Annotated in this window: 57 protein-coding genes (1 of these 57 running past the window's edge); 21 read left to right on the top strand and 36 right to left on the bottom strand. The window is 68.2% G+C overall.

Features of this window, described 5'->3' with window-relative positions; translation table 11 throughout:
* A protein-coding gene (locus AVE30378_RS03285; RefSeq protein WP_129239343.1) for an N-acyl-D-amino-acid deacylase family protein crosses the window boundary here: on the bottom strand, positions 1-1359 show its 5' portion. 96 nt of this gene lie to the left of the window's left edge; 1359 of the gene's 1455 nt are visible here — the first part of the coding sequence; the start codon lies at positions 1357-1359; the stop codon falls past the left edge of the window.
* A gap of 126 nt (positions 1360-1485) precedes the next feature.
* On the opposite strand from AVE30378_RS03285, the gene AVE30378_RS03280 reads away from it, so the two are divergent.
* Positions 1486-2451 (top strand): LysR family transcriptional regulator, encoded by a 966-nt coding sequence (locus tag AVE30378_RS03280; protein ID WP_129239342.1) that lies wholly within the window; start codon positions 1486-1488, stop codon positions 2449-2451.
* Positions 2452-2761: 310 nt separating this feature from the next.
* Here AVE30378_RS03280 and AVE30378_RS03275 read toward each other — a convergent pair whose 3' ends face one another.
* From AVE30378_RS03275 to AVE30378_RS03265, 3 genes are read right to left on the bottom strand one after another with little or no spacing between them, the layout of a single operon-like run.
* The gene (locus AVE30378_RS03275) at positions 2762-3211 is read right to left on the bottom strand and encodes an SRPBCC family protein (RefSeq protein ID WP_129239341.1); all 450 of its coding nucleotides are present in this window, start codon (positions 3209-3211) and stop codon (positions 2762-2764) included.
* 53 nt (positions 3212-3264) lie between these two features.
* Positions 3265-4095 (bottom strand): phosphoenolpyruvate hydrolase family protein, encoded by an 831-nt coding sequence (locus tag AVE30378_RS03270; RefSeq protein ID WP_129239340.1) that lies wholly within the window; start codon positions 4093-4095, stop codon positions 3265-3267.
* Between the two features lie 11 nt (positions 4096-4106).
* A complete protein-coding gene (locus tag AVE30378_RS03265) occupies positions 4107-5318 on the bottom strand; it encodes a Tm-1-like ATP-binding domain-containing protein (protein ID WP_129239339.1) in 1212 nt (403 codons plus the stop codon).
* A 228-nt stretch (positions 5319-5546) separates the two neighbouring features.
* Between AVE30378_RS03265 and AVE30378_RS03260 the strand changes: the two genes are divergently transcribed.
* The gene (locus AVE30378_RS03260; protein WP_244234959.1) at positions 5547-6128 is read left to right on the top strand and encodes a TetR/AcrR family transcriptional regulator; all 582 of its coding nucleotides are present in this window, start codon (positions 5547-5549) and stop codon (positions 6126-6128) included.
* Positions 6129-6156: 28 nt separating this feature from the next.
* Here the strand turns inward: AVE30378_RS03260 and AVE30378_RS03255 are convergent, their stop codons facing one another.
* From AVE30378_RS03255 to clpB, 6 genes are all read right to left on the bottom strand, one after another.
* A complete protein-coding gene (locus tag AVE30378_RS03255; RefSeq protein WP_129239338.1) occupies positions 6157-6807 on the bottom strand; it encodes a GntR family transcriptional regulator in 651 nt (216 codons plus the stop codon).
* A 73-nt stretch (positions 6808-6880) separates the two neighbouring features.
* Positions 6881-7897 (bottom strand): NAD(P)-dependent oxidoreductase, encoded by a 1017-nt coding sequence (locus AVE30378_RS03250; RefSeq protein WP_244234958.1) that lies wholly within the window; start codon positions 7895-7897, stop codon positions 6881-6883.
* Positions 7898-7923: 26 nt separating this feature from the next.
* The gene (locus AVE30378_RS03245; protein WP_129239336.1) at positions 7924-8601 is read right to left on the bottom strand and encodes an RraA family protein; all 678 of its coding nucleotides are present in this window, start codon (positions 8599-8601) and stop codon (positions 7924-7926) included.
* Positions 8602-8634: 33 nt separating this feature from the next.
* Entirely contained in the window at positions 8635-9600 is a 966-nt protein-coding gene (locus AVE30378_RS03240) for a Bug family tripartite tricarboxylate transporter substrate binding protein (RefSeq protein WP_129239335.1), read from the bottom strand.
* A gap of 71 nt (positions 9601-9671) precedes the next feature.
* On the bottom strand, positions 9672-10547 hold the full coding sequence (locus AVE30378_RS03235; protein WP_129239334.1) for an NAD(P)-dependent oxidoreductase: 876 nt from the start codon (positions 10545-10547) through the stop codon (positions 9672-9674).
* 371 nt (positions 10548-10918) lie between these two features.
* Positions 10919-13525 (bottom strand): ATP-dependent chaperone ClpB, encoded by a 2607-nt coding sequence (clpB, locus tag AVE30378_RS03230; protein WP_129239523.1) that lies wholly within the window; start codon positions 13523-13525, stop codon positions 10919-10921.
* Between the two features lie 137 nt (positions 13526-13662).
* On the opposite strand from clpB, the gene AVE30378_RS03225 reads away from it, so the two are divergent.
* The 4 genes from AVE30378_RS03225 (at position 13663) to AVE30378_RS03210 (ending at position 17665) form a co-directional block, all read left to right on the top strand.
* A complete protein-coding gene (locus AVE30378_RS03225) occupies positions 13663-14121 on the top strand; it encodes a gamma-glutamylcyclotransferase family protein (protein WP_129239333.1) in 459 nt (152 codons plus the stop codon).
* Positions 14122-14219: 98 nt separating this feature from the next.
* The gene (locus tag AVE30378_RS03220) at positions 14220-14948 is read left to right on the top strand and encodes a helix-turn-helix domain-containing protein (protein ID WP_129239332.1); all 729 of its coding nucleotides are present in this window, start codon (positions 14220-14222) and stop codon (positions 14946-14948) included.
* A gap of 14 nt (positions 14949-14962) precedes the next feature.
* Positions 14963-16162 (top strand): hypothetical protein, encoded by a 1200-nt coding sequence (locus tag AVE30378_RS03215; protein WP_165360065.1) that lies wholly within the window; start codon positions 14963-14965, stop codon positions 16160-16162.
* Positions 16163-16360: 198 nt separating this feature from the next.
* Positions 16361-17665 carry an MFS transporter gene (locus tag AVE30378_RS03210; protein ID WP_129239331.1) on the top strand — a complete coding sequence of 435 codons (1305 nt, stop codon included), beginning with the start codon at positions 16361-16363 and terminating at the stop codon, positions 17663-17665.
* Positions 17666-17684: 19 nt separating this feature from the next.
* Here AVE30378_RS03210 and AVE30378_RS03205 read toward each other — a convergent pair whose 3' ends face one another.
* The 12 genes from AVE30378_RS03205 to AVE30378_RS03150 form a co-directional block, all read right to left on the bottom strand.
* Entirely contained in the window at positions 17685-18026 is a 342-nt protein-coding gene (locus AVE30378_RS03205) for a 2Fe-2S iron-sulfur cluster-binding protein (protein WP_422393671.1), read from the bottom strand.
* Positions 18027-18048: 22 nt separating this feature from the next.
* The gene (locus AVE30378_RS03200; protein WP_129239329.1) at positions 18049-18636 is read right to left on the bottom strand and encodes an NUDIX domain-containing protein; all 588 of its coding nucleotides are present in this window, start codon (positions 18634-18636) and stop codon (positions 18049-18051) included.
* Positions 18637-18718: 82 nt separating this feature from the next.
* Positions 18719-19972 carry an Hsp70 family protein gene (locus AVE30378_RS03195; protein WP_129239328.1) on the bottom strand — a complete coding sequence of 418 codons (1254 nt, stop codon included), beginning with the start codon at positions 19970-19972 and terminating at the stop codon, positions 18719-18721.
* A 65-nt stretch (positions 19973-20037) separates the two neighbouring features.
* Positions 20038-21243: a RhtX/FptX family siderophore transporter gene (locus AVE30378_RS03190; RefSeq protein ID WP_129239327.1), complete on the bottom strand. Its 1206-nt coding sequence runs from the start codon at positions 21241-21243 to the stop codon at positions 20038-20040.
* A 2-nt stretch (positions 21244-21245) separates the two neighbouring features.
* Entirely contained in the window at positions 21246-21665 is a 420-nt protein-coding gene (locus AVE30378_RS03185; RefSeq protein WP_129239326.1) for a cupin domain-containing protein, read from the bottom strand.
* 58 nt (positions 21666-21723) lie between these two features.
* Positions 21724-23790, bottom strand: a complete 2067-nt coding sequence (locus AVE30378_RS03180; RefSeq protein ID WP_129239325.1) for a TonB-dependent siderophore receptor — start codon at positions 23788-23790, stop codon at positions 21724-21726.
* 193 nt (positions 23791-23983) lie between these two features.
* Positions 23984-24862: a helix-turn-helix transcriptional regulator gene (locus AVE30378_RS03175; RefSeq protein ID WP_244234949.1), complete on the bottom strand. Its 879-nt coding sequence runs from the start codon at positions 24860-24862 to the stop codon at positions 23984-23986.
* A gap of 99 nt (positions 24863-24961) precedes the next feature.
* Positions 24962-25294 (bottom strand): hypothetical protein, encoded by a 333-nt coding sequence (locus AVE30378_RS03170; protein ID WP_129239324.1) that lies wholly within the window; start codon positions 25292-25294, stop codon positions 24962-24964.
* Between the two features lie 162 nt (positions 25295-25456).
* Complete coding sequence (locus AVE30378_RS03165; protein WP_129239323.1) at positions 25457-25693, bottom strand: DUF3820 family protein; 237 nt, start codon at positions 25691-25693, stop codon at positions 25457-25459.
* A 5-nt stretch (positions 25694-25698) separates the two neighbouring features.
* Positions 25699-25827, bottom strand: a complete 129-nt coding sequence (locus AVE30378_RS32995; protein ID WP_279636174.1) for a hypothetical protein — start codon at positions 25825-25827, stop codon at positions 25699-25701.
* Between the two features lie 64 nt (positions 25828-25891).
* A complete protein-coding gene (locus AVE30378_RS03155; protein WP_129239322.1) occupies positions 25892-26494 on the bottom strand; it encodes a GNAT family N-acetyltransferase in 603 nt (200 codons plus the stop codon).
* Between the two features lie 3 nt (positions 26495-26497).
* A complete protein-coding gene (locus AVE30378_RS03150; protein ID WP_129239321.1) occupies positions 26498-26971 on the bottom strand; it encodes an OsmC family protein in 474 nt (157 codons plus the stop codon).
* Positions 26972-27139: 168 nt separating this feature from the next.
* Between AVE30378_RS03150 and AVE30378_RS03145 the strand changes: the two genes are divergently transcribed.
* Together AVE30378_RS03145 and AVE30378_RS03140 are read left to right on the top strand one after the other, a co-directional pair.
* Complete coding sequence (locus AVE30378_RS03145; protein ID WP_129239320.1) at positions 27140-27565, top strand: copper resistance protein NlpE; 426 nt, start codon at positions 27140-27142, stop codon at positions 27563-27565.
* Positions 27566-27656: 91 nt separating this feature from the next.
* Positions 27657-28406: an ABC transporter substrate-binding protein gene (locus AVE30378_RS03140; RefSeq protein ID WP_129239319.1), complete on the top strand. Its 750-nt coding sequence runs from the start codon at positions 27657-27659 to the stop codon at positions 28404-28406.
* Positions 28407-28418: 12 nt separating this feature from the next.
* Here AVE30378_RS03140 and aliA read toward each other — a convergent pair whose 3' ends face one another.
* From aliA to badH, 4 genes are read right to left on the bottom strand one after another with little or no spacing between them, the layout of a single operon-like run.
* Positions 28419-30053 (bottom strand): cyclohexanecarboxylate-CoA ligase, encoded by a 1635-nt coding sequence (gene aliA, locus AVE30378_RS03135; RefSeq protein WP_129239318.1) that lies wholly within the window; start codon positions 30051-30053, stop codon positions 28419-28421.
* Between the two features lie 35 nt (positions 30054-30088).
* A complete protein-coding gene (gene aliB / locus AVE30378_RS03130) occupies positions 30089-31240 on the bottom strand; it encodes a cyclohexanecarboxyl-CoA dehydrogenase (RefSeq protein WP_129239317.1) in 1152 nt (383 codons plus the stop codon).
* A gap of 54 nt (positions 31241-31294) precedes the next feature.
* On the bottom strand, positions 31295-32077 hold the full coding sequence (gene badI / locus AVE30378_RS03125; protein WP_129239316.1) for a 2-ketocyclohexanecarboxyl-CoA hydrolase: 783 nt from the start codon (positions 32075-32077) through the stop codon (positions 31295-31297).
* Between the two features lie 33 nt (positions 32078-32110).
* On the bottom strand, positions 32111-32878 hold the full coding sequence (gene badH, locus AVE30378_RS03120; protein WP_129239315.1) for a 2-hydroxycyclohexanecarboxyl-CoA dehydrogenase: 768 nt from the start codon (positions 32876-32878) through the stop codon (positions 32111-32113).
* A 173-nt stretch (positions 32879-33051) separates the two neighbouring features.
* On the opposite strand from badH, the gene AVE30378_RS03115 reads away from it, so the two are divergent.
* Entirely contained in the window at positions 33052-33519 is a 468-nt protein-coding gene (locus AVE30378_RS03115) for a MarR family winged helix-turn-helix transcriptional regulator (RefSeq protein WP_129239314.1), read from the top strand.
* A gap of 45 nt (positions 33520-33564) precedes the next feature.
* Here the strand turns inward: AVE30378_RS03115 and AVE30378_RS03110 are convergent, their stop codons facing one another.
* Both AVE30378_RS03110 and fmdA read right to left on the bottom strand, forming a co-directional pair.
* Positions 33565-33897 carry a zinc ribbon domain-containing protein gene (locus tag AVE30378_RS03110; protein WP_129239313.1) on the bottom strand — a complete coding sequence of 111 codons (333 nt, stop codon included), beginning with the start codon at positions 33895-33897 and terminating at the stop codon, positions 33565-33567.
* An 11-nt stretch (positions 33898-33908) separates the two neighbouring features.
* Complete coding sequence (gene fmdA / locus AVE30378_RS03105) at positions 33909-35138, bottom strand: formamidase (protein WP_129239312.1); 1230 nt, start codon at positions 35136-35138, stop codon at positions 33909-33911.
* A 310-nt stretch (positions 35139-35448) separates the two neighbouring features.
* Between fmdA and AVE30378_RS03100 the strand changes: the two genes are divergently transcribed.
* Positions 35449-35817, top strand: coding sequence for a hypothetical protein (locus AVE30378_RS03100; RefSeq protein WP_129239311.1), 369 nt, complete (start codon positions 35449-35451; stop codon positions 35815-35817).
* Between the two features lie 26 nt (positions 35818-35843).
* On the opposite strand, the gene AVE30378_RS03095 is transcribed toward AVE30378_RS03100, so the two are convergent.
* Complete coding sequence (locus tag AVE30378_RS03095) at positions 35844-36719, bottom strand: cupin domain-containing protein (protein ID WP_129239310.1); 876 nt, start codon at positions 36717-36719, stop codon at positions 35844-35846.
* A gap of 150 nt (positions 36720-36869) precedes the next feature.
* Between AVE30378_RS03095 and AVE30378_RS03090 the strand changes: the two genes are divergently transcribed.
* Positions 36870-37355: a MarR family winged helix-turn-helix transcriptional regulator gene (locus tag AVE30378_RS03090; protein WP_129239309.1), complete on the top strand. Its 486-nt coding sequence runs from the start codon at positions 36870-36872 to the stop codon at positions 37353-37355.
* A 3-nt stretch (positions 37356-37358) separates the two neighbouring features.
* Here the strand turns inward: AVE30378_RS03090 and AVE30378_RS03085 are convergent, their stop codons facing one another.
* Positions 37359-38150 (bottom strand): SDR family NAD(P)-dependent oxidoreductase, encoded by a 792-nt coding sequence (locus AVE30378_RS03085; RefSeq protein WP_129239308.1) that lies wholly within the window; start codon positions 38148-38150, stop codon positions 37359-37361.
* Between the two features lie 141 nt (positions 38151-38291).
* On the opposite strand from AVE30378_RS03085, the gene AVE30378_RS03080 reads away from it, so the two are divergent.
* Positions 38292-39602, top strand: a complete 1311-nt coding sequence (locus tag AVE30378_RS03080) for an MFS transporter (protein ID WP_129239307.1) — start codon at positions 38292-38294, stop codon at positions 39600-39602.
* Positions 39599-40372: an SDR family NAD(P)-dependent oxidoreductase gene (locus tag AVE30378_RS03075; RefSeq protein WP_129239306.1), complete on the top strand. Its 774-nt coding sequence runs from the start codon at positions 39599-39601 to the stop codon at positions 40370-40372. The genes AVE30378_RS03080 and AVE30378_RS03075 overlap by 4 nt, the downstream gene beginning before the upstream one ends.
* A gap of 42 nt (positions 40373-40414) precedes the next feature.
* On the opposite strand, the gene AVE30378_RS03070 is transcribed toward AVE30378_RS03075, so the two are convergent.
* A complete protein-coding gene (locus AVE30378_RS03070; RefSeq protein ID WP_129239305.1) occupies positions 40415-41899 on the bottom strand; it encodes an aminotransferase class V-fold PLP-dependent enzyme in 1485 nt (494 codons plus the stop codon).
* 109 nt (positions 41900-42008) lie between these two features.
* Here AVE30378_RS03070 and AVE30378_RS03065 point away from each other — a divergent pair, with 109 nt between their 5' ends.
* Positions 42009-42482: an Lrp/AsnC family transcriptional regulator gene (locus AVE30378_RS03065; protein ID WP_129239304.1), complete on the top strand. Its 474-nt coding sequence runs from the start codon at positions 42009-42011 to the stop codon at positions 42480-42482.
* Here AVE30378_RS03065 and AVE30378_RS03060 read toward each other — a convergent pair.
* On the bottom strand, positions 42439-43131 hold the full coding sequence (locus tag AVE30378_RS03060) for a class I SAM-dependent methyltransferase (protein WP_208742337.1): 693 nt from the start codon (positions 43129-43131) through the stop codon (positions 42439-42441). The two genes, AVE30378_RS03065 and AVE30378_RS03060, sit on opposite strands and share 44 nt — an antisense overlap.
* Before the next feature lie 273 nt (positions 43132-43404).
* Between AVE30378_RS03060 and AVE30378_RS03055 the strand changes: the two genes are divergently transcribed.
* The 7 genes from AVE30378_RS03055 (at position 43405) to AVE30378_RS03025 (ending at position 52128) form a co-directional block, all read left to right on the top strand.
* The gene (locus AVE30378_RS03055; RefSeq protein ID WP_129239303.1) at positions 43405-43917 is read left to right on the top strand and encodes a winged helix DNA-binding protein; all 513 of its coding nucleotides are present in this window, start codon (positions 43405-43407) and stop codon (positions 43915-43917) included.
* Between the two features lie 9 nt (positions 43918-43926).
* Positions 43927-45780 (top strand): ABC transporter ATP-binding protein, encoded by a 1854-nt coding sequence (locus AVE30378_RS03050; RefSeq protein WP_129239302.1) that lies wholly within the window; start codon positions 43927-43929, stop codon positions 45778-45780.
* A gap of 51 nt (positions 45781-45831) precedes the next feature.
* The gene (locus AVE30378_RS03045; protein WP_129239301.1) at positions 45832-47364 is read left to right on the top strand and encodes an ABC transporter substrate-binding protein; all 1533 of its coding nucleotides are present in this window, start codon (positions 45832-45834) and stop codon (positions 47362-47364) included.
* Between the two features lie 168 nt (positions 47365-47532).
* Positions 47533-48456, top strand: coding sequence for an ABC transporter permease (locus AVE30378_RS03040; protein WP_062685044.1), 924 nt, complete (start codon positions 47533-47535; stop codon positions 48454-48456).
* Positions 48457-48461: 5 nt separating this feature from the next.
* Positions 48462-49331 carry an ABC transporter permease gene (locus AVE30378_RS03035; RefSeq protein WP_129239300.1) on the top strand — a complete coding sequence of 290 codons (870 nt, stop codon included), beginning with the start codon at positions 48462-48464 and terminating at the stop codon, positions 49329-49331.
* Positions 49332-49889: 558 nt separating this feature from the next.
* Complete coding sequence (locus AVE30378_RS03030) at positions 49890-51632, top strand: M14 family metallopeptidase (protein WP_129239299.1); 1743 nt, start codon at positions 49890-49892, stop codon at positions 51630-51632.
* Between the two features lie 58 nt (positions 51633-51690).
* A complete protein-coding gene (locus AVE30378_RS03025; protein WP_129239298.1) occupies positions 51691-52128 on the top strand; it encodes an acetyltransferase in 438 nt (145 codons plus the stop codon).
* A gap of 2 nt (positions 52129-52130) precedes the next feature.
* Here the strand turns inward: AVE30378_RS03025 and AVE30378_RS03020 are convergent, their stop codons facing one another.
* The 4 genes from AVE30378_RS03020 to AVE30378_RS03005 form a co-directional block, all read right to left on the bottom strand.
* Positions 52131-52316: an oxidoreductase-like domain-containing protein gene (locus tag AVE30378_RS03020; protein ID WP_129239297.1), complete on the bottom strand. Its 186-nt coding sequence runs from the start codon at positions 52314-52316 to the stop codon at positions 52131-52133.
* Entirely contained in the window at positions 52313-52858 is a 546-nt protein-coding gene (locus AVE30378_RS03015) for a GNAT family N-acetyltransferase (RefSeq protein ID WP_129239296.1), read from the bottom strand. The genes AVE30378_RS03020 and AVE30378_RS03015 overlap by 4 nt, the downstream gene beginning before the upstream one ends.
* 87 nt (positions 52859-52945) lie before the next feature.
* Complete coding sequence (locus AVE30378_RS03010; protein ID WP_129239295.1) at positions 52946-53548, bottom strand: class I SAM-dependent methyltransferase; 603 nt, start codon at positions 53546-53548, stop codon at positions 52946-52948.
* A partial coding sequence (locus AVE30378_RS03005; protein ID WP_165360064.1) for a lytic murein transglycosylase occupies positions 53545-54836 on the bottom strand: 1292 nt, incomplete at its 5' end. The genes AVE30378_RS03010 and AVE30378_RS03005, both read right to left, overlap by 4 nt.

Genomic DNA, 54836 nt, shown 5'->3' with positions numbered 1-54836 from the left:
CAGCACGTGCTCCACGCCGGCCGACGCCAGGGTCGGCGCTTCCCAGGTGGCGCGGTCCTCGACCGTGTCGGCGTCGAACACCACGATGTCCGCCCAGGCGCCCTCCACGAGCCGGCCTCGTCCGGACAGGCCGAACACGCGCGCCGGCAAGGCGGTCATCTTGGCGACCGCCGCCTCCAGCGTCATCAACTGGGCTTCGCGCACGTAGCGGCCCAGCACGCGCGTGAAGCTGCCCCACAGGCGGGGATGCGGATGCGCGTCGTTGGGCAGCCCGTCCGAGCCGACCATGCAGCGCTCGTGCTGGAAAATCCGCTGGACCTCGGCCTCGTCCATGGCGAAATAGATGGCGCCCGCGGGACACAGGCGGCGCGCCGCCGTGGTCTTGTCGCAGCCCCAGCGCGCGGCGATGTCGCTCAGGTATTCGCCGCCGCATTCGGGATGCGGCGTGGACCAGGTGATGCGGATATCGTCGATGGTCTCGGCGCGCTCCGGGATCAGGATGGTGGAACTGCCCGGGTACGGGTAGATGTCCAGCGCAACGTCCACGCCCTCGCCGCGGGCGCGGTCGATATTGGCCAGCGTGGCGCGGCTCTTGCCCCAGTTGCGCGGCAACATGCATTTGTGGTGCGACAGCACGGTCGCGCAGCCAGTATTGCGGCCGACGGACAGCACTTCGTCGACCGCGGCCTCGACTTCGTCGCCTTCGTTGCGGATATGGCTGGTGTGCATCGCGCCGCGCGCCGCCGCCACGCGCGCCAGCCCTTCCAGCTCCGGCGGCCGGGCCGCCCCGCCCGGCTGGTACGCCAGGCCGGTGCTGAACCCCACCGCGCCCGCGGCCAGGGCGTCGTCCAGCATGCGCTGCATGGCGTCCTGCTCCTGGGCCGTGGGCTGGGCGGCCGGATCGCGCATGGTGGCCAGGCGCAGGTTGGCATGCCCCACCAGCGCCGCCACGTTGATCATGGGCCGCTGGCCGCGCAGCGCGTCGAAATAGGCGTCCATATCGGCGAACAGGGGCGTTTCCCCCAGCAGGGCCAGCGCCGCGGCGGTATTGCCGGGCAGCGGCGCGGGCGCGCCGCTGACGCCGCAATTGCCCACCACGACCGAGGTAATGCCCTGGCTGGTCTTCCATTCCAGGCCGGGCCGTTCCACGAACATCAGATCGTCGTGGCCGTGCACGTCGATGAAGCCGGGGGCCACGATTTTGCCCCGGGCATCCACGCGCCGCCCGGCCGCCACGCCCGCCAGGTCGCCGATGGCGGCGATGCGCTCGCCCGCCACGCCCACGTCGGCGCGCCGCCGCGGGCCGCCCAGGCCGTCGATGACCCAGCCGCCTTCGATGATGAGGTCCAGAGTGTCCATGTCCTTCCGCCTTGATCGGGCCCCGGAACGTTGCGCCGGGGCCGCTGGATGCCGAAAGGGCGTAGTATCGTCGGCCGGATCAATCTGGGAAAATCGTTTTTGTTGATCCATCTATCGTGATTTGAAATGAATCGCCTGCCCAAGCACGTCACCCTCAAGCACCTGACCGCCTTCGTCGCGGTGGCGCAGGAATCCAGCTTCACGCATGCGGCCAAGCGCCTGTTCCAGACGCAGTCGTCGGTGACCGGCCTGGTCCGGCAGCTTGAAGAAGCGCTGGCCACCCAACTGTTCGCGCGCACCAGCCGGCGCGTATTGCTGACGGCCGCGGGCGAGGAGTTCCTGCCCCGCGTGATGCGCCTGCTGGCGGACTTCGACGGCGCGATCGAGGACGTGGTGCGCTTCGGCGCGCTGGAACGCGGGCGCGTGGGCGTGGCGGCGGCGCCGTCGGCCATCACGCAGATCATCGCGCCCGCCGCCGCGGCCTACGCCGCCCAGTATCCCGGGGTGCGCCTGTACCTCGGCGACGACAACTCCGGCCGCATCCAGCGCAAGGTCGCGGCGCGCGAAGTGGACTTCGGCCTGACCAGCCGCTGGGCGGACGCGCCGGGGCTACAGTTCGACGCCCTGCTGGAAGACCGCTTCGGCGTGCTGTACCGGGAAGACGACGCCAGCCTGCGCGCCGCGCGCGACGGCACGATGCGCTGGTCCGAGCTGGCCGGACACAAACTGGTGGGGGTGGTGGACGAAACCGGCATCATGGCGCTGCTGCGCGCCCGGGCGGACCTCCCGATCGAAGCCGCAGCGCCCTTCTACGAAGCTTCCAGCACCACCTCGCAGGCGGCGCTGGTGAAGGCGGGGCTGGGCGTGGCGCTGCTGCCGGCGCTGGCCGCCCAGCGGGTGCTGGAGCCCGGGCTCGCCTATGCGCTATTGGCGCGCCCGACCGTCGTGCGCACGGTCTGCATCATCCGGCACAAGGAGTATCCCTTGAGCCCGGCCGCCGAGGCGCTGATCGCCGCGATCCGGGACTATCTGCGCACGGCGGAACTGCCGGCGGGCTGCAAGCGGGTTGCGGGCGGGCGCCAGAAGAGCTAGGGGCGGTCGTTGATTGAAAGTGGGTGTCTGACACCCGGGAAGACGGACGCCAGTCTGCGAGGCCATCTCGTACGGGTGTCAGACACCTTTTCCATGTACCGTGTCTGCCCCCCACGTGCACCCGTGTCAGACACCCGTACGAGACGCACGCCATCTTGCCTCGGCGCCTCCCGGGTGTCTGACACCCCCATGCACCGTGTCTGCCCCCCACATACACCCGTGTCAGACACCCGTACGAGACGCACGCCGTCTTGCCTCGGTGCCTCCGGGTGTCTGACACCCCCACGCACCGTGTCTGACACCCACGATATCAGACACCCGACATCCGCAACTTCTCATCCAACGCAGCCAGGCCGGCAGCAAACACGCCCTTGCCCACCGCGTCCGCCACCTCGCTCAGTTCCGCGCCCTCGACGCGAAAATCCGCCCACCATTGCACCAGCGTGTGGCCGCTTTCGGTGATGGGATGCAGCGACACGCCGGCGACGTAGTCGCGCATGGGCAGGTCGGTCTCGATGATGGAATAGCGCAGCGCCGTGCCGGGATCGTCCAGCATCAGCAGGCGTTCGCGGACGAAGCCGGAAGGCTTGAGCGTCAGGTGCCGCACCGACCCCACGGCGTCGTGCCGCCCGCCCTCTTCCAGCCGGCTCTGCGCGATGCCGGGATGCCAGCCGGCCAGGCCGTCGAAGTCCCGGAACCGAGCCCAGACCGCTTGAAGCGGGGCGTGGACGATGGCGCTGACGTGTACGGTGTGCGGCATACGGACTCCTGCGGGCGCGCGGCCCTGGAAAGGGAAAATGGCGGAAAAGGGATTCAGAAGGTCAGGTTCTTGAACTCTCGGGTGGCCGCGGTCAGGGCCTGCTCGGTGGGCAGGCGCTCCATCGAGCTGGCGCCGTAGAAGCCGTGGCAGTGCCTGCAGGCGCGCAGCACGTGCGCGGCGTCCTCGGGCGTGGCGATGGGGCCGCCGTGGCACAGCACGATGACGTCCGGGCGCACGGCCAGCGCGGCCTCGGCGATGCGGTCGATGGCGGCCACGCAGTCGTCCAGCGTCAGCGCGGTCTCGGCGCCGATCGAGCCGCCGGTGGTCAGGCCCATGTGGGCGACGATGATGTCCGCGCCGGCGCGGGCCATGGCCGCGGCGTCGTCCTCGTTGAACACGTAGGGCGTGGTCAGCATGCCCTTCTTGTGCGCCAGGCGGATCATGTCCACTTCCAGCGCGTAGCCCATGCCGGTCTCTTCCAGGTTGGCGCGGAAGGTGCCGTCGATGAGGCCCACGGTCGGGAAGTTCTGCACGCCGGCAAAGCCCTGGCGCTTCAGGTCGTCCAGGAACACGTCGAAATCGCAGAACGGATCGGTGCCGTTCACGCCGGCCAGCACCGGGGTCTTCTTCACCACCGGCAGGACTTCGCGGCCCATGTCCACCACGATCTCGTTGGCGTTGCCGTAGGCCAGCAGGCCGGCCAGCGAACCGCGGCCCGCCATGCGGTAGCGGCCGGAGTTGTAGATCACGATCAGGTCGATGCCGCCCGCTTCCTCGCACTTGGCCGACAGGCCCGTGCCCGCGCCGCCGCCCACGATGGGCGTGCGCGCGCGCACCATGGCGCGGAACTTGTCCAGTAGCTCGTTGCGGTCAAAACGCGGCATGGCGGCAATCCTCAGTGTGTGGCGATTTCAAGATAATGTTCGACCGCGGTCTGGGCGAACAGCGGGTCGTTGATGTGGCAAGGCACGCGCACCAGGCGGCGGTCGGCCGTCTGCACCAGGTTCGCCTCCAGCGCGCCGAACAGCGCGGCGTCGGCCTCCGGGTCCCAGAATGCCTGCCCCGGCGCGTCCAGCGCGGACACGCCGCCCTCGGGTATCAGGAAGCGCACAGGGCCCTGGCAGCGGTTCAGCCTGGCGGCGATCCACTCGCCCTGCCGGGCGTTCTCTTCCGCGGTGGTGCGCATCAGCGTCACCTGCGGGTTATGGGGGTAGAACTTGCGGTCCCGGTAGCGTTCCGGGACGGTGTCCATCGCGCCGAAGTTCACCATGTCCAGCGCGCCGCAGGAACCCACGTAGGGCGCGCCCGTGCGGGCCACGGCGCCGAAGCGGTCTTCGGTGCAGGCCAGCACGCCGCCGAAAAGAAAGTCGCAGACCTCGGTGGTGGTCAGGTCCAGCACCCCGGCCAGCAAGCGACTGTCCAGCAGCTTTTCCATCGACTGCCCGCCCGTGCCCGTGGCGTGGAACACCAGGCAGTCGTAGCGCGGCTCCAGCAGCGGCGCCACCTGCTGCACGCAGGCGGTGGTGACCCCGAACATGGTGATCCCCACGGCGGGCCGGCCGTCGTCCGCGACGGCGCTGGCCGCCTGCCGGAAGGCCCCGCCGATCGCGCCGGCTGCGTTGGCCAGCACCCGGCGGGAAATGCGGTTCAGGCCCGCGACGTCGGTCACGGAATACATCATGGCGATATCGGAGGGCCCGACGTAGGGCGCGACATTGCCCGAGGCCATCGTGGACACCATCAGCTTGGGCGTACCGATGGGCAGCGCGCGCATGGCGGGAGTGATCAGGGCCGTGCCGCCCGAGCCGCCCAGGCCCAGCAAGGCGCCGATGGCGGGGTTGCCGGCGGCATAGCGTTCGAAGGCCTGCGCCATCGCGGCGATGGCCGTGCCGCGGTCGCCGGTGAAAACGGCCTCGGCGCCTTCGGGATGGCACGCGGCCACCTCGCGCGCCTGCACCTGGGCCGCGCTGGCGGCGCCGGACGTGGACACGTCCACGGACACCGCGTCCAGCCCGTCCCGCTTGAGCAGGCCCACCACGTACTCGGCTTCCTGGCCCTTGGTGTCGTAGGTGGCGGCCACGTAGACCCGCCGGTTCGAATGCGTCATGACTCCTCCGCGGGCGGCTACACTCGGTGCGCGCCTCGATATGTGGGGCCGCGAGGCCTGTAGAATCTAGAAATGAGACGAAAGAATCATACTGAGACACCCGTCTCACGTCAAACCCGATCCCCCGCCAAGGACGCCCCGGCGAACGCCGGCGCGGCGCGGCTCATCGCGCCCGCCAGCCCCCAGGCCGCGGCCAGCGGCGAACCGCCGCACGGGCCGCGGGCGCGCATGCGCAAGACCCTGCTGGACGCGGCGCAGCGGCTGATGGCGCAGGGCATCACGCCCTCGGTCGCCGAACTCGCCGAACACGCCCGGGTCTCGCGCGCCACCGCCTACCGCTACTTCCCCAGCCAGAGCGCGCTGATCGCGGCCGTGGTGGACGAAAGCCTGGGGCCCATCCTGGCCTGGGACTCGGCCGCGCCAGACGCCGCCGCGCGGGTCGACGAACTGCTGCGCTTCGCCTATCCCCGGCTCGAATCGCACGAAGCCCCGCTGCGCGCGGCCATCATGGTGTCCCTGCAGCAGCACGCCGAAGCCAGCGCCGGCAAGGCGGGCGCCGAACCGCGGCTGGTGCGCGGCCACCGGGTCGACATCCTGAAGCGCGCCATCGCGCCGCTGGCCGCCGACCTCGCGCCCGCCCAGCAGGACCGCGTGGCGCAGGCGCTGTCCCTGGTGTACGGCACCGAGGTGTTCCTGGTCTTGAAGGACATCTGGAAGCTGGAACTGCCCGAACTCACCGAGGTGGTGCGCTGGACGGCCAGCGCCATCATCAAGCAGGCGCTGGCGGAGGCTGGCCCCAGGAAGGAATAGCCTGGAACGCCCATCCGGCGGCGCCCCGCTATTGGCCCGATTTGCGGTGGCTGCGGAAAAGCAGGTGCGTGGAAGCCAGGTGGAAGCGCATTGCGATCTGGGCGCACTCCGCGTCGCGCGCGCGCAGCGCCGCGATGATCTGGCGGTGATGCTCCACGCTGCGCAGCATGTCGTCCTTGGTGTAGAAGTAGAACGAACCGATGATGATGGGCATGTCGAGCAGGCTTTCCACCATGGAGCGCACGCGGGCGGATTGCGCGGCCTCGAGCAAGGCGTGGTGGAACTGGTTATTGAAGTGCTGCACGCGCGCGACGCTGTCGTCGGCGTCGTCGTTGATCGCGTCGAGCATGCACAGGTTGATGCGCTCGAGTTCGAGTATCTGCTCCGGGCTTGCCCGTTCGGCCGCCGCCTTGGCGGAATAGGGTTCGAGCAGCATGCGCAGCTCGAACGCTTCGTCGATGTCCCGGTCTTGCCAACCCAGCACCACCGCGCCGCGCCGGCCCTCGTGCTTGACCAGGCCGTCCGTCACCAGGCGCTCGATCGCGCTGCGCACCGGCGTGCGGCTGACGGAAAGCTCGGCGGCGATGTGCTCTTCGCGCAGCCGTTCGCCCGGCATGAAAGAGCCTGCCATCAGCCGGCGGCGCAACTCTCCATATACGTAATCGCGGGCGCTTGACATGATGGCGCGTGACTCCAGACCAGGGTTCTCGAACTATACCGGAAGCGTATCCCGGGAATCGACGGCGGCGGCGTCAACGCTGACGTTGCGCGAGCCGTTCCAGGAACCGCGGCCACACCTCCGGATTCAGCAGCCGGGATGGACGGCGGCCGGCCAGCATCTCCGCGATCTGGGTGGCGGACCCTTGCGCCACCTTGCGCCGGCCTTCGTGCGTGACGCCGCCGGTGTGGTAGGCCGCCGCCACGTCGGAACGCAGCAGCAGGCCGTTCCCGGGCGATGGAGGCTCCTGGCTCCAGACGTCCAGGCCGGCGCCCGCCAGCCGCCCCGCCTGCAAGGCGGAAAGCAGCGCCCCCTCGTCATGAATGCCGCCGCGGGCGGTCGAGATAAACAGCGCGCCGGGCTTCATCCCGCCGAAGGCCTCGGCCCCCAGCATGCCGCGCGTATCGTCGTTCAACGGACAGTGCAGGCTCACCACATCGGCCGCTTCGAGCAGCGCCGCGAAGCCGGCCGGTTCGGCTCCCCGGCTGCGGATTTCCTCGGGCGACAGCAGCGGATCGAATGCCATGACCCGCATGCCGAAGCCCGCGGCCGCGCGGGCCACCCTGCGCCCGATTTCGCCGATGTCCACGATACCCAGCACGCGCCCCTCGATCTCGCGGCCCATCAGGGCCTCCCGGGACGCGGCGGTTCCCGATTGCAGCGCGGCCTGGGATTCACGCAGGCGCTTGACCAGCGATAGCAGCAAGGCGAAGGTCATTTCCGCCACTGACGCGGCATTGGCGCCGGCCTGATTCACGACAGCCACCCCGGCCCGGGTGCAGGCCGCGACGTCCACGGTGTCGTAGCCCGCGCCGCCCGAGGAAACGCAAAGCAGTTCCGGGCACTGGGCCAGCAGGCTTTCCGACACCCACCAGCGCGCGGGGACTTCATCCTTGGCCGCGCTGACGTGATAGGCCTGCGCGCCGGCCAGCCCCGACGCGGTGACCGCGCCGCCGTGCGCAGGCAGGACCTCGAGACTCAAGGCTTCGTCGCGCTCGATGCTCGCGTCGAACACCGGATCGATCCAGAGATCCAGCCGGACGACGCGCATCCTGTCCAAGGACCGCGCCGCCGGGCTCATGCCTTCGCCTCTGAGCAGCCCAGGAGCTTGAGCCTGGCGTCGACCCAGGACGTGTCCAGCGTGCCCGCCGCGATATCGGCCAGCATTTTCGTTTCCAGTTCATGCTTGGACGAAGCCGCCAGGTAAAGCGCTTCCGTTTGCTCGAACGGGATCGACAACAGGCCGTCTTCGTCTCCCAGGATCAAATCCCCCGGCGCGATCGTCATGCCGTCCAGGGCGATGACGCAATTGATCTCGCCGGGCCCGTCCTTATAGGGCCCCCGGTGGGTCACGCCGGCCGCATAGACGGGAAACGAGCCGCGGCGGATCGCGCCGCAGTCGCGGATCGCGCCGTTGATCACGATGCCCGCGATGCCGCGCGATTGCGCATAGCTGGTCATGATTTCGCCGATGATGGCGTTGGTCAGATCGCCGCCCGCATCCACCACGATCACATCGCCGGGCCGCGCCAGATCCAGCGCCTTGTGCACCAGCAGATTGTCGCCAGGGCGGGTGCGCACGGTCAGCGCCGGGCCGGCAAGCGGACGGCCATCGTGCATGGGCTGCAAACGCGCGCCGCCGGCCGTCATGCGCGACATGCAGTCGCTGATGTTGGCGACCGGAACGCCGCTGAACTTGTCCACGGTTTCCTTGCTCACCGCGCGCGTGCGCGTATGGATCTCAAAGCCGATCATCTTTGCTCCTGGGGGAAATAGCGATTCTTGCCATTACTGCTTGGGAATACCGGCTTCCTGCACGACCTTTCCGAAGATGTCGTGGTCCGATCGGTGCTGCCGCGCCAGGTCGTCCGGCGTGCCCTTGAGCACGCTATAGCCCGCGTCTTCCAGCTTCTTCACCAATTCGGGCTGGGATTGAACCTCCTGCAACGCCTGGTTCAGCGCGGCGACCACGTCATCCGGCGTCTTCGCAGGCGCCATCAAGCCCCACCAGATCGACTGGTCGATCGTCGGGAATCCGTTTTCCGCGAACGTCGGAACGTCGGGCAAGGCGGGCGACCGCCCCTTCGCGACCACGGCAAGCGCGCGGACCTTGCCGCCGCGGATCTGCGGCAACAGCGAAGCGACGGAACCCACATACATGTCGATGCGGCCGCTGGCCAGGTCCGGGAACGCCTGGCCCCAGCCCCGGTAAGGCACGTGCATCAACTCGATGTTCGCCGCCTTGCGCCAGAGGTAGCCGGTCAGATCGCCCGTGCCGCCGATGCCGGGAATCCCCAGCGAAACCAGGCCGGGACGCGCCTGCGCGGCCTTGACCACGTCGCCGATCGTCTTATAGGGGGAGTCGGGCAGAACCACGAAAACGCTTGGCGACGTCGCCACGGGGCCGACCGGCTTGAAATCCTTGAACGTGTCGTAGCTGAGCTTGTTGTAGAGCCACGGATTCAGCACGATGTTGTCGGTCTGGGCCATCACCAGCGTGTGTCCGTCCGGCCGGGCGCGGGCGGTGGCATCCAGCGCCAGGTTGCCGCCCGCGCCGGGCTTGTTCTCCACCACGATATTCCAGCCCTTGTCCTGGCCGATCGCGCTTCCGATCATGCGTGTCAGCGTGTCGGTGCCGCCCCCGGGCGGGAAAGGTGAAATGAGCGTGATGGGCGCGTTGCCCATATCGGCCGCGTTGGCGGCGGCGCAGCCCAGCACGAGCGTGGCGGCCAGAAGGGTCTTCAAGCGTTTCATTGTCTTCCTCACACAGTTGGTTTTGTTTGGTTCGATACGCAATTCAATGCGCCGTGGCGCGGCGCGCGCGCTCAGTGCTGGCGCGCCAATGGCGTCAGCCAGGCCAGACGCGCCTCGACGGAATCCGGCAGGTTGAAATCTCCGTCCGCCCGCGCCGCCTCGATGCCCCGGCTGGTCCGGTCGAAAAGCCGCTCCACGCCATCGAGAACCAGGGGCTCCAGTCCCGCCTGGACCAGTTGCTCCCGGGCCTCCCGGACTTCGGCCAGCCGGCGCTGGGCATGCAGCACGTGCGAACGCACGAACGAATCGATGAATGCCGTCAGCGGCGTCCGGTCGATGTCCGCCAGCACTTCGTAAAGGGAGGCCCGCAGGCCCATGGACTCGGCCGCGACCAGGCATTCGACGGCCAGGCTTTCCATGCCCTTCGTCATTACGCTGCGCAGCAGTTTCAGGCGCACGGCATCGCCCGCCGCCCCAGGTATGGCACGCGCTGGCGCCCCGCCGCTCTCGGCAAGCCGCAGCACCGCGTCCGTGCCGGTCCCCGCGCAGAGCAATGGCGTGCGCTCCGCCAGCAGGGCAATGGCCCCCATGATCGCGACGTCGGTAAAACCGATGTTGCGCTCGGCGGCCGCCGCCGCGGCCGCCTGCATATCGGACGCGCTGGCGGTGGTGAAGTCGGCGTAGACCGCGTCCTGGCGCATATGCGGAAAGCTCCGCAGCGCCACCTCGCGCGCCGCGTGGCCATAGACGGCCGACACGACGATATCCGCCTCGCGCAACCAGGGGCCGGGCTCCGCGTGCAGTCCGGCGCCATGGCGCCGGGCCCGCCCGGCCATTTCCTCGTCCTGCCGCAGTTCGCAGATCCCGATCACGGCATGCCCGGCGGCGTCCCATGCCTGTGCATAGCAGGATCCGACCTCGCCGCAGCCCAACAGCGCAATTTTCATTTCTATAAATACATAAAAAATACAATGACGTGTTTATAGAACGAAAATTCTTCGTAAATTATCCGTATTAACCCTTGGTTTTGTTGAAATTTAGTACATTAAAAAAACAAAATAGCGGAAACGGGCTCCCCGCCAGGAATTCGCGCGCAAAAAAAACTCCTCGAATTTCGAGGAGTTTTCGGCGCAGCGCCCGCTTGACGGGTTAGGTGCGCTCGAGGACAGCGCGAGATACTCTGAAGAGAAACCCGGCGCCCAGGCGGCCGCAGAGACTGTTTTCCGGCCGCTGCCAGGCACTGTCTGTCCACGGCCGCATGGGTTCCGCGCGCTGCGCGTCGGTGTTCTGGCTCAAGAACTCTCGCGCTGCACCCAGCCTACTGCAAGGTTCGGGTGAAGACGAACTGCCCGTCCTGCCAGTCCACCGGCACCACGTCGCGCGGGCCGAAGCGGCCTTCCAGGATCAGCCGCGCCACCGGGTTCTCGATCTGCTGCTGGATCGCGCGCTTCAACGGGCGCGCGCCGAACACCGGATCGAAGCCGGAGCGCGCCAGCTCCGCCAGCGCGGGCTCGCTCACTTCCAGGCGCATCTCCTGCCGTTCCAGGCGTTCGCCAAGGCGGCGCAACTGGATGCGGGCGATCGACTCGATGTGCTGCGCTTCCAGGCCATGGAACACGACGACCTCGTCGATGCGGTTCAGGAACTCGGGGCGCAGCGTCTGCTTCAGCTCGTCCCAGACCACTTCCTTGATCACTTCGTACGGCTTGCCGGCCAGGGTCTGGATATGGTGCGAACCCAGGTTGGAGGTCATCACGATGACCGTGTTGCGGAAGTCCACCGTGCGGCCCTGGCCGTCGGTCAGGCGGCCGTCGTCCAGCACTTGCAGCAGCACGTTGAATACGTCCGGGTGCGCCTTTTCCACTTCGTCCAGCAACACCACGCTGTACGGCTTGCGGCGCACGGCCTCGGTCAGGTAGCCGCCCTCTTCGTAGCCCACGTATCCCGGCGGCGCGCCGATCAGCCGCGCCACGGAGTGCTTCTCCATGAATTCGCTCATGTCGATGCGGATCATGTGCTCTTCGGAGTCGAACAGGAACTCGGCCAGCGCGCGCGTCAGCTCGGTCTTGCCCACGCCGGTGGGGCCCAGGAACAGGAACGATCCGTACGGGCGCGACGGGTCCGCCAGCCCGGCGCGCGAACGCCGGATCGCGTCGGACACGAGGCGCACGGCTTCGTCCTGGCCCACCACGCGCTTGTGCAGGTATTCCTCCATGTGCAGCAGCTTTTCGCGTTCGCCCTGCATCATCTTGGACACCGGAATGCCGGTGGCGCGCGACACGACCTCGGCGATTTCCTCGGCGCCGACACGGGTGCGCAACAGGCGCGGACGACCCTCGCCGCCTTCGGCTTCATCGGCCGCCTCGGCGGCGCCCACTTCGGCCGCCTTCAGGCGCGCCTCCAGGTCGGGCAGCTTGCCGTACTGCAACTCCGCCAGCTTGTCGAACTGGCCCTTGCGCTGCAGTTCCGCCATCTCGGCGCGCACGCTGTCGATCTCTTCCTTGATGGCCTGCGTGCCCTGGACGGCGGCTTTTTCCGCCTTCCAGATTTCCTCGAAGTCGTTGTACTCGCGCTGCAGCTTTTCCAGTTCGTCCTCGATCACGCCCAGGCGGCGCTTCGAGGCATCGTCGGTTTCCTTCTTGACGGCCTCGCGCTCGATCTTCAACTGGATGATGCGGCGGTCCAGCTTGTCCATCACTTCCGGCTTGGAGTCGATCTCCATGCGGATGCGCGCGCCGGCCTCGTCGATCAGGTCGATGGCCTTGTCGGGCAGGAAGCGGTCGGTGATGTAGCGGTGCGACAGTTCGGCCGCGGCCACGATGGCCGGGTCGGTGATCTCGACTCCGTGGTGGATTTCATAGCGTTCCTGCAGGCCGCGCAGGATGGCGATGGTGGATTCCACGTCGGGTTCGTCGACCAGCACCTTCTGGAAGCGGCGCTCCAGGGCGGCGTCCTTCTCGATGTACTTGCGGTATTCGTCCAGCGTGGTCGCGCCGATGCAGTGCAGCTCGCCGCGCGCCAGCGCGGGCTTGAGCATGTTGCCCGCGTCCATCGCGCCTTCGGCCTTGCCCGCTCCGACCATGGTGTGCAGTTCGTCGATGAAGACGATGTTGCTGCCGTCGTCCTGGGCCAGCTCTTTCAGCACGGCTTTCAGGCGTTCTTCGAATTCGCCGCGGAACTTGGCGCCGGCCAGCAGCGCGGCCAGGTCCAGCGACAGCACGCGCTTGCCGCGCAGGGTTTCGGGCACCTCGTCGTTGACGATGCGCTGCGCCAGGCCTTCGACGATGGCGGTCTTGCCCACGCCGGGTTCGCCGATCAGCACCGGGTTGTTCTTGGTGCGGCGCTGCAGGATCTGGATGGTGCGGCGGATTTCGTCGTCGCGGCCGATGACCGGGTCGAGCTTGCCCTGGCGGGCGCGCTCGGTCAGGTCCATGGTGTACTTGGACAGCGCTTCGCGGTTGGATTCGCCTTCGGCGCCGGAAACGTTCTCGCCGCCGCGGACGGCGTCGATCGCGGCCTCCAGGGCCTTCTTCTGCAGGCCCGCTTCGCGCAGGATGCGGCCGGCTTCGCCCTTGTCGTCGGCCAGCGCCAGCAGGAACAGTTCGCTGGCGATATAGGTGTCGCCGCGGCGCGCGGCTTCCTTGTCGGTGCGCGTGAGCACGCCTTGCAGGTCGCGGCCGACCTGGACGTTGTCCTCGCCCTGCACCTGCGGCAGGGATTTCAGGGCGCTTTCAAGGGCCGGCTGCAGCCGATTGACCGCCACGCCGGCGCGCGCCAGCAGGCTGCCCGCGCCGCTGTCGGAATCCGACAGCAAGGCGGAAAGCACGTGGACGGGCTCGATGTAGGGGTGATCGTTGCGGGCGGCCAGACTCTGAGCGTCGGCCAGGGCTTGCTGGAACTTGGTAGTCAGTTTGTCGAATCGCATAATGGTCATTTGGCTTGTTGGAGAGCCTGACCGATACGTGCCGGCGGGCTCGATAAGCTGAATATGCGGCCGGATGAGAAAATTTCAACACCCTGCCCGCGCCATGGTTTTTTCGACGTGCAGCAACAATCCGACTTATGAGCATATACGTTTTTGTCTACGGCACGCTACGCGCGGGCGAAATCAATGACCTGGCGCAAGCCGCGGCCCGGCGGCGGCTCCCGGCGGCCCGCTATGTCGGCCCCGCCAGCGTGCCGGGCCGCCTGGTGGATTTCGGCGACTGGCCCGGGCTGATCCCGGTCGAGGACGGCCGGCGCGTGCGGGGCGACGTTTTCCAGGTGGAACCGGCCCTGATCGCCCTGATGGACGAAATCGAGGAATACGCCCCCGGGAAGCCCTGCTGCTTCGTCCGGCGGGAGGTCGCCGCGCGCCTGGAATCCCCGCCGGACGCCCCGGCGCGGGACCCGGCGGCGGCCCGGTACCTGGCTTGCCAGTACTATCCGATAGATCCGTCCCTGCGCGGCGCGGCGGTGGACATCGCCGCCGACGACTGGGTCTGTTACCGGCGCGCCCGCCCGGTCCCGGAAGGCCGGTAAGACGCCCGTAGTAACAACGGACTACAATGGAATTTATCTTCACGCGTTACACCCATTCCGGCCCTGGTCCGAGCAATGGGCACTATAAAGGTCATCGTATGCAAAAACGGGTCCCCGTTGCCCCTGATGCCGCCCACTGTTCCACATGCATGCTGGGGCATGTGTGCGTGCCCGTCGGCATGGCAGCCGCCGAAGTGGAAAAGCTGGACGAACTGGTCAAAGAACGCGTACGCCTTGAAAAAGGCAAGCCGCTCTATTCGCTGAACCACCCGCTCGACGCGGTCTACAGCGTGCGTTTCGGCAGCCTCAAAACGCAGTTGGAAGACGCCACCGGCCAGATCCAGGTCACCGGCTTTCACCTGCCCGGCGAGATCGTCGGCATGGACGGCATGCTCGACGGCAAGCACGTCTCGACCGCCGTGGCGCTGGAAGATTCCGAGGTCTGCGTCATCCGCCTGGCCGACATCGACCGCGTGGCGACGCACCTGCCGTCCCTGCAGCAGCAGTTCCGCCGCCTGATGAGCCGCGAGATCAACCGCTCGCACCAGATGCTGGCGTCGCTGGGCTCGATGCGGTCCGAACAGCGCCTGGCCGCGTTTCTGCTCAACCTGTCGCAGCGCTATGCGTCGCTGGGCTATTCGTCCACCGAATTCGTGCTGCGCATGAGCCGCGAAGAAATCGGCAATTATCTCGGCCTGACCCTGGAAACGGTCAGCCGGCTGTTCTCGCGCTTCGCGCGCGACGGCCTGATCAAGATCAACCAGCGCGAAGTACGCATCCTGGACCTGCCCGCGCTCAAGCAGTTGCTGGGCCAAGAAGGCTGCTGAACGCCCGCCGCGCCATGCGCCGCGCGCCCGCTCCTCTCACGCGCCGGGCATGGCCGGGCCGCGCCGTCGGCGCGGCGCGCGGCATCGCCGCGGCGCTCGCCCTGGCAGCCTCGCTGGCGCCTCTTGCGGCGCGCGCCCAGACGCCCCTGCCCGACCCGTACGACTACGACGAAACCGTGCCCGCGCCCAAGCGCGCGGCGCCGCTGCGCTGGCAGGCCGTGGAACTCGGCAGGCCGGGGCACCGGTACAAGATGCCGGTCTACGCCAACCGCAAGCTCGACCGCGACGATCTGCGCGACGTCCGGCAGGTCATCGTCGTGATCCATGGCGTCAAGCGCGACGCCGACCGCTACTATGAAACCGTCGACGAACTGCTCGCGCGCAATCCCGCCCGCGCGCGCGACACGCTGATCCTGGCGCCGCGCTACTCCGGCTCGATCGACTCGGGTTTCGGCGGCATGGCGGCCTGGCGCAAGGCCAGTTGGGAAGACGGCGAAGACAGCGTGCAGGCCGCCGGGCGGCCCGCGCCGGTCAGCGCGTTCCAGGTGCTCGACGACCTGCTGCGCAGCCTGGACGACCGCAAGCGCCTGCCCGCCCTGGCGGGCATCGCGCTGGCCGGGCATTCGGCCGGCGCGCAACTGGTGCAGCGCTACGCGGTGCTGAACAACGTCGACGGCCCGCTGCGGCGCGACGGCCTGGCGCTGCGCTACGTGATCGCCAATCCCTCGTCCTACCTCTATCTGACCAACGAGCGCCCGCGCGCCGACGGCAAGGGCTATGCGCCCTACGAACGCGGCATCTGCCCGACGTACAACCAGTACAAGTACGGCACGGACAAGCTTCCGTCCTACGCCCGCGAGACCGACGAATCCCGGCTCTTCGTGCGTTACGCGGCCCGCGACGTCACCTACCTGCTGGGCGGCGCGGACAACAATCCCGAACACCGCCTGCTGGACAAGACCTGCGGCGCGGAAGCCCAGGGCGCCACCCGGCTCGCCCGGGGCGTGGGCTACGCGCAGTATGAATACGCACTGGCCGCCCGCGGCGCCAAGCCCGTGGCGCTGCACCGGCGCGCCTACGAAGTGGCCGGCGTCGGGCACGACAACAAGGGCATGTTCGGCTCGGTCTGCGGCGCGCGCGCGCTGCTGGGCGAAGACGCCCAGGCGGCCGATGGCGCGGCGCCTTGCGAGGCCGTCGCGCCGCGCGCCAGATAAGGCTCCGCGCCCGCCGCGGCGCGGAACGTCCTGACAGAAAACTGAAAAACGAACACGTTTCCAGGACGTGCATTTCCGCGCCGGCAGGCGCAACATAACGGCTAGCGTGATCCCTCCGCGGCGGGTCCGTCCAGGCGGCGCGGCGCCGGCCGCGGTCGCGTGTCCGGCGCCCCCGACAGACGCAACTGGAGGACAGATATGACGCAAGCGTATCTCGACATGCCCGACGCCAAGCGCCGCATCAAGGCGATCTTCGTCGGATCCATGGGCAACCTGGTGGAATGGTATGACTTCTATGCCTATACCGCGTTCGCGCTCTACTTCGCCCCCGCCTTCTTCCCTTCCCACGATCCCGTCGTACAGCAGTTGAACGCCGCCACGCTCTTCGCGGCGGGCTTCATCGTGCGCCCGCTGGGCGGCTGGCTGTTCGGGCACCTGGCGGACCGGCACGGGCGGCGGCTGTCGCTGATGGTCTCCGTCGGGATGATGTGCGTGGGCTCCCTGATCATCGCCGTCACGCCGACCTACGCCACGATCGGCCTGGCCGCGCCGGCCCTGCTGGCCCTGGCCCGCGTGGTCGAAGGCCTGAGCCTGGGCGGGGAATACGGCGCCAGCGCCACCTACCTGACCGAGATCGCCGACCCCGAGCATCGCGGCTTCTATTCCAGCTTCCAGTACGTCACCCTGATCGGCGGCCAGCTCAGCGCGATCCTGGTGCTGCTGCTGTTGCAGAACGTCTTCCTCACGCACGAACAGCTCCTGGCCTGGGGCTGGCGCATCCCCTTCGTGATCGGCGCCATGCTTGCGATCATCACCGCGGTGATGCGCCGCGACATGCCCGAGACCGATTCGTACAAGGAAGCCCAGAAGGCGGCCAAGCCGCAGACCAGTTCGCTGCGCGGCCTGCTGCAGTACCCGCGCGAGGTGGCGATCGTCGTGGGGCTGACCGCCGGCGGCACCGCGGCCTTCTATACCTTCACGACGTATATGCAGACCTTCGTGCGCCAGACCGCGGGCTTCACGGACATCGTCACCACCTACATCATCGCTGGCTCGCTGATCTTCGCGCTGATCCTGCAGCCGGTGTACGGCGCGCTGTCCGACCGGATCGGACGCAAGCCCCTGCTGATCTTCTTCGGCGTGGCGGGCGCCGCGCTCACCGTGCCCATCCTGATGGCGCTGTCGCACACGCGCTCGCCCTTCATCGCCTTCCTGCTGATCTGCGGGGCCTGGGTGTTCACCGCGGGCTATACGTCCATCAACGCCGTGGTGAAGGCGGAACTGTTCCCCACCAACGTCCGCGCCACCGGCGTGGCCGTGCCGTATGCCGTGACGGTATCCATCTTCGGCGGCACGGCGCCGGCCATCGCCCTGTTCTTCAAGCAGCAGGGGCACGAGGAATGGTTCTATTACTACCTGGCGGGCGTCATCTTCCTGTCCCTGCTGGTGTACGCCAGCATGCGCGACACCAAGCACGTGTCCGCCATGCACCGGCACGCGTGAACGCCGCCCGAGCCTGCTCCTAGCGCCGCGCCCCCGTCAGCGGGCGCGGCGCGGGCGGCGGCGCGGGTTCGATCGGCGCGGCCAGCGGCGCCTGGATTTCCAGCGCGGACGCGGCCTGCGCGACGCAGGGCAGGATCCAGCCTTCTTCCTTTTCGTCGGGCGACAGGCCCGGCCGCTCGATGCCGTAAACGACGGCCCCTTCCAGCATCAGGCACATGCAGGCGCGGCAGGTGCCGTTGCGGCACGAGCTGGGCAGCCTGACGCCCGCCGCCTGCGCCGCCAGCAGCACGGACGTGCCGGCCGGCGCGTCGAAGCGCAGGCCGGCAGGCCGCACCAGGACCGGGAAGGAGGCGGACATGATGGAAGGACCGGGCGCGCGCGCCTCAGCCCGCGCCGTCCTGCCAGTCGAGCTTCCAGGCGCCGGACAGCACGTTCTGCATCCACAGCACGCAGGTCAGGGTCTTGGCGTCGGTGACTTCGCCCTTGCGGCAGGCGTCGACCAGCTCTTCGGGCCGCGCGCTGGCCACGTCCAGGAACTCGTCCTGGTCCAGTTGGCGGGGCCCGGCGCGCAGGCCGCGCGCGAAAAAGATGTGGATGATCTCCGTGGAATAGGCAATGGCCAGGTGCAAGGCCCCGGCATGCGCCCACTGGGCGGCCGTATAGCCCGTTTCCTCGAGCAGTTCGCGCTTGCCACAGACCAGCGGGTCTTCGCCGGGGTCCAGCTTGCCCGCCGGGAACTCGGTCATGACGCGCCCGATGGGGTAGCGGTACTGGCGTTCGAGCAGGACGCGGCCGTCGTCCAGCAGCGGAATCACCACCACGGCGCCCGGATGCACCACGTATTCGCGTATCGCCGTATTGCCGTTGGGCAGGCTCACCGTATCGCGGCGGATCTTCAGGAAGCTGCCATCGTAGGGCGCCTCGCTGGCGACCAGTTTTTCGACGAGATGGGAATCGGGTTTGAGCGTCATGACGGGATCCTGGACCAGACGGAGCGCGGCGGCGGCGTGGGGCCGCGCGGAGCAATGCAGCTTACCACCGCCTCATGACGCCTCAGCCGAACTTGCGGCGGGCATCCAGCGCCAGGCCGGCGCCGATGCTGCCGAACAGGTCCCCCTCCACGCTGCGCGCGTGCGGCACCAGCGCCGACACCGCCTCGCGCAGCCGCGGCACCCGGCTGGAGCCGCCCGTGAAGAACACGGTGTCCACGTCCGCCGTGGCCACGCCGGCGTCGCGCAGCAGCGCGCCCACCGAGGCCTCGCCCCGCTCGATCAACCGGCCCACGCAGGCGTCGAACGACGGCCGCGTCACGTCCACGCCCAGGTCCGGCGCGATGCGGGACAGGTCGATCCGCGCGGCCGGCGTTTCGGACAGGGCGATCTTGGCTTCTTCCACCTGCACCGCCACCCAGTGGCCGGCGCGCTGCTTGACGAGGTTGAGCAGCAGGTCGATTTTCTCGCGGTCGCCGGCCTCGGCCCGGATGAAGGCGAAGTGCTCGGCCGCCTTGCGGGTATAGGCCTGGTTGATGGTGTGCCAGCAGGCCAGGTTGCCGTACTGCGTGGACGGCACGTCCTTGCCGCTGCGCAACTGGCTGCCGAGCCCGAGCAGGGGCATCACGTGCCCCAGGCTGAGCTGCTTGTCGAAATCCACCCCGCCGATGTGCACGCCGCCATAGGCCAGGATGTCCTCGCGCCGGTCGGCCTTCACGGCCCGGCCGGGCCCCAGGCGGATCAGCGAAAAGTCCGAGGTGCCGCCGCCGATGTCGATGACCAGCACCAGTTCTTCGCGGTCGATCTGCGATTCATAGTCGAAGGCCGCGGCCAGCGGTTCGAACTGGAACTCGATGTCGGTGAACCCGACGCTGCGGGCGATCTCGCCCAGCGTCTCCTGCGCCGTCCGGTCGGCGGCGGGATTGTCGTCCACGAAGAACACCGGCCGGCCCAGCACCGCGCGTGTGAAGCCGCGGCCCGCCGCGGTCTCGGCGCGCCGCTTCAGTTCGGCGATGAACCGTGTCAGCAGGACGCGGAACGGGATCGAACGGCCCTGGACTTCCGTCGAGCCGTCGATGAGCGAACTGCCCAGCAGGCTTTTCATCGAGCGCATCAGGCGCCCGTCGTAGCCCGCCAGGTAATCGGAGATGGCGGCGCGGCCATAGCTGACCTCGGCGTCCTCGTCGTGGAAGAAAATGGCCGAAGGCAAGGTGGCCTTGCCGTCCTCCAGCGTGAGGAGCGCGGGTTGGCCGGCGCGGCTCCAGCCTACGGTGGAGTTGGACGTGCCGAAATCGACGCCGCATGCGGTGGAAATCATGGAAAACTCTGGGACGGAAAGCAAAACGGCGCACAAGTGTACCCGCTTCGGCCCCAGCCCCCCGCCTACCCCACCGGCCGCGCCAGCGCCTTCGCGGTGAAGGCCAGGGTCAGGGCCGCGACCGCCAGCCCGGCCGCGAAGCCGCCCCCGTAGCCCGCGTACGCCGCCAGGCCCGTCATCAGCGACGACGTCAGGATCTCGCCCAGGTCCCGCGCGCTCTGGACGGCCGTCATGTCGGTTCCCGCCTGCGCGCCGCGGCGCGCGAAACGCATGGCCAGCGTCATCAGGGCGACGGACGCCGCCCCCGCCCCGAAGGAACCCAGGGCCTGCGAGGCATAGGCCAGGCCCGCCTGCCGCGGCGCCCAGCCCTGGGCCTGCGCCAGCCAGCCCAGCGCCGCCGCGCCGGAAGCCGCCAGGCCCAGTCCCAGCGCCACGCGCGCGCCCAGCTTGCCGATCAGCCAGGCGCCCCCGCCGCAACCCAGCAGCACGGTGACGATGCCGCCCGCCATACCGATGCGGCCCACGTCCTCGACCCGCCAGCCGGCGTCCACCAGGAACAGCTTGGACAGGCCATAGCCCGCCACGGCCGTCATGGCCGACAGGAACGCCGCCACCGCCAGCGCCCAGGCGCCGGGCCGGCGGATGAATCCCGACAGCGTGGCCCGCGGCCGGGCGGATGGCACGGCAGCGTCCGTCTCGCGCCACGTCGCGGCCAGGAACAGGCTGAGCGCCACCGCGGCGGCCAGCGCGCCGACGGCGGCCGGCTGGCCGATGTAGCCCGTCATGATCAGGCAGCCCGGGCCGCCGAAAAAGAAGCCCATCATCGTGCCGCCCACCTGCGCGGCATTGGCGCGCGCCAGGGCCTGGCCCTCGAAACGCTCCGCGGCCAGGCCGTCGGTGGCGATGTCCTGCGTGGCGCTGGCCAGCGACGCCGCCGCCATCAGGGCCACCACCCAGGCCGCGCTGGCCGAGGAGATGCCCAGCAGCGCCACGCCCGACAGGCAGGCCAGGACCGCCGCCTGCATCGGAACGATCCAGCTTCGCCGCCGCCCCATGGCCGGATTCCAGCGGTTGTCCACCGCCGGCGCCCACAGGAACTTCAGCACCCACGGCAGGCCCACCAGCGGCAGCCAGGCCAGCGCATGCAGGTCCGCGCCGTCGCGGCGCAGCAGCGTGGGCAGGGCCTCCATCGCCACGCCCAGCGGAATGCCCTGCGAAAAATACAGGGCGGCCACCATCAGGAACAAGCGCCCGTTTGCCTTGCGATCCATCTTCACGATTCCCTTTGCGGTTGGGCCGCGACGCGGCGGTGTTCGCTGCCGAGGCCCGGCGTCACGAACAGGATTTTCCCGGGACAGGCGATGTGCAGGCGATGCCACACGCCGCGCGGCACCACGGTACAGCGCCGGCTGTCCAGCAGCACGTCGGTTTCGGCGCCGCGCTCATCGGCGAGCGTCAGCACCACGCGGCCTTCCAGCACGCACAGCATTTCCTCGCCGGCCGGATGGCGTTCCCACATGTCGCCATGCACGTCGGCGTCGCTGGCCACGGCCTTGACGCCGATCAGCCAGCCTTCGCCGGGCGACAGGCGGCGGCGCTTGCCGATGTCGCGCATGGCGCCGTCGTCGCCCAGCGCCACGAAATGATCGAGCCAGTCGAAGACCGGCGGTGCGGAAAAGGCCCCTGCCTTCATCGGATTACCTCCATGGGGTGCTGGCGGGCGGCGCGCCGGGCGCGCCCGCCGGTGTCGGTCAGTACTGCGCGCGCAGCGTCAGCATGACGTTGCGGGGTTCGCCGTAGCGGTTGTTCCAGGACGTGCCGGACAGGCTCTGGTAGTAGCGGCGGTCGAACAGGTTGTTCACGTTCAGCGCCGCGGTCAGGTGCTTGTCCAGCCGGTACGCCATGCGCAGATCCACCAGGGTGTAGCCGCCCTGGCGCAGCGTGACGGGGCCCGACACGGTCGAATACCCGGACTGCATCTGCACGCCGCCGCCCACGCTCAGCCGCCGCTCCATGACGGGCAGCGCATAGTTCGTCCACAGGCGGAAGATGTGCTTGGGCGTGAAGCTGGCGAACGGCTGCCCGTTGGAGACGGAGTCGGACAGGTATTTGCTGGTGTTGAAGGTGTAGCCCGCGGCCACCGTCCAATGGGGCGTTACCTGCCCGCTGGCCTCGGCCTCGAAGCCGCGGCTGCGGACTTCGCCGCCCGAGATGTAGTAGCAGTTGTTGCCCACGCAAGGCCAGTCCGGATCCTGCTGCGCGCGGTTCTTCTGCTGGATCTGGAACACCGCCAGCGACACGTTCAGCGCGCCGTCCGCCAGCGCGCCCTTCACGCCGGCTTCATAGTTGGTGCCGGTGACCGGGTCCAGGGGCTTGCCTTCGCGGGTCAACTGGCTTTGCGGCTGGAATACCTGCGCATAACTGCCGTAGAGCGACCATTGCCTGTCCAGGTCGACGATCAGTCCGCCGTAGGGCGTGAACTCGGGATCGATCCGCTGGCGCGCGCCCGGGGCGCTCTGGTTCCACCAGCTCATGCGTCCGCCCAGCACCAGGGTCGCCGGATCGGCCAGCGAAAAACGGCCCATGGCGTAGACGCCCTGCTGCTTCAGGCGCGTTTCGCCGGGCGAGGTATACGGCCCCACGCCGGGCTCCGGCACGCTGCGCGGATCCCAGTCGAACACGTTCACCGGCACGTTCAGCGCCGGGGTCAGCATGCCCGTGTACTGCTCGGAGGTGGTGCGCTGCGCATTGCCGCCCAGCAGCAGCTCGTGGCGGCGGCCGAACAGCAGCACGGGCCCGCTCACATAGGCGTCCACGCTGGCCTGCGTGTTGTCGAACTTGTAGGCGCCGCCCATCAGCCGCGAACCCAGGCCGGTTTCGCGGTCGATCGCGCCGTATGCGCCGGCGTACTTCAGGTTGCTGTCGGCCGTCAGGTAATTGGCGCTGACCTTGGCCGTCCAGCCTTCGCCGAAGCCGTGCTCCAGGTCGGCGAACACCCGGGTCGTGTCCCAGTTGAAGCGGTCCCAGGCGGCGTCCAGGTAGGTCGAGCGCGACAGCCCGATGTCGCCGCCGTCCTTGTAGCGCGGCACGCCCGCCATGTTGGTGGTGGAGCGGATGCGCTGGTATTGCAGTCCGGCGGACAGCACCGTCCGCGGCCCCAGGTCCACTTCGCCGATGCCGTAGAACAGCGCCGACTGCTGGTCCGCCACGTCGTAGAAATAGCCGCGGTCCTCGACCGCGCCGACGATGCGCCCGCGCACGCTGCCGCTGGCGTTCAAGGGGCCGCCCAGGTCCGCCTCGGCGCGGTAGTGGTCCCAACTGCCCGCGCTGACCGTGCCGTTGAACGCGAACTCGCGCTGCGGCCGCTTGCGCACGAGGTTCACGGTGGCCGCCGGGTTGCCCGACCCGTGCAACAGGCCGTTGGCGCCCCGCAGGATCTCCACGCGCTCGTACACCGCCATATCCTGGGGCGAGGCGGCCATATTGCCCATCAGCACCGGCACGCCGTCCTGCTCGAAAGAATCGACCTTGAAGCCGCGCGAGTAATACGCCGTGGTCAGCAACTGGTAGGGCTGCACCGTGATGCCGGTGGCGTGCTGCATGACCTCGTCCAGGCTTTGCAGGTTCTGTTCCCGCATCCGCTCCAGCCCGATCACGGTGACCGATTGCGGGATCTCGCGCACCGTCAGCGGCAGCTTGCCCAGCGTCGCCGTGTCCGGCGCGATGCCCTCGCCGCTGACCGTCACCGCCGGCAGCGATTGCGCGTCCTGCGCCAGCGCCGGTCCCGCCGTCACCGCCAGCCACAGCGGCCATTGCAATGCGCGCGCCGCGCGCCTGCGCGCCGCGCCCGCCCCCGTCTTGAATTTTTTCCGCACCGCTATCCCTCTTTGTTTGTTACTGAGAATTATTCTCAAATAATTCTAGAGAGGAAGGGAAGCGCCCGCTGGCGATTGCGGAAGTCTTGCTGGCGATTGCGGGAGTTTCGCCGCCCAAGCGGCGGCGCGCGGGGATTCAGCCGCGCGGCGCGACGCTGCTGGGCAGCAGGCCGTAGCGGCGCTGGAAGGCCTTGGTGAAATGCGAGTCGGTGTATCCGCAAGCGTAGGCGGCTTCCGACACCGACAGCGCGCCCGCCGCCAGCAGCGCATGGGCCTGCTCCATCCGGCGTTCGCGCACGTAGGCGTAGACGCTCATGCCGAACAGCTTGCGAAAACCCGTGGTGAGCTTGTTGACGTTGACGCCCGCCCGCCGCGCCAGTTCCGGCAGTGACGGCGGATCCTGCAGGTTCGCGGCGGCCAGGTCGCGCGCATGGTGCAGGCGCTCGACGTCGCCGCGCGACAGGCCGTGGCCCGGCGCCTGGCACGCCGCCGGCTGCAGCGCGCCGAAAGCCAGCGCCGTCAGCTCCAGCGCCTTGCCCGACAGGTACATGCGCTTGAGCGCCCCCTGCACCGGGCAGGCCAGCATCTGGTTGCCCAGGGCCTGCATCGCGGGGGCCACGCGCAGGTTGGCATCGGCATAGGGCTGGCGGCCTCCGGGCGCGCGCAGCAGCGCGGCCAGTTCCGCCGGCTCCATCGCCAGCGTGTCGCGCAGGTGCTCCAGGCCGGTGCGCAAGGAAACGAAGCGCAGGGCCTCGTGCGCGCCGAATTCGTGTTCCATGCCCATGGCGTCCTGGCACAGGCTCATGTGCAGCAGCGGGCCGCTGACCCGCGTGGCCGGCGCGCCGCGCACGCTATAGCGCAGCTCGCCGTCCAGCACCAACACCAGCTTCAGCCCGGGCTCGAGGCGTTCGTGGACCCGCTCTTCCCGGCCGAAGCGCAGCGTGCCGCCCGCCAGCGACATCGCGGGCATGGCGGCCGATACGGTCCAGTCGGGTTCGGGGGAGATGGCGGTCACGGTCGCGGTCCCGCGGCGGGATCGGGTTTGTTGATGAGATTGAATATTATTACCGTTCAGCCAAAACGGAAAGCCGGCCCCGCGCCGGCGGTGAGCGCCCTACTGCTGCTGGCGGCGCTGCTCCAGTTCCTTCAGGCATTGCGCCACCCCGGCCTGCATCTGCGCGTTCGACACGGCGGCGCGGTCCGAGACTTCGCGGCAGCGCACGTATTCGGCCTGGCTCTCCGGCGTATCGCGGATGACCGCCGGCGCGGAGCCGGCCTCGGGCGTGACCGTCATGCGCAGCGTGGAAGGCGGCGAGAGGCTGCCGTCCTTGGAGCGCACGCTGGGGTACTGGTATTCCTGCGTGGTGGGCGCGGCGTTCTGCGCCTGCGCGACGCCGGCCGCGCACAGGGCGGCAAGCAGGAACGCGGAGATACGGTATTTCTTCATGGCGACCTCTCTTCGATGGGCAAGCGCGCCGCGGACAGGAGCCGATGGCCGCCCGGCCCGGCGCGCGCCGCACTATCGTATCCTCGCCCGCCGGCCCGCGGCGTGCCAAGACGCTACACAATCCGCCAGAGTTGTTTCCCGCGGTTTCGCGCAGGGGCCGCTTCAGGATTTGCCGGCGGATTTGCCCGCGGACTGGCGCAGCGGCGCCAGCAGCGAAGACAGGCCGTTGTGGTCCAGCTCGTGCATCAGGGCCAGCAGGCGGCCCAGCTCGCCCGGCGGGAAGCCTTTGCGCGCGAACCAGGCCAGGTACGGCCCGGGCAGATCGGCGATCAGGCGGCCCTGGTACTTGCCGAAGGGCATGGTGCGCGTGACCAGCAGGGAAAGCAGTTCGGGATCCATGGCGCTCACCGCGGTGCCGCGCCGCCGAAAGCGATGTCGGCGGCGGGAATGGCGGCGATCTTCACGCCGAAACTGGAGATGGACGACAAGGTGGCGTTGTGGTGCGCGTCGATCACGATCAAGGCGGAATCCATGGCGTTCCCGGAAGTGGCAGGTGCCGATCAGTCTACCGCCAAATCAGGCAGGCGCCAGTCCGGCTCAGCCGCACTCCGCTCCGGTCTCGGCAGGCGGCCAGGTACGGGCGTACATCCAGAAATGGCGCGGCTCGCCCCGCACTACCCGGTACGCGTGCAACAGCCCTTCGCGGCGGAAACCGCAGCGCTCCAGCACGCCCGCCGAAGCCGTGTTGGAGTCCAGCACGGTGGCCTGGATGCGCGCGAAGCCCAGCGTCTCGAGCGCCCAGCCCGTCAAGGCCGCGCAGGCTTGGGTGGCCAGGCCCCGGCGCCAGTATGCCGGGTCGATGTCGTAGGCGATCTCGGCGCGGCGTTGCGGCAGCGCGATCTCGTTCAGGCCGATGGTGCCGACGAGCCGGCCGTCCGGGCCGGCGATGGCGAGCCGCATGCTGTGGGACCGGTCGGGCCGCGCATAGGCCCGGATCAGGCCCGCCAGGGTCTGCGGCCCGTCCAGTTTCCAACTGGTGTGGCGCGTCACGTCCTCCCGCCGCAGGTATGCGTACCAATCGGCGGCGTCGTCCTCGCGCATGGCGCGCAGGCGCAGGCCGGGCGCGCCCAGGGCGGGATAATCCCGGGGCCAGTCGGCGCAGGCCGGCGGCATCGCGGGCCGCAGCGGAAGAGACGGCATCGCTCAGCCGGCGCGCACGATGCGCGGTTCGCACCGCACCGGGAAGTTCACCGAATTGGCGATGAAGCAGAAATGGTGCGCCCGCTCGTGCAGTTCGGCGGCCAGCGCCGCGTCGTCGCTGGCGAGGATGGTCACCTCGGGCCGCAGCGTGACCTGGGCGAACGCCCCGCCCCGCTCGCGGTCTTCGACCATCACGCCTTCGGCCTCGTCCCGGTAAGCCACCACGGTCACGCCTTCGGCCGAACAGAAATGCAGATACCAGAGCTTGTGGCAGGCGGACAGCGAAGCCACCAGCATGTCCTCGGGATTCCAGCGCGCCGGATCGCCGCGGAACGCGGGATCGGACGAACCCGGCACGTCGGGCTTGCCTTCCGCCCGTATCAGGTGATCGCGGGAATACGCCTTGTAGCTGGACGTGCCGGTGCCGGTATTGCCGGTCCAGTCCACGGTGACGCGGTAGCGATGTTCGCCGTTCATGGGATTCGTCCTGTTCGGATCGTCATGGCGCCGGGCGGCCCGGCAAGGAAAAACGCCAAGCGTAGCGCATGCGCGCCGACGGAAGAAGACCGGCCGCCTTACATCCCGTTTCAGCACGGGCACGTTACTGTCCGTATCGTGAATGCGTTTGCCTCACAGGAGCTCGCCATGCTGAAGACCACCCTGACCTGCGCCCTGACGCTCGCCCTGCTGGCCGGTTGCGCGCCTTCCCAGACCGTCTCCGGCCGCGGCGCGCCCGCCGACGGCCACACGGCCCGCAATTCGCTGGATTGGGCCGGCAGCTATGACGGCACCCTCCCGTGCGCGGACTGCCCCGGCATCCGCACCCGGCTGACCTTGACGCAGGACGGCCGCTACGAAAGACAGACCCAGTACCTGGACCGCCAGCCGCAGCCCGAAGTCGTGACGGGCGACTTCAGTTGGGAGTCCGACGGCAGCACCATCCGGCTGGACGCCTCGGGCGACAGCCAGCGGTATTTCGTGGGCGAAAACCAGGTGACCATGCTGTACCGCGACGGCACGCGGCCCACGGGCCCGCTGGCCCCGCACTACATCCTGCGCCGCGCGCAATAGCGCGCCGGGGCGTCGCGCAAAACGCGCGCTTCCGGCTATGCTTGCCGCAACGTCCGCGCCCGGCGGCGCGGCCCCTCCCGCCAAGGAAACCATGAAGACCGACCACGAGCTGCTCTCCGCCTTCGCCCCGACGGGCACGTTGCGCGCCTCCATCAATCTGGGCAATCCCATACTGGCCAATACCGACGCCGCCACCGGCCGGCCCGGCGGCGTCTCGGTGGACCTGGCCACGGAACTGGCCCGGCGCCTGCAGGTGGAGCTGGAACTGGTGGTATTCAAGTCCGCCGGCGAATCCGTCAACGCGGTGGCCGCCGAGCAGGCGGACGTGGGCTTTTTCGCCATCGATCCGCTGCGCGGCGAGCAGATCGCCTTTACCGCGCCCTATGTGGTCATCGAAGGCGCGTACCTGGTGCGGCAGGATTCCCCGATCGCCGCCATGGACGAGGTGGACCGCCAGGGACGGCGCGTCGCGGTCGGCAAGGGCAGCGCCTACGACCTGTACCTGACGCGCGAACTCAAGCAGGCGGAGATCTTCCGCGCGCCGACCTCGCCCGCCGTGGTCGACACGTTCCTGCGCGAAAACCTGGAAGTCGCCGCCGGCGTGAAGCAGCAGCTCCAGGCCGATGCGCAGCGCCTGGGCGGCCTGCGCCTGCTGGACGGCCATTTCATGCTGATCCGCCAGGCCATGGGCGTGCCCAAGAGCCGCGGCGACAAGGCCAGCGCCTACCTGGGCGCCTTCGTCGAGGCCATGAAGAAATCGGGATTCGTGGCCGAAGCGCTGGCGCGCCACGGCATCCAGGGCGCGGCCGTGGCGCCGCTGGAAACCGCGCCCGGCGCCTGAGCGCGCGGCGGGCTAGGCCCGCAGCATTTCCCGCAGGCGGAACTTCTGCACCTTGCCCGTGGGCGTGCTGGGCAGGCTGTCGCGCACCTCCAGCCGCTCCGGGATGTATTGCAGCGCCACGCCTTGGCCTTTCAGGAAATCCACCAGCTCCGACAGCGCCAGCGCGCCGCCGGGTTTGAGCGTGACCACGGCGCAGGCCCGCTCGCCCAGGCGCTCGTCCGGATACGCCACGATCGCCGCCTGGCCCACGGCCGGATGCCGATACAGCAGGGACTCGATTTCCACCACGGGGATGTTCTCGCCGCCGCGGATGATCACGTCCTTGCTGCGGCCCGTGATGCGCAGATAGCCCTGGCCGTCGATGCGCGCCATGTCGCCGGTGTCGAACCAGCCTTCGGCGTCGGTGGCGTTCAACTGGGGCCGCTTCAGGTAGCCGCCGAAGTTGGAACACGAGCGCAGCCAGAGATTGCCCACCTCGCCGGCGGGCAGCGCCGCGCCGGAAGCATCCACCACCTTGATCTCGACCCCGGGCAGCGGGCAGCCATCGCTGGTGTAGGCGCGGACGTCGTCGTCTTCCGGCCGGGTCAGCGTGACCGCGCCGTTCTCCGTCATGCCCCACGCCGAAACGATCTTCGCGCCCAGCACCTGGCGGGCCTGCTCCACCAGCGGCCCCGGGATCGGCGCGCCCGCGCACAGGAAGGTGCGCAGCGTGGGCACGCCCTGCCCCGACTGAGCGACCTCGCGCGCCAGGTCCGTCAGGAACGGCGTGGACGCCATGCTGAACGTCGCGCCGTGCTCGCGGATCAGGCCGGCCGCGACGGCGGGATTCCAGATGTCCAGCGTCACCGCCCCGCAACCCAGGTAGAGCGGCATCATCAGCCCGTACATGAAGCCGGTCTGGTGCGCCATCGGCGACCCCATCAGCACCACGTCGTCCGCGCCCAGCCCCAGGCGGTCGGCGTAGGCGGCAATGTTGGAGAACGTGGTGTTGGCCGTGTGCATCACGCCCTTCGGTTCGCCGGTGGTGCCCGAGGTGTAGATCAATTGCGTCACGTCGTCCGGCCCGGGACGCGAACGGCCGAGGATGTCGCGGGCGTCGGGCTCGGCCTCCCAGCGGGGGTCGGACAGCAGGGCCTCGAAACTGTCGGGGCCGGCGCCGCCCACCGCGATCACGCGCTCCAGCCGGGGCAAATCGGCGCGCAGGCCTTCGGCCATCGCCGGATAGTCGAAGCCGCGGAACCGCTGCGGCACGATGAAGACGCGCGCCTCGCCGTGGCGCAGCATGAACGACAGTTCGCGCTGCCGGAAGATGTGCATCAGCGGGTTCATCACCGCGCCGATGCGCGAGCAGGCCAGGTAGGTGACGACGAACTGCCAGCCGTTGGGCAACTGGCAGGCCACCACGTCGCCCGCGCCGATGCCCAGCCGCGCCAGCCCCACCGCCACCCGGTCGGCCATGGCGGCCAACTGGCGGTAGGTGAAGCGCCTGACTTCGGCGCTGTCGGTGTGCACGGCCGTCAGCGCCAGCTTGTCGGGATGCGAGGCCGCGCCCCTGTCCAGGAAGTCGTTGATGGTCAGGTCCCGCCACCAGCCGCGCGCAACGCTCTCCTGCCGTCTCGGTGCAATCAGTACAGCATCGAATTCCATGTCGTCTCTCCGATGTTATCCGCGCCGGGCCGGCATCAGGCCGGCACCGCCTCGCGCCCGGCCCGGGTGCGCGCGATGATGGTCTTCATGATCTGCGCCGTGCCGTCTCCGATCTGGAAGCCCAGCACATCGCGCAGGCGCTGCTCCATGACGCCGCGGTCATAGCCGCCATGGCCGAACGTCAGCAGGCACTGGTGCACCACGTCGTACGCCAGCTTCGGCCCCCACCACTTGCACATGGCGGCCTGCGCGCTGTGCGGCAACTGGCGGTCCTTCAGCCACAGGGTCTGCAGGCACAGCAGGCGCGCGGCCTCGACCTGGGTTTCGCCTTCGGCCAGCGGATGCGACACGCCCTGGAACGCCGACAGGGGCTTGCCGAAGGCCTCGCGCTGCGCCGCGTGCGCCCAGGTCTCGTCCAGCGCGGCCCGAGCCACCGCCAGCACCTGCAGGCCGATCAGGGCCCGCGAATAATCGAAGCCCTGCATGACCTGCACGAAGCCCTCGCCCTCCCGCCCCAGCAGATGGTCGGCCGGCACGCGCACGTTCTCGAAAAACAGCGAACCGCGTCCGATGGCCCGCTGCCCGTGGCAGTCGTAGCGGTTGCGTGTGATGCCCGGCAAGTCCAGGGGCACGAGCAAGGCGGTGACGCCGCGCGCGCCGGACTCCACGGTGCCGCTGCGGCCGAACACCACGGCGGCGTCCGCCTGGTCGGCGGCGGAAATCGACGCCTTCTCGCCGTTGAGCACATAGTGGTCGCCGGCGCGCTCCACCCTCAGGCGCAGGTTGGCCGCATCGGAGCCGCCGCGCGGCTCGGTCAGCGCGATGGCCAGCAGCGCCTCTCCCCGCGTCAGCCGGGCCAGCCACGGCCGCGCCACGTCGGGCCTGCCGTGCTGCGCCAGGATCTGGCCGTTCAGGGACGCCAGCAGATTGATGTACGACAGGCTGAGATCGGCGCGCGCGATCTGCTCGTGAATCACGCCGGCGGCCAGGCTGCCCAGCCCCTGTCCGCCGCAGTCCTCGGGCAGCTCGGGCGCGATGAAGCCCAGGCCGCCCATCTCGCGCATCAGCCCGCGGTCCAGCGTCCGCGTCGCGTCGCGTTCGAGAAAGCCCGGCGCCACGCGCCCGGCCGCGAAACGCCCGGCGTGCTCCGACAGCGCGGCCAGGTCCTCGTCGATATAGGGATTCATCTTGTCTCCTGCGGCTCGCCGGACGTGGCGGCGGGCTCGTGCGTGGGCATGGCGCTACCTGGCGTGGCGGCGGAAATCGGGCTTGCGCTTTTCCTGGAAGGCCCGGACGCCTTCGCGCGATTCCTCCGTGTCGTAGTACAGCTTCAGGGCGTACATTCCCATGCCCGCGATGCCCGCCTGGTGCGCCGTGTCCATGTTGAAAGAGCGCTTGGCGATCGCGATGGCGGTGGGGCTTTTCTCCATGATCTCGTCGCACCATTTCTGCACTTCGGCATCGAGCTGGTCGGGCGGCACCACCGCGTTGACCAGGCCCATGGCCAGCGCCTCGGCGGCGGAATAGCGGCGGCACAGGTACCAGATCTCGCGGGCCTTTTTCTCGCCCACCACGCGCGCCAGGAAGGCCGTGCCGTAGCCGGGATCCACCGAGCCCACCTTCGGCCCCACCTGGCCGAACACGGCCCGTTCGGATGCGATCGTGAAATCGCAGATGGTGCACAGCACGTTGCCGCCGCCGATCGCATACCCCTGCACCCGCGCGATCACGGGCTTGGGCACGTCGCGGATGGCGCTGTGCAGTTCTTCCATCGGCAGCCCGATGGTGCCGCGCCCGTCGTACTGCCCGGCATGGGCGGACTGGTCGCCCCCGGTGCAGAAGGCCTTTTCGCCGGCGCCCGCCAGCACGATCGCGCCGACCTCCGGCGCGTAGCCCGCGCGATTGAGCGCATGGATGAGTTCATCGCAGGTGCGCCCGCGGAACGCGTTCATCTTGTCCGGCCGGTTGATGGTGATCCAGGCCGCGCCATTGCGGACTTCGTAGAGGATGTCTTCGTAGTTCATGGGAGATTCCAGGGAAGAAAGGAAACGGCCCGCTCAGCCGTTCATGGTCAGGCCGCCCGAGACGCTCAGCACCTGCCCGGTGACATAGGCGGCGTCGTCGCTGGCGAAGAACAGGATCGCGCCGGGCAGGTCTTCGGGCTGGCCGATGCGGCCAAGCGGAATGGCCCGGGTGAAGGCCTCGACCAGCTTTTCGGGATTGCCCGCGCCCTCCTTGTAGCTGGCGAACAGCGCGGTGTCCGTCGGCCCCGGGCACACCACGTTCACGGTGATGCCGTGCCGCGCATGCTCGCGCGCGATGGTCTTGGAAAACGCCACCAGCCCGCCCTTGCAGGCGGCGTAGACGGCCTCGCCCGAGGAGCCGGCCCGCGCCGCGTCCGACGCGATGTTGACGATACGCCCCGACTTGCGCGCCGCCATGCCGGGTAGCACCGCATGATGCATGTGCAGCGCCCCCACCAGATTGACGGCGATGAGCTTGTCCCACTCAGCGGGCTCGGTCTTCGTGAAGGGCTTGAAGATGTCCCAGCCCGCGTTGTTCACCAGCACGTCGACCGGGCCCAGCCCGGATTCGACCGCCGCCACGGCGGCGTCGACCTCCTCGCGGCGCGTGATGTCGCAGCGCAGCGCCAGCGCCCGGCCGCCCTCGGCTTCGATGCCGGCGGCGACGGCGGCGGCCGCTTCCGGATCCAGGTCCAGCACGCCGACCGCCGCGCCTTCCCGAGCGAGGCGCCGGCAGGCCGCTCCGCCGATGCCGCCGCCGCCGCCCGTCACGATCGCCGTCCTGCCGCTCAGTCTCTGCATGATTTCCTCTGCCTAGGTTGCAGGCTTGGTATCCTTACCCGGCGGGCGGGATACGCCACCAAAATACGTAAATATGTTTACCTATATTAGCGACCGCCGCCACGAATAATCAAGCCAAAAAATACGAAGCAGGCCCTATGGAAAACCCTAGAAAAAATACTGAAATAGCACGAATGGAGCTTGCCAACCGGCTGTTTTTCAGGTTGTATCAATGCGCAAACATGCTGCATAAAACCGGAAGCCGCGCGGTGGAGCACCTGGGCTTGACGACGCAGCAGTGGGCCGTGCTGGGCGCGCTGTCGCGGCCCGAGGCGCAGGCGGGAATCAGCGTGGGCGACCTGGCCCGCTACCTGATGGTCAGCCGGCAGAGCCTGTCGGGCCTGCTCGGCCGGATGGAGCGCGACGGCCACATCGCGAGCGCGCCGGACGGGCGGGACCGCCGCTCGCGCCTGGTCACCATGACCGAGTCCGGCCGCAAGGTATGGACCCACGACGCGCTGCCGCGCATCCACGAATACTACGAAGGCGCGCTGGACGAGTTCTCGATGGGAGACCTCAGCCACACGCTGCACTACCTGCTGAAGCTGCTGGAGAACATGCAGCGCCTGGACGACGCCGCGCCGCGCGGCGAGGAAGAATAGGCTTGCGGCGCGCCGGAATACAGCGCGCCGCAAGCGGGCGGCCGATCAGTGGCTGATCATCCAGGGCCTCGCGCCCGCGAACGATTTCGCCCCGTCCGGCGCCGCGCGCGTCCTGCCCGCCTTTGCGCCGCCGGAACAACACCCGCAATTCATGCCGTGGCCCGACCGCGAGCTGCGCGGCTCGTGCGCGCTGCGTTCATTGGCCGCGTGCGCCCTGTTCACCGCGGACGACAGCGCCGAAATCGCGGGCGCCCCGCCCACGATGCGCTCTGATGGCTCTCCGCATTGCGGGCAGGCGGCCGGATCGCGCCACCGCGCCAGGGGCACCAGCGCCGCGAATTCTCCGCAGCGCCCGCAGGCATAGTCATACATGGGCATCGTGGCCTCCCCTAGCGGTCGCGCGACAGCGGCATGTCCACGCCGCCCTGGATGTGCTTGACGGGCCCGGACGCCGACGGCTGGATGTCGAAATCGAAGATCTCCGTGGGCAGCCACAGCGTGGCGCACGAGTTGGGGATATCGACCACGCCGCTGATGTGCCCCTGCACCGGCGCGCAGCCCAGCAAGGAATAGGCCTGGGCGCCGGAATAGCCGAACTTCTTCAGGTATTCGATGGCGTTCAGGCAGGCCTGGCGGTACGCGACGTTCACGTCCAGGTAGTGCTGCTTGCCCGACTCGTCCACCGAGATTCCCTCGAAGATCAGGAAGTCCTTGTAGGCGGGCGCGATCGGGCTGGGCTTGAAGATCGGGTTCTTGATCGCGTACTTCTCCATGCCGCCCTTGATCAGCGACACGCGCATGTGCACCCAGCCCGCCATCTCGATGGCGCCGCAGAACGTGATCTCGCCGTCGCCCTGCGAGAAATGCAGGTCGCCGACCGACAGGCCGCCGCCCTTCACGTAGACCGGGAAAAAGACGCGGGCGCCGCGCGAAAGATCCTTGATGTCGCAGTTGCCGCCGTGTTCGCGCGGCGGCACCGTGCGCGCGCCCTCGGCCGCCGCGCGGTCGCGGTCCGCGCCTTGCAGCCCGCCCATGTGGGCGGTCTTGGGCGCGGGCGGATTGGCCAGCGGCGGCACGCGGTTCGGGTTGGTCTCGATCAGCGCCTGCTCGCGCCGGTTCCAGGTATCCAGCAGCTTCTTGTCGGGCAGGCAGCCGATCAGCCCCGGGTGGATCAGGCCGGCGAAACTCACGCCGGGAATATGCCGCGACGACGTGAACATGCCATGGAAATCCCAGATGGATTTCTGCGCATGCGGAAAATGCTCGGTCAGGAATCCGCCGCCGTTGTTGCGGCTGAAAAAGCCGTTGAACCCCCACATGCTTTCGGGCTTGGCGCCGATGTCCAGCAGGTCCACCACCAGCAGGTCCCCGGGCTCGGCGCCTTCCACGCCCACCGGACCGGACAGGAAATGCACCGTGGTCAGGTCCACGTCGCGGACATCGTCGGCGCTGTCGTCGTTCTTGATCGCGCCGCCGGTCCAATCGTAGGTTTCCAGGACGAAGTCATCCCCCGGCTTCACCCACACGGCCATCGGAATGTCCGGATGCCAGCGGTTGTGGATCTGCGCGTTGTCGTAGGGGGATTGGGCCAGATCGACCCGGATGAGGGTATCAGTCATTCTCTTTCATCTCCAGCGTAATGTGTTGATAAAACAGAAGTTTCCATCCCCGACCATCTAATACGATTGCGCCGGTCAGCGCCCGTGGGTCGTTGATATGTAAAGCACAGTAGGTGAGTTTTGGACCGCCGTAAACTGGGTTTTCGAACAGTAGCTCCGTTCAAAAACAGAACGGTGCTCACTCTGTTCCCGCACACATGCGATGGCGCTCCCATGCCGGGACGCGGGCCCGTCAGACATCCGTGCCCAGTCCGGTTTTCGCAGCCGTTATGATGCAGGCCACTCTTGTTGCGACACCAAGGTCCCACGCATGCCCGCCCTTCCCCGCCGTCTTCTCGCCGTTCTGTTGATCTCCGCCAGCGCCAGCGCGGCCGCGGCCGAAACGGCCGGCGGCTGCGTCGCCGAGGTCGAGGCCGAACGGGCAAGCATCGCGCGCGCGCAAGACGTGCAGCGCACGCGCGAATTGTCGAACGACCTGCAACTGGACCGCGCGCTGTGCCAGGGCCGGCTGGACCTGCTGGACGCCCGGTTCGCGCTGGCCGACCGGTTCGAGGCGTGCCGCCGCGATGGCGTGGCGTTTCCGGAAAAAGCGGCCCGCGCCATGACGGAGGCGTCCGACGAACTGACGGACCTGAAGGCCGCGTGGATCCGGACCTGCGGCCCGCACATGAAGGATTGAGCGGGGCGCCGCGCCGGCTGGCCGTGTCAGCGCCGCTTCATTTCCTTCGGCGCCCGGTTGCCGAACCGCAGCGGATCGCCATGCGCCGAGGTGAACCCGTACAGCTCGGGACTGGCGGGCCCCTCTTCCCACATCGACGGGCCGTCCGCCCAGATCAACAGGCTGGCGCCGTAACGCGACGAGAACGTGAGCTGCGTGCCCGGCTCCATCACGACGAAGTCCCCGGCCCTGGCACGTGAAACCGCGTCCTTCGCCGTAAGCGTCAGGTCGCCGCCCAGCACATACATATCGACCAGCGCCGTCAAACGGTGCGCGGGCACCGTGGTGCCCGGCAACAGCATAAGCTGGGTCACCCGGCGCATGTGAGGCGTATGGGCATAGTCGTACACCAGGCGCCGCGTCAGCCCCGCCACGCGGGTTCCGGTTACGGTGACCGAGGCCAGCGCGATGTTCAGGTCCGGCAGATGCTCTGGAAACTGATTGTCGAATTCAGCATGGCGATTGCCCGCGTGCAGCGAATGCTGGATATCGGGACCGTAGGCCACCGGCCCTTCCATGCGGCCTACCGACAGGGTGGGCTGGTAGGCGATGGCGTCGTGCGTGGACCCCGTGAAATTGATCCCGAGTTCGCCCGCCGCGGTGGTGCCCTGGTAGTCGGTCAAGCCCCCCGCCAGGAAGTAGCTGAACGCCGGCCCCAGATGCTGATGCACGCCGGTCCGCGTCAAGGTGTCGAAAGACATGAAACCGAACGAATGGCCCGTGCGGTCGTCTCTGCGCACGATCTTCTGCGCCAGCCCGGTCTTGCCCACGCCTTGCCAGGGCCGGTCCGAAACATCGAATACATACACGCCCGGTTCGCGCTGGCCGCGTGCCGGCGCTTTTGCCACAGGGGATGTGTCCACGGCAGTCTCCTCGTCTTGTCTAAAAACCTATATATTATCAATTGATAATATATAGGCACAGTCTTTTCCGCTACAGTGGCACGGGCGCCTCCCCCTCCCGTTTGGCGCTCGCATAGAATCTCCGCTTGCAAACGTGTCCGCAACGCCTCCATGCACTTCAAAGAACTCGCCGCCTATCGGGTACGCCGCATCGCCGAATCCATTCTGGGAATGGCGGAGGAACTGTTCGCGCGGCATCTGGGCATACGCGCCCTGGAATGGCGCGTGCTGGTGAAGCTGGCGGAGACGCCCGGCAGCATTTCAACCGAGATCGGCCGCGACATGCTGCTGACGCCCGTGCAGACCGGACGCTGCCTGCAAAGACTGCGCGAAGCGAATATGGTCGTGGCCATGCCCGATCCGGAAGACGGCCGCGCCACACGCTATACCCTGACCCATCCGGGCCGCCGCGCGCACGAAGCCGGCACCCGCATTGTCCTGGAAGTCCAGCGCTACGCGCTGCGCGATTTCAGCGCGGTCGAGACCGTGGCGCTGAACAACCTGCTGGAACGGCTGATGGCCAGTTCCAGCTACGGCGAGGACGACGTCGAACGCCTGTCCGCGGCCCTGTTCGCGGGCAAGCGCGATCAAGCCTAGGGTCTAGCCCCGGGCCTGCCGGTAGTCTTCGTAAGAGCTGCCGGTCACCAAAGACAATCCGCCATCCACGTCCAGCGTGGTTCCGGTGATCATGCGCGCCGCGGAGCTGCCCAGGAACAGGATGGCCTCCGCCACGTCCGCGGGGCTCATCCAGTCGCCTAGCGGCACCATGGCGGCGACCTTCCTGCGTTCTTCCAGCGGAATGTGCCGCTCTGTCATGGCGGTCAGCACGGGCCCCGGGCACACGGCATTGACGCGGATGCCCTCCCCGGCCAGTTCGAACGCGGCATGGCGGGTCAGGCCCAGCACGCCGGCCTTGGCAGCGGTGTAGCTGACGCCGCCGGTGTACGACACCCGCTTGGCGGCCAGCGAGGCCACGTTTACGACCGCGCGGCCCTCGCCGGCCTTCAGCAAGGGCAGCATCTGCTGCAACATCAGGAAAATGCCCGACAGGTTGACTCCCAGCACGCGGTGCCATTCCTCGGCGGAGGTCGTCTCGAAGAGACCGCGCGACACGATGCCGGCGCTGTTGACCAGCAGATCGACGCCCGCCACATCAGCCAGTCCCTCGGCGACGGCTGCGCGTATGGAGGCTTCCTGCGCGATGTCGACCGGCACCGGCGTCATCGCCCAGCCCCGCCCCTGGAATTCCGCTTGCAGGGAATCCAGCGCCTCCCGGTCCCGGTCCAGCGCCAGCACGCGCGCGCCGCGCGCCGCGGCTGCCTCGGCAGTGGCCCGCCCGATACCGCTGCCCGCGCCGGTGATGGCCACGGTCTTTCCGAAGAAGTAATCCATAAACGCTCCTTGGTCCTTGGGCTCGGTGGCCTAGGGATAGTCCTAGGGCACACAACCCACCTTCTGGGCCGCATGCCGATATATATTATCGTTTGATAATAACTCTACGCCGACAGGATCGCGTAGTCAATGGAGACACTCATGAGCAGCGCGCTGCAAACGCCCATACCGGCCCCCGTCGATCGAAGCACCGACTCCAAGATATTCTGGCGCCTGATACCCATCATCCTGGTCAGCCTGGTCGTGAATCAACTCGACAAGGTCAACGTGGCTTTCGCGAAACTGGAGATGGCGCCCGACATAGGATTGAGCAACGCCGCTTACGGGCTGGGAGCGGGCATTTTCTTCATCGGCTATTGCCTGTTCGAAGTGCCCAGCAACATGCTGCTCCACCGCCTGGGCGCCAGGATGTGGATCACCCGCATCATGGTGACCTGGGGCATCCTGTCGGCCTGCACGATGTTCGTGACCGGGCCCATGTCCTTCTACGCCGTGCGCTTCCTGCTCGGCGTGGCGGAGGCCGGCTTCGCGCCCGGCATCATGCTGTACGTCAGCCAGTGGTTCCCCGCCCGCACGCGCGGCCGGGTCATCGCGACGTTCATGACCGCGCTGCCCATATCGGGCGTAATCGGCAGCCCGCTGTCCGCCTGGCTGATGACCGCGGCGCCGGACTTCCTGCCGATCAAGGGCTGGCAGTGGATGTTCCTGTGCGAGGGCCTGCCCGCCGTGTTCCTCGGCTTCCTGTTCTGGACGATGGTGCCGGACAAGATCGACGACGCGCGCTGGCTCAGCGCCCAGGAAAAAATGGCGTTGAAGGCGGAAGTCGGCGACACCGATTCGCACCGCGAGGGCAGTTTTGCGCGCGGCCTGTCGGATGGACGCGTCTGGATGCTGTGCCTGATCTACTTCCTGTTCGTCGCGGCGCTGTACGGGGTCAGCTTCTGGCTGCCGACCTTGATCAAGACGCTGGGATTCTCGGACATACGCCAAATCGGATTCATGACCGCGCTGCCGTACGCGGCGGCCGTCGTCACCATGCTGGCGCTGGCCTGGAATTCGGACCGCACCGGCGAGCGGCGCCTGCACCTGGCGGCCGCGGGCGTCCTGGGCGGGGCCAGCCTGGTGCTGAGCGTGGTCTGGCATGCGCAGCCCTGGTGGTCGTTCGGCGCGCTGATCGTGGCGATGGCGGGGATCGTCACCACCATTCCGCTGTTCTGGAACCTGCCGACCGCCTTCTTGAAAGGCGCGACGGCGGCCACCGGTTTCGCCCTGATCACCTCGATCGGCAATCTATCGGGGTTTGCCGCGCCGTACATGATGGGCGCCGTCAGCGACGCCACCGGCGCCACCTCCATGGGCATGTACGTGCTGGCATGCGCGGCTTTCGCGGGCGTCGCGCTTACGCTGCGGGTGCCCGCCCGCCTGGTCGAACGCGCCGGAGACCGCCGATGAGCCCCACACCCGCTCTCTCTGCCCGCGTCGCGCTGGTCACGGGCGGCGCGCAAGGAATAGGCCGGGCGATTGCGTCCCGGCTGGCGGCGGACGGCATGACCGTGCTGATCGCGGACCGGGACGCATCGGGGTCGGAAGCGCTTGCGGCGTCCTTGGTCCTACAGGGCTTCCGGGCGCACGCGCTGCCGATGGATGTCGGAGATCCGGCGTCCATCGCCGCGGCGTTCAACGACATCGAGCGCCATCATGGGCGCTGCGACGTGCTGGTCAATAACGCCGGCATAGCCGGCGCCTCGCCATTCCTGGACTATCCGCTGGAACTGTGGTCGCAGGTATTGGCCGTGAACCTGACGGGACCGCTGTTGTGCGGGCAGCGCGCCGCGGCATTGATGGCCCGCGCGGGCTGGGGCCGCATCGTCAATATCGCGTCGATCAGCGGCGTGCGCGCCAGCCCCGGCCGCACCGCCTACGGCGCCTCCAAGGCGGCGCTGATGGCGCTGACCCGGCAGATGGCCGTGGAACTTGCGCCCCTGGGCATCACCGCGAACTGCGTGGCGCCCGGCCCCATCGAAACGCCGCTGACGCGCGACCACCACACGCCGCAAACCCGCCAGTCGTATTACCGCAACGTGCCGCAGCGCCGCTACGGCGAACCCGAAGAAATCGCCAGCGCCGTCGCCTTTCTTGCAAGCGATGGCGCGGCCTACGTCAACGGCCATACCCTGGCTGTGGACGGAGGCTTCCTGGCGGCGGGATTCCTGGAGGTCTGAGCCTGGCGGGACGGCCAGTGCAACCGGCCCCTCGCGGGCCGGTCAGGCGGCCCGCTGCTCGGCGCCTTGCGGATAGAAGATGGCGCGGCTGGGATCGAAGCCGTAGCGAGGCTCGAATTCGGTGGCGTCCGCGGCCAGCGCCAGCACCGAGTCCAGGATGAAATCGGCCTTGGCGTCCGGCAGCAGCACGCTGAAGTTCAGCCTGACGAAGCCGGGCTTTTCGATTTCGCGGCCGTCGAGGATGGCCTGGCGCATCTGGCTCGATTCGGCCTCGCCGATCCCAAGCAGGCGATGCACATAGGGGCCGGCGCAGGCGCAGCCGCCGCGGGCCTGGATGCCGTAGCGGTCGCTCAGCATGCGGGTCACCAGTTGCTGGTGCACGAAGCCGCCCTTGCCGTTGCGCACCCGGAAGGAAAAGATCGGCAAGCGATCCGCCGTGAGCGAGCCCAGCAGTTCGAGCCGGGGCGCGTCTTTCCAGCGGGCCAGCGCGCGCCGCACGAACTGGGCGTTGCGTTCCCGCATGAAATCCGCGCCCAGCGCCTCTTTCACGAGCAGCGCCAGGGCCGCGCGGATATCCCCGACCACATTGGGCGTGCCGGCTTCCTCGCGCGATTCCAGGCTGCCGCTGTAGTCATGGCCGGCAGGCGACACGAACTTGACGGTGCCGCCGCCGGGCCAGGTGGGTTTCGTATCGAGCACCGCGTCGCGGCGCACGATCAGCACGCCCGACGCGCCCGGGCCGCCGATGAATTTGTGCGGCGAGAAGACGATGGCGTCGATGCGGGCATCGGCCGCGGGCGACATGCGGACGGGCAGGTAAGGCGCGCCGCCGGCATAGTCCCACAGCATTTTCGCGCCGGACGCCTTGACCCGCCGCGTAATGCCCGCCACGTCCGCGACGATGCCGGTCACGTTGGAGGCGGCGGACAGCGCGCAGATGACCAGCGCGCCGCCGGCGCCCGACAGCGCCGAATCCAGTTGGGCCAGGTCGGGCCCGCCTTCCGGGCTTTCCGCCAGTTCGATGAGTTCGGCGCCGCACTCGCGCCAGGGCAGGATGTTCGAATGGTGTTCGTAGGGGCCGAGGATGACCCGGACTTTCCTGCCGGCCGCCAGCGCCGCCGGCACGCCGAACAGGTGCACCAGGCGGTTGATGCCCGCGGTGGCGCCCGAACCGGCGAAGATCACGGCATGTTCGTCCCCGGCGCCGCAGCAGCGGGCAATCGCCGCGCGCGCATCGCGGCGCAGGCGCGTGATGTAGCCGCCGCAATAGGACGCCTCGGTATGCGAGTTGGCGTAATACGGAAGCACCTGCTCGAGGACGAAACGCTCCACCTGCATGAGGGCCCGGCCCGACGCGACGTAATCGGCGTAGACGAGCGGCTTGGCGCCGTAGGGGCCGTCGACGAACGCGTCCTTGCCGATCAGCCCGTCGGCCAGCGCCGCGGCGATATCGTCCGTTTTCAGGCTGGCTTCGAATTGCTGCAATGGCCGGGCGTGGGCGGGGCTGGCTGGGAGGGGGGCATTCATGGAGGGCGACATTCCGGTTCGTTTCGAAATATCATACGATGGATGCAATGATGAAACATCACCTAAATTTTGCCTAAAATCCTCAGAAACGGGTCGTTTGATCTAATAAATGGAAAAAATAGATAATCTTGATCTAAGCATCATTTCCTGCCTGCTGAAAGACGGTTCGCTGTCGCAGCGCGAACTGGCGGACCGCGTCGGCCTGTCGCAGAACGCCTGCTGGCGCAGGCTGCAGCGCTTGAATGCCTGCGGGATCATTCGCGGCACGCGGGCCGAGGTCAACCTGGTCGAGCTGGGGCTGGACCTGACGGTGTTCGTGATGATCCGCACGAGCCACCATGCGAAAGACTGGGCCGACGGCTTCCGCCGCCACGTCGAGCGCCTGCCCGAGGTGACGGAGTTCTACCGCATCGGCGGGGATTGGGATTATTTGATCAAAGTGGCCTGCCGGGGCATGGCCGGGTACGACCGCTTCTACCAGAAACTGATCACGGATTTCGAGCTGTCCACCGTGACCGGATTCTTCAGTATGGAGGCCATCATCGAAAACCGGCCGCCGGACCTGCGGCAACTGGAAGCCTAGCGTCTGCAGGCGGCGCGGCATCGGATGGGACTGCCGGCCGGCGCTTCGTCAGGAACAGGTACACGTGCTGGAAGGAATCGTCCACGCGATGCAGGGCGCCAGCCACTTCCGCGATGGGCGGCGTGAATTCGTCGAACAAGCCGAGCGCCATGGGCAGCACCGCGTACGGCACCCGATCGGACCGGTCGTTGTAGCCCAGCACCAGCAGGCCGCCCGGCTTGAGCACCGCCTCGCAATTCTCCAGCAGGTGCCTGCACCCCTGGGCCTCGTCGATCCCGAAACCCAGCAGCCCGTTCGCCACCACCACATCGAACGCATTGCCGCCGTAATGCCCGGCCATGCTCGTGGCGCTGCCCGTCCAATGCCTGCCCGGCTGGCCGTACACCGCCTTGCGCGCCTCGATATCCAGCGAATGGAACTCCGTCTTCAAGAGCCGGGGATAATGCCAATTGTGCTTATCGACGCCCACGAACAGCGTCTTGATCGTGCCGGGGGCCTCTCCGGCCATCCGGTTGATGTAGCCAAAAACCGATTGCTCGAGAAACTGGCGGTTCGCGGCGCGCAGCCTGAAATCGATGTTCAGCTTTTCGGCCGCCCGAGGCGACATCCTGAACAGCGCCCGCTTCAGCAAATAGCACAGCTTGCGCATCCCCTTTCCTTTTCCAGGCCATCGCCGAGACTCGATTTGGGGAAGATAGACAGGCGCGGAAACCGGAGATATAGGATCAGGCTGATTTTGGAATGCGGGCGGCCACTCGATCATGAAAGGCGGCTGATTGCGGCCGCCAGGGTTGTATTTCCGCGCGCCGGAATGCGTGCGCGCAGAACGTCAGACCGGGTTATCCCGAATGCCCTCATTTCGACAAATCGTCAATAATTCGCCGACGTTTTACCGTCAATCCGTCCCTCTTCCGTATTGCCCATGTCTGTCTCCGTCCGGGACGCCATCGTTTCCTCCTCCCATCTCGCTTCCTCCGCGCCGGAGCTTTCCGAAGTCGAATTCGGCCTGATCATCGCGTCGCACGCGTTCAATCGCTGGATGGTGCGCTGCATGGCCTGCGCCGGGCTGCCCGACCTGACTTCGCTGGACATCCTGGTGCTGAACCACGTGTTCCACCGGGGCCGCGGCAAGAAACTGGCGGACATCTGCTTCACGCTCAATGTCGAAGACACCCACCTGGTGAACTATTCGCTGAAGAAGCTGGAGCGCCTGGGCGTGGTCCAAAGCGCCAAGACCGGCAAGGAAGTGTTCTATTCGGCGACCGACGCCGGCGCGGCCGCGATCCAGCGCTACGCCGAAGTGCGCGAGCAGTGCCTGGTCAAGCCGTTCATCGACTCCCCCGCGGCGGACGAAGCCAGCCGCCAACTGGCCCATACCCTGCGCGCCCTCTCGGGCCTGTACGACCAGGCCGCCCGCGCGGCCACCTCGCTGTGAGAACCCACGTTGTCTAGCAATACCGCATCCTCTTCCGCCCCGCTGCTGTCCGTGCGCGGCGTGTCGGTCGACTTCAATACCGAGAACGGCGTGTTCCGCGCCGTCGAGAACCTGGACTTCGACGTGCGCCCGGGCAGGACGCTGGCCATCGTCGGAGAATCGGGCTCGGGCAAGTCGGTGACGTCCATGGCCATCATGCGCCTCACGGACTACACCAACGGCCGCATCGCCACGGGCCGGATCCTGTTCCGCGACAGCGCCGACCGCGAAGTGGACCTGACCGCCGCGTCCGACGAGACGATGCGCGCCATCCGCGGCAACGACATCGCCATGATCTTCCAGGAGCCGATGACGTCGCTGAACCCGGTGTTCACCATCGGCGACCAGATCGTCGAGGCCATCATGCTGCACCAGCAGCTATCGCGTTCGGCGGCGCGCGAGTCGGCCCGCAAGCTGCTCGAAAAGGTCCGGCTGCCGGATGCCGCGCAATTGCTGGACCGCTACCCGCACCAGTTGTCGGGCGGCATGCGCCAGCGCGTGATGATCGCCATGGCGCTGTCGTGCCAGCCGCGGCTGCTGATCGCCGACGAGCCGACCACCGCGCTGGACGTCACCATCCAGGCGCAGATCCTGAACACCATCCGCGAATTGCAGCGCGACCTGGGCACGGCCGTCATCTTCATCACCCACGATATGGGCGTGGTGGCGGAAATGGCCGACGACGTGGTGGTGATGCTGCGCGGCAAGAAGGTCGAGCAAGGCACGGTGGACGACATCTTCAACGCGCCCAGGCACCCGTACACCCGCGCCCTGCTGGCGGCGGTGCCGCGCCTGGGCAGCCTGACCGGCCGCGACCTGCCGCTGCGCACGCCGCAAACGGTGCTGGACGGCGACGCGCTGCGCGAAGTGGGCGAAACCCGCGAACAGGACACCGCGCGCTACGACGAGCCCGTGCTGCGGGTGGACAGGCTGACCACCCGTTTCGACGTGGGCCACAATTTCTTCGGCCGCGTCACGCACCGCGTGCATGCGGTGGAGCAGGTGAGCTTCGACGTCTATCCCGGCGAAACGCTGGCGCTGGTGGGCGAATCCGGCAGCGGCAAGTCCACCATCGGCAAGACCCTGCAACAACTGGTGGCGCCGACCTCGGGCGCCGTCCGCTACAACGGCCAGGACATTTTCTCGATGGACAGCGCCGGCCGCCAGCGCCTGCGCCAGGAGATCCAGTACATCTTCCAGGATCCGTACGCGTCGCTGGATCCGCGCAAGACGGTGGCTTTCAGCATCGCCGAGCCGATACGCACGCACGGCCTGCTGAACGGCGATGACGCCATCGCCCGCCGCGTGGGCGAGCTGCTGGAGCAGGTGGGGCTGAAACCCGAACACGCCAGGCGCTATCCGCACGAATTCTCGGGCGGCCAGCGCCAGCGCGTGTGCATCGCGCGCGCCCTGGCCAGCAACCCCAAGCTGATCATCGCGGACGAGTCCGTATCGGCGCTGGACGTGTCCATCCAGGCGCAGATCCTGAACCTGCTGATGGACCTGCAGAAAGACCGCGGGCTGTCGTACCTGTTCATCACGCACGACATGGCGGTGGTGGAGAAGGTGAGCCACCGCGTCGCGGTGCTGTACCTGGGCCAGATCGTCGAACTGGGCACCCGCCGCCAGATCTTCGAATCGCCGCAGCACGCCTATACGCGCAAACTACTGGCCGCCGTGCCGGTGGCCGAACCCGGCCGCCACATCGACACCTCGCTGATCGAGGGCGAGATCCCCAGCCCGGTGCGCCGCGTCGGCGACGAGCCCGCCATCGTTCCCTTGATTGAATACGCGCCCGGCCACCAGGTGGCCCGCGCGGCTTGACCTCCCATTTTCCACGTCGGCCCGCCCGATTTCCCGTCCCTGGAGTTGAACATGCTCTCCCTACGCAAAACCTTCACCGCCACCGCCCTGGCCTTGGCGCTGGGCGGCGCGCTGCCCGCGGTCCTCTCGACCGCCCATGCCGCCGGCACGCTCAATGTCGCGATCAACCAGGATCCGGGCAGTTGGGATCCGATCGACACCTTCGTGACGTTCTGGGGCTCGGTCGGCAGCAACCTGTACGACGGCCTGACGATGCGCGGCGCCGACCTGAAGCTGCAACCCGGCCTGGCCACCGCCTGGGAGTACCTGGACGACAACAAGCGCCTGCGCTTCAAGCTGCGCGAAGGCGTCAAGTTCCACAATGGCGAACCCTTCAACGCCGAAGCCGTGAAGTTCACCTTCGAACGCCTGCTGGGCGCGGAAGGCACCAAGGGCCCGCAGAAGGCCAACTACGACTCGATCGGCGAGGTCAAGGTCGTGGACGAATACACGGTCGACTTCATCCTGAAGCAGCCGGATCCCGTCCTCCTGACGAAGCTGGCCGGCTACGGCGCCATGATCGTGCCGCCCAAGTACATCAAGGAAAAGGGCGAGGACAACTTCAACACCAACCCGGTCGGCACCGGTCCGTTCAAGTTCGAAAGCTACCAGCCCAAGGTCAACGTCACGCTCGCGCGCAATGACGATTACTGGGGCGGCAAGCCCAAGCTGGACAAGGTGGTCTACCGCTTCATCGGCGAACCGGGCACACAGGTCGCCGAGCTGCAGGCCGGCCGCGTCGACATCGCCACGCTGATCCCGCTGGGCCTGATCGACACCGTGAAGAAGTCCGGCAACGCCGACGTGATTTCGACGGGCGGGCCGGTGGCCTACGCGCTGCGCTACAACACCAAGAACGGCATCACCCAGAACCGCGACGTGCGCCGCGCGCTGATCATGGCCGTGGACCGCGACGCCATCGTCAAGCAACTGCTGCTGGGCCAGGCCAAGACCATCGCCAGCTTCCAGGGCCCGCAATCGTTCGGCTACAACGCCGAGCAAAAGCCCCTGCCCTTCAACCCCGCCGAAGCCAAGAAGCTGCTGGCCGCGGCCGGCGTGAAGCCGGGCGCCACGGTGCAGATCGACGTGCGCGGCAGCGACTCGAACTTCCGCGAAGTGGCCCAAGCCGTCTCGGGCTACCTGCAAGGCGTGGGCGTGCGCGCCACCATCAAGCCGTACGAAACCGGCGTGCTGCTCAACGACATCATCCCCGGCGGCAAGACCGGCGAAATGTGGCAGAACCAGTGGGGCGGCTGGACCTACGATTACGACAACACGGCGTACCTGATGTACCACTCGGGCCAGAAATGGAACCCGTACGACAACGACGCCAAGCTCAACGGCATGCTGGAAGCGCAGCGCACCGTCTATGACGTGAAGAAGCGCGAAGCCATGCTGCAGGAGATCGCCACCTACGTCGCCGACCAGGCGCTGGAACTGCCGCTGTACAGCCTGAACACGATCGTGGGCGTGAACAAGCGCGTGAAGAACCTGGAAGTCCCGGGGGATATCCGCTTCCGTTTCCTTGAAGCTAGTGTTGAGTAATCCCCCCCCGAAGCGCTTGCGCGCTTCCCCCCCAGGGGGGCATGCCTACGGACCGGCGGAGCCGGATCCGTGGCATCCCGCTGGAACGGCGCCCGTTGCCGCATTTACGATGCCCGTTGACGCTTTAACGTTACCGACCTTCCCCGGCGAAAGCCGGGGTGGCGATTTATGACCGGATTTCTCATCAAACGCGTGTTGCAGGCCGTCTTCGTGATCGTGGCCGTGACGCTGCTGGTTTCCTATGCCGTGCGCCTGACCGGCGACCCCGCGCTGATGCTCAGCCAGGGGTCGGGCAGCGTCACCGAGCAAGACCTGGCCAACATCCGCCAGGCGCTGGGCCTGAACCGCCCCTTCCACGAACAATACCTGTCCTACATGCAAGGCCTGCTGCACGGCGATTTCGGCCGCAGCTTCATGGGCGGGACCTCGGTGGCCAAGCTCATCGGCGACGCCCTGCCGGCCACGCTGATGCTGGCGTTCACGTCGCTGATCGCGTCCATCCTGATTTCGCTGCCGCTGGGCATCCAGGCCGCCATCAAGCGCGGCAAGCCGACGGACCAGGCCATCCGCATCCTGTCGCTGGTGGGGCTGTCCTTCCCCAATTTCTGGCTGGCGCTGATGCTGGTGCTGCTGCTGTCGATCACCTTCCCGCTCCTGCCGCCGTCCGGCTGGAGCGGCCCCGCCAGCCTGGTGCTGCCTTCGCTGACGATGGCCATCATCCTCAGCGCCACGAACATCCGCCTGGTGCGCACCACGATGCTGGAGACGCTGTCCGCGCAGTACATCATGGTGGCGCGCAGCAAGGGCCTGAAAGAACGCGTGGTGCTGTACAAGCACGCGCTGCGCAACTGCGCCATTCCGCTCATCACCTACCTGGGCCTGCAGTTCGGCGGCCTGATCGGCGGCATCGTCGTCATCGAAATGGTGTTCAACTGGCCCGGCCTGGGCACCCTGGCGTTCGACGCGATCTCCGGCCGCGACTATCCGGTGCTGCAAGGCACGGTCACCGTGCTGGCCGCCGTCATCGTCCTGGTCAATCTGATCGTCGACATCGCCTACGGCATCGTCGATCCCCGTATCCGCACGCGGTAAGCCTTATGCAGACTACCTCCTCCACCGCCGCCGCTCCCCAGGCCGCCAAGCCGCGCAGCCGCTACCGCTCGCTGGAATTCGTGCTGGGCGCGCTGTTGACCGGCATCATGATCGCGCTGGTGCTGGCCTCCGGCTGGCTGTTTCCGGACGGCGGCGAGGCCATGGACCTGGCCGCCCGTCTCACCGCGCCCTTCGCCACCGCCGCGCACCCGTTCGGCACCGACCCGCTGGGCCGCGACGTGCTCGCGCGTGTCATCGTCGGCGGCAAGATCTCGCTGCTGGTGGGCTTCGCGTCCGTCATCGGCGGCGCGCTGCTGGGCATCGTCATGGGCCTCATCGCCGGCTACTACCGCGGCTTCTGGGACATGATCGTGATGCGCTTCGCCGACGTGCAGTTGGCGCTGCCGTTCATCCTGGTGGCGATCACCTTCATCGCCATCCTGGGCGGCGGCCTGTTCAACGTCATCTTCTTCATGATCGTGTCGCAATGGGTGCAGTACGCGCGCCTGGTGCGGGCGCAGGTGCTGGCGCTGCGCGAACGCGAATTCGTGCTGGCCGCCCGCGCCTTCGGCGTGCGCGACCTCGCCATGATCCGCCACCACATCGTGCCCAACCTGCTGGGCCCGCTGGTCATCCTGATGACACTGAACGTGGCCAACAATATCCTGCTGGAAAGCAGCCTGACCTTCCTTGGCCTGGGCGTGGACCCCATGATCCCCAGTTGGGGCGGTATGCTTGCCGACGGACGCACTTATATGCAGACGGCCTGGTGGGTCAGCGTGTTCCCGGGCCTGGCCATCATGCTGACGGTGCTGGGCCTGAACCTGCTGGGCGACTGGCTGCGCGACCGCCTGGACCCTACCGGAAAATTGTGAGACCCCACGCTGCGCTCGCTTGCTGCCCCCCGAGGAGGCTGCCCCGCCTTGAGGCGGCTCGGCGGCGGGGCGGCTATTCCCGCGCAGGGCGTGCGCTTCGCGCCAGAGCGGCCCAGGTGTCTGACACCCTGGGGAGACGGCGGCCCGCATGCACGAGCGCGGCAAGGGTGTCAGACACCGATGCAGCATCAGAGTCACCTGGGTACGCCCAGGTGTCTGACACCCTGGGGAGACGGCGGCCCGCGTGCACGGGCGCAGCAAGGGTGTCAGACACCGATGCAGCATCAGAGTCACCTGGGTACACCCAGGTGTCTGACACCCTGGGGAGACGGCAGCCCGCATGCACGGGCGCAGCAAGGGTGTCAGACACCGATGCCGCATCAGAGTCACCTGGGTGCGCCCAGGTGTCTGACACCCTGGGGAGACGGCGGCCCGCATGCACGGGCGCGGCAAGGGTGTCAGACACCGATGCAGCAAGTGCCCACCGCCCCCCCTGGAACACGGACGCCACTGCGCAACGCCCCCGTTGCCCCGCCAGAATTTTAAGGATTGCTGAAGATGGTATTGCTGGATAGAACATTCGACCGCACGCTGGACGCCTGGACGCACGCCTACCTGGCGCCGGCCTGGCGCGGCGCGGTGGTGGAAGGCTGGCTGTTCGAAGGCGCCGAGGCCCGGCGCGCGGCGCAGGCCCGCCTGGCGCAGGCCGGCGTCACCGCCCGCTTTCGCAGCGCCTACAAACCGCTGCTGCATTACTTCCTGGAAGAGGTCGACCGCGAAGGACTGGCGTCGGTCGTCGTGCGCTACCCCCTGCACGAACACGCCCAGGCCAAGCGCTTCACGCTGGAGGCCTACCCGCTGGTCGCCCTGCTGGAAGGCGCGCGCGTCACGATGCAGCCCGGCGCCAGCGACCTGCACTACGACGTCAGCCTGACCTACGCCGACGGCCGCAAGATCGAAGAACGCGTCTATGCGCCGAACCAGCTCGGCCGTGCCCAGGACGGCACGCCCGAACTGTCGCCCACCGGCTGGCTGCGCGTGCGCGACGCCGAAGGCGTGCCGCAGATCGATGCCGCGCAGGCCACCGAGTTCCAGCAGGTCTTCCGCAGCATCGTGGACACCGTGCGCGGCCATGCCTGGGGCGCGCACGAGCCCTATTTCGACCGCCTGGAGATCCGCGTGGACCTGCCCGGCATCGACTTCGCGCTGCCCGTGGACGAAGAAATCGTCAGCACCTTCGAAGCGCTGCACGAGGACGTGTACTTCTCGCTGCTGGAGCATTTCCAGCAGCACTCCGGCCGGCCGTCGGGCGACCGCGGCCTGCAGCCCGGCCAGATCATTCCCGACATCCGCCGCCACGACGGCGCGGCGCGCGTGCTGATCTCCCTGGAACCGTTCGCCGCGCTCGCGCCCGTGGCGCCCGCGGCGCTCGCAACGCCGCTGGCGCAGGTGCGCGAACCGCTTTCGGCCGCGCAGATCGCCGGCTGCATGGCCGCCTTCGGCGGCGACACGTTCCAGGCCGTCTCGCGCCAGGGCCGCCCCGTGCTGGGCACCTACCTGCGCGGCCCCGGCCCCGCCGTCTTCATCTCGGGCGCGCAACACGCCAACGAAACCTCCGGCGTCGTCGGCGCCCTGCGCGCCGCGCAGGCGCTGGCCGGGCGCGGCGATGCCCACTTCGCCCTCATCGCCGCCGAGAACCCGGACGGCTACGCGCTGTTCAACCGGCTGCGCGAACACCATCCGCGCCACATGCTGCACGCGTCGCGCTACAGCGCGCTGGGCGACGACATCGCCTACCGCGAACGCGCCCCTTTCTTCGAACGCGAAGGCCGGCACCAGGCGCACGCCATCAGCGGCGCGCAACTGCACATCAACCTGCACGGCTACCCCGCCCACGAATGGACGCGCCCGCTGTCGGGCTACCTGCCGCGGCACTTCGAACTGTGGACGATCCCCAAGGGCTTCTTCCTGGTGCTGCGCCATCATCCGGGCTGGGGCGAACGCGCCCGCCGCCTGATCGAAGGCGTCACGGCGCGGCTGGCCCGCAACGTGCCCGGACTGGTCGAGTTCAATGCCCGGCAGCTTGAACTATTCCACGCGCATGCGCTCGAAACGGGATTCGATGTGCTCAACGGCATCCCCGTGCAGGTTACGGAGAGCGATCGGGAAGAATTGCCGCTGGCGCTGATTTCGGAGTTTCCGGATGAAACCGTCTACGGGGACCGCTTCGTTTTCGCGCATACTGTGCAGATGGAAACCGTCCTGGCGGCGACGGACCTCCATCGCAATTCCGGAGCCTGACACCTTGGGAGATCGGCGCGGCCCGCAGCGGCACCCGCCCCTCAGCATCAATAAGAAAATGAATATCCGAGAACGCAATCACGGCGACGACCTCGCCCTGGTGGACATCTGGCTCCGTTCGGTGCGCGCCACGCACACGTTCCTGACGGAAAAAGAGATCCAGGCCATGTACCCGCAGGTGCTCAACACCTATCTGCCATCGGTGCGGGTGTGGGTCTGCGAGGACGATGCCGGCGAGGTCGCCGGATTCATGGGCCTGAACGGCAACAAGGTCGAAATGCTGTTCGTGGACGCCAACAAGCGCGGCAAGGGGGCCGGCCGCCGCCTGCTGAATTTCGCGCGCTCGCTGCACGGCACCCTGCTGGTGGACGTGAACGAACAGAATCCGCAAGCCCACGGCTTCTACAAGCACTACGGCTTCGAGGACGTCGGCCGCTCGGCGTACGACGATTCGGGCCGGCCGTTTCCCATCATCCACATGAAGCTGGCCGGCTGAAGCTAACCGCCGGATTTGCCTTCGTGCCTGGCCCGCCAGGCTTTCAGCGCTTCCCGGTAGTTGTCCAGGGCTTCGTTGTAGATGTCGTAGACGCAGGGGATGCAGCCGCTGTTGCAGCATTCTTCGGGCGCGGGCGGTTCGGGCGGAACGGGCTGCGGATCGTCGTCGGGAATAGGCTTGGTGCTCATGCCGAAATGTTAGCGCCGATCGCGCCGCGCCACTCGGCGCGGCGGATCTCGTAGCGGCGCTTCCTGGCGGCGCCCTCGCCCGCCGTGGCGACGCGGCGCATGCCGCACTTTTCCAGCACCCGGCAGGACGCGGCGTTCCCGTCCAGCGCCACCGCCGCGAGCGCGTCCACGGGCAATTGTCCGAACCCCAGCGCCAGCAGCGCCCGGGCGATTTCGGTGGCGTAGCCCTTGCCCCAGCAGCCGGGCACCAGGGCATAGGCCACCTCGACCGCATCGCCGGCGCGCTTCAAGCCGGCGCGTCCCGCCGGCACGCCGCTGTCCCGTTCGCTCAGCATGTACATGCCGAAGCCTTGCTGGGTCCAGTGCGCGAGGTTGCGCAGCAGGTAGAGCTGGCTTGCCGCCAGGTCCCGGGTGCCGCCCATGGTGGCCATGAGGCGCGCATCGGCATGCATGGCGCGGATGAACGGAAGATGCGTTTCGTCCATGCGCTGCGCGTGCAGGCGGACGGTGTCGAACGTGGCGGGAAACAGCGCTGCGGACATGGCGGAAAAAGGGGCTGCGATGCCTTCCATCATACCGGCCGCCCGCCGCCCGGCCCACGTCCGGATGGATGAGACGGCGCGGCGGCTTCAGCCGCGGCGCAGGCCCAGGAAGCTCCAGCGCACGTCGGCGCGGTCCAGCATGTCTTCGCGCTCGGCAAGGTGGTGCGACGACAGGCCGTGCCCCGCCGCCAGCGCGATCGTCTCCTGCGCGGACACCTCGAACATGCGGCGCCCCGGCGGCACCGGCCCGTCGCGCAGCGACATGAGGATCTGGCCGCGCGGCGCCAGCAGCGCCGCCAGCGCTTCCATGCCCTGGCGGCGTTCATCGGCGTCGAGGTGCATCCATACGGCCGTGAGCATGATCACGTCGAATACGCGGCCCTGTTCGCGCAAGACGGCCAGGCCGGGCAAGGCGTCGTCCACCCACTCAAGATTGGGCAGCGCATGGCGGCGCCGGCCTTCCTGGAACAGTTCGGGCGTGGGCTCGGCCGCCACCACCGCGTGGCCCATTCGCGCCAGCGCCGCCGCGTCGCGGCCGGAGCCCGCGCCAATATCCGCGATGCGCGCGGGCGCGGCGGGAATCAGGTGCGCCACGTCGCGGTGCACGTCCGCGAAGGCGATGCTCTCATATTGGTCGGCAAGGGCCGCCGCGTTTTCGCCGTAGCCCTGCGTGCCCGACACCGCCGTCACGATTGGCTGTCCGGACGGGCCCGGATCGCGTCGGGCGGCCAGGTGGCCTTGATCGCGTCGTAGATGCGCTTGCCGACCCGCCCGTCCTGCGGCAGGCTGCGCCTGGCCTGTTCCTCGCGCACGGCGTCGCGGGTCTTGGCGCCGGGGATGCCGTCGGCAACCCCCACGTCGTAGCCCAGGCCGTAGAGCATCTCCTGCAGTTCCTTGATCTGCGCGCGCGACAGGCCGGGATCGTCCGTGGGCCAGGCCGCGGCGAGCGCCGGGCCGCCTTGCAGGCGGTTCAGCAGCAGCGACACGGCCAGGCCGTAGCGGCGCGACTGGTTGTAATGCAGGATGGCGTCGAAATTCACCGTGGCCAGGAACACGGGCCCCTTGGCGCCGGTGGGCGCGAACAGATAAGCCTGCTGGTCGTTGCCCGACGGCAGCTTCAGCGCGGACCCGTCGCCCTGCTTCAGGCCCGCCTGGGCCCATTGGGCGATCGTGCGGCGGTCCTGCGACCCGACGTATTCGGCGTCGGGCTCGGGCGGGATGGCGGCCGCCACGTCCGCCGGCACGCGCACCTCCACCACCGCCGGCAGGCCGTGCGTCCATTGGGCGCGGCGCTTGCGCAAGTGGTTGGCGGTGGACGCCAGGGCGTCGGGCAACGAGTTGTACAGGTCGATCTTGCCGTCCCCGTCTCCGTCGGCGGCCAATTCATAGAACGAGGTCGGAATGAACTGCGTCATGCCGAAGGCGCCGCTCCAGGAACCGACGAAGCTGTCGGCCGGCACCGTGCCGTCGCGCAGCAGCCGCACGGACGCGTAGGCGTTCTTTTCCCACAGCGGCTTGTTCTCGGTGCAGGCACGCGTGAGCCAGGCGTTCAGCACGTCGGTCTTGCCCACCTGGCGGCCGTAGTTGGTTTCGATGCCGAAGATGGCGACCAGCGTGGCCGGATCCACCTGGTACTGCTGGCTGATGGCGGCCAGTTGCGGACCGTACTTGGACAGCACGGCGCTGCCGTCCTTCACGCGTTCGTCGTCCACCGTCTTGGCGATGTAGTCCCACCATGCTTCGCGCCCCTCGGGCTGGCCCTTGGCCGACGCCACCGTCGTGGGCAGCAGCTTGGCGCCGGCCGTGTACTTGTCCCAATCCGCCACGGTCAGCCCGTTGGCGGCCGCGCCCTTGCGCAGCTTGGCGATGCAGGCCTTGGTGTCCAGCTCGGTGGGGACGATGACCTGGGGCTCGGCGGCGGGAGAGGCCGCCGCGGCGGCGGGCGCCGGAGCGGGAACGGCGGCGGGCGCGGCCTGCG

This window comes from Achromobacter veterisilvae, assembly GCF_900496975.1.
Classification (GTDB): domain Bacteria; phylum Pseudomonadota; class Gammaproteobacteria; order Burkholderiales; family Burkholderiaceae_B; genus Achromobacter; species Achromobacter veterisilvae.
The sequence above is the reverse complement of the archived record's forward strand: the minus strand, read 5'-3'. Positions and strand labels throughout refer to the sequence as shown.

What these genes read in the sequence shown, in the direction of transcription:
- AVE30378_RS03280 (WP_129239342.1), top strand. Translation starts at nt 1,486, where the DNA reads ATGAATCGCCTGCCCAAGCACGTCACCCTCAAGCACCTGACCGCCTTC.
- AVE30378_RS03275 (WP_129239341.1), bottom strand. Translation starts at nt 3,211, where the DNA reads ATGCCGCACACCGTACACGTCAGCGCCATCGTCCACGCCCCGCTTCAA.
- AVE30378_RS03270 (WP_129239340.1), bottom strand. Translation starts at nt 4,095, where the DNA reads ATGCCGCGTTTTGACCGCAACGAGCTACTGGACAAGTTCCGCGCCATG.
- AVE30378_RS03265 (WP_129239339.1), bottom strand. Translation starts at nt 5,318, where the DNA reads ATGACGCATTCGAACCGGCGGGTCTACGTGGCCGCCACCTACGACACC.
- AVE30378_RS03260 (WP_244234959.1), top strand. Translation starts at nt 5,547, where the DNA reads ATGCGCAAGACCCTGCTGGACGCGGCGCAGCGGCTGATGGCGCAGGGC.
- AVE30378_RS03255 (WP_129239338.1), bottom strand. Translation starts at nt 6,807, where the DNA reads ATGTCAAGCGCCCGCGATTACGTATATGGAGAGTTGCGCCGCCGGCTG.
- AVE30378_RS03250 (WP_244234958.1), bottom strand. Translation starts at nt 7,897, where the DNA reads ATGCGCGTCGTCCGGCTGGATCTCTGGATCGATCCGGTGTTCGACGCG.
- AVE30378_RS03245 (WP_129239336.1), bottom strand. Translation starts at nt 8,601, where the DNA reads ATGATCGGCTTTGAGATCCATACGCGCACGCGCGCGGTGAGCAAGGAA.
- AVE30378_RS03240 (WP_129239335.1), bottom strand. Translation starts at nt 9,600, where the DNA reads ATGAAACGCTTGAAGACCCTTCTGGCCGCCACGCTCGTGCTGGGCTGC.
- AVE30378_RS03235 (WP_129239334.1), bottom strand. Translation starts at nt 10,547, where the DNA reads ATGAAAATTGCGCTGTTGGGCTGCGGCGAGGTCGGATCCTGCTATGCA.
- clpB (WP_129239523.1), bottom strand. Translation starts at nt 13,525, where the DNA reads ATGCGATTCGACAAACTGACTACCAAGTTCCAGCAAGCCCTGGCCGAC.
- AVE30378_RS03225 (WP_129239333.1), top strand. Translation starts at nt 13,663, where the DNA reads ATGAGCATATACGTTTTTGTCTACGGCACGCTACGCGCGGGCGAAATC.
- AVE30378_RS03220 (WP_129239332.1), top strand. Translation starts at nt 14,220, where the DNA reads ATGCAAAAACGGGTCCCCGTTGCCCCTGATGCCGCCCACTGTTCCACA.
- AVE30378_RS03215 (WP_165360065.1), top strand. Translation starts at nt 14,963, where the DNA reads ATGCGCCGCGCGCCCGCTCCTCTCACGCGCCGGGCATGGCCGGGCCGC.
- AVE30378_RS03210 (WP_129239331.1), top strand. Translation starts at nt 16,361, where the DNA reads ATGACGCAAGCGTATCTCGACATGCCCGACGCCAAGCGCCGCATCAAG.
- AVE30378_RS03200 (WP_129239329.1), bottom strand. Translation starts at nt 18,636, where the DNA reads ATGACGCTCAAACCCGATTCCCATCTCGTCGAAAAACTGGTCGCCAGC.
- AVE30378_RS03195 (WP_129239328.1), bottom strand. Translation starts at nt 19,972, where the DNA reads ATGATTTCCACCGCATGCGGCGTCGATTTCGGCACGTCCAACTCCACC.
- AVE30378_RS03190 (WP_129239327.1), bottom strand. Translation starts at nt 21,243, where the DNA reads ATGGATCGCAAGGCAAACGGGCGCTTGTTCCTGATGGTGGCCGCCCTG.
- AVE30378_RS03185 (WP_129239326.1), bottom strand. Translation starts at nt 21,665, where the DNA reads ATGAAGGCAGGGGCCTTTTCCGCACCGCCGGTCTTCGACTGGCTCGAT.
- AVE30378_RS03170 (WP_129239324.1), bottom strand. Translation starts at nt 25,294, where the DNA reads ATGAAGAAATACCGTATCTCCGCGTTCCTGCTTGCCGCCCTGTGCGCG.
- AVE30378_RS03165 (WP_129239323.1), bottom strand. Translation starts at nt 25,693, where the DNA reads ATGGATCCCGAACTGCTTTCCCTGCTGGTCACGCGCACCATGCCCTTC.
- AVE30378_RS32995 (WP_279636174.1), bottom strand. Translation starts at nt 25,827, where the DNA reads ATGGATTCCGCCTTGATCGTGATCGACGCGCACCACAACGCCACCTTG.
- AVE30378_RS03155 (WP_129239322.1), bottom strand. Translation starts at nt 26,494, where the DNA reads ATGCCGTCTCTTCCGCTGCGGCCCGCGATGCCGCCGGCCTGCGCCGAC.
- AVE30378_RS03150 (WP_129239321.1), bottom strand. Translation starts at nt 26,971, where the DNA reads ATGAACGGCGAACATCGCTACCGCGTCACCGTGGACTGGACCGGCAAT.
- AVE30378_RS03145 (WP_129239320.1), top strand. Translation starts at nt 27,140, where the DNA reads ATGCTGAAGACCACCCTGACCTGCGCCCTGACGCTCGCCCTGCTGGCC.
- AVE30378_RS03140 (WP_129239319.1), top strand. Translation starts at nt 27,657, where the DNA reads ATGAAGACCGACCACGAGCTGCTCTCCGCCTTCGCCCCGACGGGCACG.
- aliA (WP_129239318.1), bottom strand. Translation starts at nt 30,053, where the DNA reads ATGGAATTCGATGCTGTACTGATTGCACCGAGACGGCAGGAGAGCGTT.
- aliB (WP_129239317.1), bottom strand. Translation starts at nt 31,240, where the DNA reads ATGAATCCCTATATCGACGAGGACCTGGCCGCGCTGTCGGAGCACGCC.
- badI (WP_129239316.1), bottom strand. Translation starts at nt 32,077, where the DNA reads ATGAACTACGAAGACATCCTCTACGAAGTCCGCAATGGCGCGGCCTGG.
- badH (WP_129239315.1), bottom strand. Translation starts at nt 32,878, where the DNA reads ATGCAGAGACTGAGCGGCAGGACGGCGATCGTGACGGGCGGCGGCGGC.
- AVE30378_RS03115 (WP_129239314.1), top strand. Translation starts at nt 33,052, where the DNA reads ATGGAGCTTGCCAACCGGCTGTTTTTCAGGTTGTATCAATGCGCAAAC.
- AVE30378_RS03110 (WP_129239313.1), bottom strand. Translation starts at nt 33,897, where the DNA reads ATGCCCATGTATGACTATGCCTGCGGGCGCTGCGGAGAATTCGCGGCG.
- fmdA (WP_129239312.1), bottom strand. Translation starts at nt 35,138, where the DNA reads ATGACTGATACCCTCATCCGGGTCGATCTGGCCCAATCCCCCTACGAC.
- AVE30378_RS03100 (WP_129239311.1), top strand. Translation starts at nt 35,449, where the DNA reads ATGCCCGCCCTTCCCCGCCGTCTTCTCGCCGTTCTGTTGATCTCCGCC.
- AVE30378_RS03090 (WP_129239309.1), top strand. Translation starts at nt 36,870, where the DNA reads ATGCACTTCAAAGAACTCGCCGCCTATCGGGTACGCCGCATCGCCGAA.
- AVE30378_RS03085 (WP_129239308.1), bottom strand. Translation starts at nt 38,150, where the DNA reads ATGGATTACTTCTTCGGAAAGACCGTGGCCATCACCGGCGCGGGCAGC.
- AVE30378_RS03080 (WP_129239307.1), top strand. Translation starts at nt 38,292, where the DNA reads ATGAGCAGCGCGCTGCAAACGCCCATACCGGCCCCCGTCGATCGAAGC.
- AVE30378_RS03075 (WP_129239306.1), top strand. Translation starts at nt 39,599, where the DNA reads ATGAGCCCCACACCCGCTCTCTCTGCCCGCGTCGCGCTGGTCACGGGC.
- AVE30378_RS03070 (WP_129239305.1), bottom strand. Translation starts at nt 41,899, where the DNA reads ATGAATGCCCCCCTCCCAGCCAGCCCCGCCCACGCCCGGCCATTGCAG.
- AVE30378_RS03065 (WP_129239304.1), top strand. Translation starts at nt 42,009, where the DNA reads ATGGAAAAAATAGATAATCTTGATCTAAGCATCATTTCCTGCCTGCTG.
- AVE30378_RS03060 (WP_208742337.1), bottom strand. Translation starts at nt 43,131, where the DNA reads ATGCGCAAGCTGTGCTATTTGCTGAAGCGGGCGCTGTTCAGGATGTCG.
- AVE30378_RS03055 (WP_129239303.1), top strand. Translation starts at nt 43,405, where the DNA reads ATGTCTGTCTCCGTCCGGGACGCCATCGTTTCCTCCTCCCATCTCGCT.
- AVE30378_RS03045 (WP_129239301.1), top strand. Translation starts at nt 45,832, where the DNA reads ATGCTCTCCCTACGCAAAACCTTCACCGCCACCGCCCTGGCCTTGGCG.
- AVE30378_RS03040 (WP_062685044.1), top strand. Translation starts at nt 47,533, where the DNA reads ATGACCGGATTTCTCATCAAACGCGTGTTGCAGGCCGTCTTCGTGATC.
- AVE30378_RS03035 (WP_129239300.1), top strand. Translation starts at nt 48,462, where the DNA reads ATGCAGACTACCTCCTCCACCGCCGCCGCTCCCCAGGCCGCCAAGCCG.
- AVE30378_RS03030 (WP_129239299.1), top strand. Translation starts at nt 49,890, where the DNA reads ATGGTATTGCTGGATAGAACATTCGACCGCACGCTGGACGCCTGGACG.
- AVE30378_RS03025 (WP_129239298.1), top strand. Translation starts at nt 51,691, where the DNA reads ATGAATATCCGAGAACGCAATCACGGCGACGACCTCGCCCTGGTGGAC.
- AVE30378_RS03020 (WP_129239297.1), bottom strand. Translation starts at nt 52,316, where the DNA reads ATGAGCACCAAGCCTATTCCCGACGACGATCCGCAGCCCGTTCCGCCC.
- AVE30378_RS03015 (WP_129239296.1), bottom strand. Translation starts at nt 52,858, where the DNA reads ATGTCCGCAGCGCTGTTTCCCGCCACGTTCGACACCGTCCGCCTGCAC.